The organism is Desulfobaculum sp. SPO524 (assembly GCF_044987625.1).
In the GTDB taxonomy this organism is placed as follows: domain Bacteria; phylum Desulfobacterota; class Desulfovibrionia; order Desulfovibrionales; family Desulfovibrionaceae; genus Desulfobaculum.
The window spans coordinates 852,558-909,987 of the sequence record NZ_JBJDSB010000002.1; the positions used below are offsets into that span (position 1 = coordinate 852,558).

Below are 57,430 nucleotides of genomic sequence, written 5' to 3' on the forward strand. Positions count from 1 at the left end.
GGCGCAGGCTCTGGTGGAGGATGGCCTTGCGAAAGCGCCCGGCGTCCTTGTTCATCAGGGAGAAGAAGTTGCGGCCCTTGAGCTTGCTGCGGCTGGTTCCCACCATGTGCGCCAGCCGCTCATTGCTCATGAGGACGGTACCGCGCTCATCAAGCAGGACGGCGGCGTCCGAGGTGGCGGCCAGAAGCTGCTGCACCATTTGGCAGGCTTCCTGCCGCTGCGAGCCGGGGCCAAGGCAGGGCCATTGGCCTTGTGCTGTCTTGGGCGGCGAGACCTTTGCGCACATACCGTCCTCCTCGGTGTGCTGATGGACCTTCCTTCATTGTCTGCTCCCAAAAGGCAGGTGTTGTCAAATCCGCAAAAGTCCCGGCGCGGCAGGGGCTTGCGCTGGCCGTTCAAAAGTCTTGTTGAGCAAGACGCCGTCCAGCGGCGGCCCGGCGCATGGGGCTGCGGCCCATAATGCCCTGTGAGCGCAGGTATTTTCGGCCTACGGACTCCGGCGGCCGCCGCCTGTCTTGCCGCGTGGGACATAATCTTGCGGGACAAGACATTTTCTCCCTGTTTTGGAGCCGGAAGACGCGCCTCGCGCCGGGGCCAGAGTCGGTAAGGCCTTGAAATGGCTGCCCTTCCGTAATGCGGCACGATTCGTGGTCTGGAGGTGGTAGTAAGCCACCCCTTCCCTGGGATGCGCGCAAGCGGCACAGGACAAGGAGGAACGACCATGAGCAGTCGCATAGGCGTCTATGTCTGCCATTGCGGAACCAACATCGCCGGAAAGGTAGATTCCACCGGCGTTGCGGAGTTCGCCGCCGGACTCAAGAACGTGGTGGTGGCGCGTGATTACAAGTTCATGTGCTCGGACCCCGGGCAGGACCTTATCATCAACGACATCCGTCAGATGGGCGTGAACCGCGTTGTGGTGGCCTCCTGCTCGCCCCGCCTGCATGAGAAGACCTTTCAGAATGCCCTCGCCCGCGCCGGGTTGAATCCTTACCTCTTTCAGATGACGTGCATCCGCGAGCATTGCTCGTGGGTGACGGAAGACCCGGCCGAAGCCACGGACAAGGCCAAGAAGCTGGTCGCGGCGGCGGTCAGCCGTGTGAATTGGCATGCCCAGCTCTACTCGCGGCAGGAGGCCGTGCACCCGGACGTGCTTGTTGTGGGCGGCGGGATTGCGGGCATTCAGGCCGCGCTGGACGTGGCAAAGTCCGGGCACAGGGTGCATCTGGTGGAGCGCTCGCCCTCCATTGGCGGGCATATGGCGCAGTTTGACAAAACGTTCCCCACGCTGGACTGCGCGGCGTGCATCTCCACCCCCAAGATGGTGGCCGTGGCGCAGGAGCCGAATATTACCCTTATGACCTACAGCGAAGTGGCTGAGGTCTCCGGCTTCATCGGCAATTATACCGTCACCGTGCGCCGCATGCCCCGTTACGTGAATATGGACCTGTGTACCGGCTGCGGCCTGTGCCTTGAGAAGTGCCCGCGCAAGGTTCTGAGTGAATTCGATGAAGGCATGGGCGTGCGCAAGGCCATCCACCGCAATTCGCCCCAGAGCGTGCCGAATACGCCCGTTATCGACGCGGACAACTGCATTTACTTCAAGAAGGGCAAGTGCGGCGCGTGCCAGAAGAATTGCCCCTCCGGCGCTATCGACTTCACCCAGCAGGAGACTACGGAGACCTTCCAGGTCGGCAGTATTATTCTTGCCACGGGCTTTGACGCCCTCGACCCCACCAGCCTCGAACAGTACGGCTTTGGCCGCTATGACAACGTGCTCACGGCCCTACAATTCGAGCGGCTGAATAACGCCGTCGGTCCCACCGGGGGCAAGATCCAGCTCAAGGACGGCACACCGCCGAAGAGCGTTGCCGTCATCCACTGTGTGGGCAGCCGCGACGTGAACCACCACGAGTACTGCTCCCGCGTGTGCTGCATGTACGCCCTCAAGTACGACCACCTCATCCGCGACAAGGTCGGGCATGATGTGGACATCTTCAATTTTTACATCGACATGCGCTGTTTCGGAAAGGGCTACGAGGAGTTTTACCGCCGCGTGCAGGAGGAAGGCGTCACCTTCCTGCGTGGACGCCCGGCAGAGGTGACCCGCCACGCCCTGACGCCCGAGGAAGAGGGCAAGCTCATCGTGGTGAGCGAGGATACGCTCCTTGGCCGCGTGATGCGGGTGCCGGTGGATATGGTCATCCTGTGTACGGCCATGGAGGCCAGAAAGGACGCCCCGGACGTGGCGCGCATATTTGGCATCCCGCAAGGGCAGGACGGATTTTTCCTTGAGGAGCACCCCAAGCTGGGGCCGGTGTCCACAGCGACGGATGGCGTGTTTATCGGCGGCACCTGTCAGGGACCTAAGGATATCCCGGATGCGGTGTCCCACGCCTCTGGCGCGGCGGCGCAGGCGCTGTCTCTGGCGGCCAAGGGCGAGGTGTCCATTTCGCCCACCACATCGCACATCAATCCCGATGTGTGCATTGGCTGCAAGACCTGCATCGGCCTGTGCGCGTACTCCGCCATCGAGTTTGACGAGCGGCGCGCAGTGAGCGTGGTGAACGAAGCCATGTGCAAGGGCTGCGGCAGTTGCGCCGCCCACTGCCCAAGCGGCGCGGCGCAGATCAAGCACTTTACGGAGCGGCAGATATTCGCGGAACTGGAAGGCCTGCTTGCGCGGCGCCCTGCACCGGCGGGGACTGAGACCCAGACGGAACAAGGCGCCGAAGACGCGGCGCAGGCCAAGGCGTAAGTGGCGCGCCGGTGTCCGGGCTGGTCCCGGCGCCGGCACATTGGGGACGAAACGCCGGACGCCTCCGGCAGCAGAGAATCCGGGAGGAAAGGCATGAGCGACTTTGAACCCACCATCGTGGCATTCGTCTGCAACTGGTGCACCTATACCGCCGCAGACCTGGCCGGGACGTCGCGGATGGTTCAGTCCCCCAACGTACGCCTTGTGCGCATGATGTGCACAGGCATGGTGGACCCCAAGTATATCCTCAAGGCGCTTCTTGGCGGGGCGGACGCGGTGCTGGTTTCCGGCTGCCACCCCGGAGACTGCCACTACATTAACGGCAACTACAAGGCCCGCCGCCGTGTGAAGCTGATTCAGGAGCTGCTGGCGCAGTACGGCATAGACGAGCGCCGCGTGAAGCTCACATGGGTGGGGGCGAGCGAAGGCAACGAATTCGCCGAAACGGTCAACAATCTGGTGGCCGAAATTCGGGAACTGGGCCCAAGCGAGGTCCGGGACATTCAGGCCATCTAGGAGACCCGTCATGGCAACCACGGCACAACTCACAGTGAAGGACAGGGACCCCCTCGGGACCGTTCAGGACTTTTTGTCCATGCTCCTTGCGCAGGGCGAGGTGGCGGCGGTGTTTGTGCCCCGGCATATGCCCGGCGGCGGCCCGGTGATGCCCTCCCTTGTGACGGATACGGCGGAGCTGGCTACGGCAGACCCCTTTGCCCCGTCGTTCCCGCTCAATGCCGCGCGCCTTGTGGCGCGCCTGAGCCGGGGCGAAACCGATGGCACGGTGGCTGCGGTCCTGCGCCCGTGCGAGATACGCGCCTTTGTGGAGCTGGTGAAGCTGAACCAAGGCAGTATCGAGAATCTGTTGATTATCGGTGCGGACTGTGCGGGGGCCTTTGCCAATGCCGAGTACGCGCGCTTTGTGGGCGACAGGGACCCCGTAGCCGCCAGCCGCGAGTTTGCGGCCACGGCGCTGAAGACGCCGTGGGAGGGCGAGCCAAAGCTCGCCAAGGCCTGCATGGCCTGTGAGCACCCTTCGCCCGAGGGCGCGGACATCATCATTGGCGGCTTTGGCGTGGACCGCGAAGGCTGGCTGCCCCTTCTGGCCAAGACTCCTCGTGGCGAAGGCTTGCTCAGCCGTCTGGAGGTGCCGGACAGCGAAGCCGCCTCTGGGCGTGAGGACGCGCTGCGGGCCGTTGTGGACCGGGCGGTGGCCTTCCGCGACGCCATGTTTGAGGAAACACGCGGGCAGGTGGGCAGCATCGCCGGGTTGGCGCAGTATTTGTCCGGCTGTGTGGGGTGCTACAACTGCCGCGTGGCCTGCCCGGTGTGCTACTGCCGCGAGTGCGTCTTTGTCACCGACGTGTTTGACCATGACCCGTGGCAGTACATGGACTGGGCCCGGCAGAAGGGCGCCCTCAAGATGCCGACGGATACGGTGTTCTTCCACCTGACGCGGCTGGCGCACATGAGCACCGCCTGTGTGGGCTGTGGTCAGTGCTCCAATGCCTGCCCCAACGACATTCCGGTTATGGAGCTGTTCCGCTCCGCCGCGCAGAAGACGCAGGCCGCCTTTGACTACGAGGCAGGGCGCGATCCTAACGAGCCGCCACCGCTGGCCGTCTTTCAGGAGAAGGAATTCTCCGCCATGACGGGCGGGACGGATTAGGCCCATCACGGACGCACAGCAAGCGAGGACGCCATGAAAAAGAGATACGGAGCGGTTGTCATCGGTGCCGGTATCGGCGGGATACGCGCCGCGCTGGACCTTGCCGAGACAGGCCAAAAGGTGGCGCTGGTGGACCGGCGTCCCACCATTGGCGGCCTGCTGATGCAGCTTGATTATCAGTTTCCCAGCGACCACTGCGGCATGTGCAAGATGCTTCCCCTGACCGAGAGGGATTCGTCCAGCCAGTTTTGCCTGCGCAAGGGACTGTTTCATAAGAATATCGACATCCACCTGTCCACGGACCTTGTGGCGGTGGAGGGCGACCCGGGCACGTTTCAGGTGACGCTGTCCAAGCGTTCCGGCTTTGTGGACCCGTCGCGGTGCATTGGCTGTGGTGAATGCTCCGCCGTGTGCCCCGTTACCGTGAGTGATGACTTTAATGCCGGGCTGAGCGAGCGGTCGGCTGTGTATCTGCCCATGCCCCTTGCCATCCCGAACCATTATACCGTGGACCTCGACCATTGCCGCAGGTGCTGGCAGTGCTTCGAGACCTGTCCCACAGGCGCCATCGACTTCAAGTTCAAGGAGCGCGAGAGCTTTGGCGTGCTCATTGCCGAGGCGGACGACGCGGTCTACGCCGAGCTTGAGGAATGGTTGAAGAGCCTGAACTTCCCTGTGGAGCGCGCCCGCACCGGTGAAGAGGTGCTGGCCCGCGTGAGCGAGCAGGCCGCGCCGCGGATGGTGCTCTACGGGATGACCCTGCCGGGCGAGAGCGTGGAGCGCGTGGTGTCGCGCGGTATTGAACTGCACCCGGAGATGCTCTTTCTGCTCATGGGCGGCGAGGAGGAGCGCGAACGCGCCGAGGCCCTTGTGCAGGACGGCGCCAGGGCCTTTGTGCAGACGCCGCTGGAAAAGGCCGACTTTGTTCCGTGGCTGGATAAGCTCTATATGCGGCATGTCACGGACCAGCCCTTCTCGGTAGAGGCGGCGGCTGTGGTGCTGGCCGCGGGCTTTGACTGCTACGACCCGGCAACGGACCCCTTTGGCGGGGCGGATGTGCTGGGCTACGGCAGTGTGCCCGGCGTTATGACGTCCTTGGAGTTTGAGCGCCTTGCCAGCTCCACCGGCCCTACGGGCGGACGCCTGCTTGTGCCGGGGACGCAGCGGCCCGCCCGGCGCATAGCGTGGCTGCAATGCGCTGGCTCGCGCGATGTGCAAAAGCGCGCGTCCTACTGCTCCAGCATCTGCTGCATGATTTCCATCAAGGAAGCCCTGCTGGCGCGCAGGCGCCTTGGGCCGGAGACGGAAACCGCCATCTTTTACATGGACATGCGCACCTTTGGAAAGGATTACGAGATGTACCGCCACAGCGCCGAGCACGACGCCGGGGTGCGGTTCATCCCTGCGCGTATCCATTCCGTGACGCCCGTGAACCTGCACGACCCCGCCGAAGGGTTGGTGGTGGAGTACCTTGGTGCGGACGGCACGCTGGTGCGCGAGGTGTTCGACATGCTGGTGCTGGCCGTAGGCGCACGCGCCCCCAAGGGCACGCGAGAGCTTGCGGACGCCGCCGGTGTGGACCTGAACGACCACGGCTGGTGCCAGACCCAGTATTTTGATCCGTCCCGCACCAGCAGGCTTGGCGTGTACGCGGCTGGCTCCTTCGGCGCGCCGCGCGACATTGCGGAGACCATCGTCACCGCCGGCGCGGCGGCGGCCGAGGCTTCGCGCCTTATCAACATCTACGCCCCCCTCAAGGAGCAGCAGCCCGACCCCGAACCGGAATACCGCGATGTCTCGCGCGAGACGCCGCGAACGCTGCTCGCCCTCTGTTCCGCTTGCCCCATTCTTGAACAGCGCGTGGATATGGATGACCTGACGCGCCGCCTGTCCGCCATGCCCAATGTGGTGCGGGTGGAGCATGTGGAGCGCGCCTGTACCGGCGAGGGCTGGGAGCGCATTGTGGCGCTGACCAACGAGGTAAAGCCCAACCGCCTGCTCATTGGCGCGTGTATGCCCTACGCCTATGTGCCGCGCCTGCGCGAGCTTGGGGCGTCCATAGGCCTCAAGCCCGCGCTCATGGACGTGGCGGACATCTATACGCCGCTCTTAGCCCACGACGCAGAGGTCAACGGCACCACCACACAGGAGAAGGTCTTTGCCGCCCTGAATATGGCCGCAGTGCGTTTGCAGGACGCGGACCCCTCGCCTTTGCCGCCGCCGCAGACCGTGGCGCGTGAGGCTTTGGTCCTTGGTGGCGGTTTGGCGGGTATGACGGCGGCCATGAGTGTTGCTGACCACGGCTACAACGTCTGCCTGGTGGAGGAGGGCGAAGAGCTTGGCGGGCTGGCCCGTCACCTGCGCACCACCCTGCAGGGAGAGGACCCGCAGAAGTACCTGACGGAGCTTGTGGAACAGGTGGAGAAGCACCCCAACATCACCGTACGGACCGAGTCGCGGGCCGTGCTGTCCATGGGCCGGGCCGGACGCTTTATGAGCGTAATATCCACCCCGGACGGCGCGCTGCCCCTTGAGCACGGCGTGTCCATCATCGCCACCGGCGGGCGCGAAGGCCGCATATGGGACTACAGCTACCGCGTGGACAAGCGCATTCTGAGTCAGCTTGAGCTGGAGGACGCGCTGGCATCGGGCACGCTGGATACCGGCGGCCTGCGCAGCGTGGTGATGGTGCAGTGCTGGCGCTCGCGCGATGGGCACCGCAACTACTGCAGCCGGGTGTGCTGCCAAAGCGCGCTCAAGAACCTTTTGCATATCAAGCGTAAGAACCCGGACGTACAGGTCTACGTCTTCTACCGCGACATCATGACCTATGGCTTTGCCGAGGACTTCTACACCGAGGCCCGCAGACAGGGGGCCATCTTCATCCGCTACGACGTGGACAGCCCCCCGCAGGTGAAGGCCGAAGGCGACGACGTGGTGGTACGCGGCTACGACCCCGTCCTGCGGCGCGACATTGAAATACGCCCGGACCTTGTGGCGCTGGCCACAGGCATAGAGCCGGGAGAGAACGCGGACATCGCCGAGGTGTTTGGCGTGCAGACCGACGAGAACGGCTTCTTCCGCGAGGCGGAGTCCAAGTGGCGGCCCGTGGACTTTCTGAAGCAGGGCGTCTTTGTCTGCGGGCTGGCGCGGGGACCGGGGTCCATGGCCGAAACGGTGGCTTCCGCCAAGGCCGCGGCCCAGCGCGCGGTACGCATCCTGAGCGTGAAGCGCCTCACCTGCGGCAATGTGGTGGCCGAGGTGCGCGACAGTCTTTGCTCCCGCTGTGGTCTGTGCATCGACTTCTGCCCCTACGGCGCGCGGCGTCTTGACCTGACGGAAAACCGCATCAAGGTGGACGAGCTTTTGTGTCAGGGGTGCGGGTCGTGCACGGCGGTGTGCCCCAATAGTGCCAGCGTCATGCGCGGGTTCAGGGACGCCCAGATGATGAAGGTCATCGACGCGGCGCTGACGCGGCCCCTGGTGGCCGAAACAAAGGACGGTGGATGATGCGAGCCGAAACAGCCCAGAACGCGGCACGGGCCGAAAGCCTGCTCAAGGACATCCGCGAGGAGTTGCGGGCCTGTATGCAGTGCGGAACCTGTAGCGCCAGCTGTCCGAACAGCCACGCCATGGACCTGACCCCGCGGCGCATGTGGCGGATGATCCTGTGCGGGCTGGAGGACGAGGTGCTGGCGAGCAATACCTTCTACCTGTGTTCGTCCTGCTACAGTTGTACGCTGCGCTGTCCGCGCGGCCTGCCGCTGACCAGCGCCATGGCCGCGCTCAAGCGCCTTGCCCAGCTTCGCAGTGCGCCGGGGGCGGCGGCGCATACCGCGTTTTACCGCGCGTTTGTGGACAATATCCGCCGGCATGGCCGCGTGCGCGAGGCAGACCTTATGGCGCGGTATCTGCTGGCGGCAAAGAATCCCGGCCTTGCCATGCGCTTTGCCCCCCTTGGTCTGCGGATGCTCGGCAAGGGCAAGGTTCACCCGCTGGGTGGACAGCATGTGGACTGTGACCTGAGCGCGCTGTTTGACGCGGCGCGGGAAAGGGAAGGACTGCCATGACCACATACGCCTATTATCCCGGATGCTCCCTGACCGAGAGCGCCAAGGAGTTTGATGTCTCCACCCGTTTGGTGATGGAGCGCCTTGGGGCCGATGTCAGGGAAATAGACGGCTGGACCTGCTGCGGCGCAAGCGCGGTGGAGTCCGTCAGCAGTACGCTGACGCACGCCCTCCCGGCGCGCAATATCGCCCTTGCCCAGCGGCAGATGCCGGAGGCCGACATCCTTGTGCCGTGCAGCGCCTGCTACCTGAACCACCTGCGGGTGGAAAAGGACGTGATGCCCGATAGGGCGACCCTCTCCGGCGTGAATGACCTGCTGGGGGCCGAGGGTCTCAGCCTTGCGGCAACGGGCGGGCGCGTGCGGCACATTCTGGACGTGCTGGTGAACGACATCGGCGTGCAGCGGCTGCGCGAGAGCATCACAAAGCCCCTTGGCGGGGTGGTGGTTGCTCCCTACTACGGATGCCAAATTGTGCGGCCGCATGCGGACTTTGACAACCCGGAACGGCCCCGGAGCATGGAGCCTCTCCTTGCGGCGCTGGGGGCCGAGGTTTTGCAGTGGGACATGGGAGCGCGGTGCTGCGGCGCGTCGCTTATGGCGACGCGGCAGGATGCGGCGTTGGTTTCCGTGGGGCGCATTCTGGACGCCGCGCACGGAGCGGACGTTATCGTGACCGTATGCCCCATGTGTCAAATGAATCTGGAGGCCTACCAAGCACAGGCCATACGCGGCGGCCACGCCCGGCAGGGACGCCCCGTGGTGTACCTGACCCAGCTTTTGGGGCTTGGCATGGGCTTTTCGGAGGAGGAGATGCTTCTCGGCAGAAACATGGCACCCAAAGGCTCCTACGCGGAGCGCGCGCAGACGCCTGCGGCAGGGGCCGAGGACGCCGTGGAGCCGGGAAACACCTAAACAGAAGGAGGAGGTCATGTTCAAGGACATCATTTTGGCGGTAACGCCTTCGGAGATTTGCGAGTGCGCCGCCGATGCAGCTATCGGCTTTGCCCAGCGCTTCGACGCGAAGCTCTACATGCTGCACGTCTGCGGCATGGCCCAGGGCTGGGGATCGGTGGAGCATCTGGTGCCGTCCGGCGAGGCAGACCGCATCAAGGGCAGCATTGAAGAGTACTACGCGGAAAAGCTGAAGAGTGTGCCCGAATGTCAGGTTCTGGTGACTCCGGGAATGCCGCATGCGGAGATTCTGCGCTCCGCGCGCAAGTATAACGCCGATCTCATCGTCATGGGTCCGCATACCAAGGACTACGCGGAAACGCGCTCCAAGATGTGGGGCATGGCGGGCAGCACTTTGGAAAAGGTCAGCCAGAAGGCCCGGTGCCCGGTGATGATCGTCACGCGCAGCACCCCCTATGGCGAGAACTCCTTCGGCAACATCGTGGTCGCCACGGACTTTTCCGAGCAGGCCGAATGCGCTGTGCACTACGGCGCCCAGCTGGCGCGCAACTACAAGGCCAGCCTCACTATTCTGCACGTTCTGGACGTGGACACCGCAACGGACGCGCACATGCCCGCACAGACTGTCATTGAGCGCAAGACCGCCGAGGCGCTGGAACGCATGGACAGGGAATTCACGGAGCGCCTCGCAGGTGTGCAGCACTTTGAATACCAGTGCTGGGAAGGCAAGCCCGCCATGGAGATTCTGAAGCTGGCGCGTCTGAAGAAGGCGGACCTTATCCTCATGGCGCACCACTCCAAGGAGCAGGACCCTGAGAAGGCCTTCCTTGGGTCCACGGTGGCTCAGGTGGCGCTTAACGCCTCCTGCCCGACCATGAGCATCAACCGCCACTTCGACCTGCGCTGTGGCATGATGTACGACCAGTCCGGACAGGTGGTGGACAGCAAGACTGAAAGCGAAAGCGTGGGCGAAGGCTTGTGACTGCACGGACCGGCGCTGCGGCCCATGCTCCGGCGCCGGTCCCAATACGGGAGGCCATTATGGCAGAGACCGTCATCCTTTCTCCCGAACGGACCGGGACCTTCAAGGACAAGGTCAAGGCCATGCTGCCGGACGGCGGCAACCTTGATTTGTGTCTGACGTGCGGGCTGTGTTCCGCCGGGTGTCCCGCCACGGGGCTGGAGGATATGGACCCCCGCAAGTTCCTGCGCATGTGCGCCTACGGCATGGATGAGGAAGTGACCACCACGCCGTGGGTATGGATGTGCACCATGTGCCAGCGGTGCGTCTATGCCTGCCCCATGAAAATCGACATCCCGCGCCTGGTGTACGAGGCGCGGGCAAGCTGGCCGCGTGAGGAGCGCCCCAAGGGCATACGCGGCTCGTGCGATGTGGCGCAGGGCACCGCCACCAACAGCGCCATGGGCGCATCCTCGGAGGACTTCCGCTTCGTCATTGAAGACGTGGCCGAAGAGGTGCGCGAAATGCAGGAGGCCTGCAAGGACATCATCGTTCCCATGAACAAAAAGGGCGCGAAGTACTTCATGAATCAAAACTCGCGTGAGCCTATGACTGAGCCGGACGAGATGGTGCCCCTGTGGAAGATTCTGAACATCGTAGGGGCGGACTGGACCTACGGCGACGTGGGCTGGGCCGCGGAGAATTATTGCATGTTCCTCGCCGATGACGCGGCGTGGGAAGCTGTCGTGCGCAACAAAGTCAAAGCAGTGGAGGAGCTTGGATGCCAGTATTGGCTCAACACCGAGTGAGGCCACGAAATGTACGCGGTCCGGGCCGGACTGCAAAAATTCGGCATTACGCCAAAGTTTGAGATCGAAAGCATCATCCGGTGCTACGCGCGCTGGATACGCGAAGGACGGCTGCCCGTGAGCTCTGCTTGGAACGATGACCTCGGCATCACCTTCACACTGCAGGACCCCTGTCAGCTTATCCGCAAGTCCTTCGGCGACCCCGTCGCAGAGGACCTGCGCTTTGTGGTGAAAAGCGTGGTTGGTGAGAAAAACTTCATCGACATGGTCCCGAACAGAACCAACAACTACTGCTGCGGCGGAGGCGGCGGCTTCCTCCAGTCGGGCTTTACCGAGGCGCGGCGCGCCTACGGCAAGCGCAAGTTCGACCAGATAACCGCCACCGGGGCGAAGTATTGCATTGCCCCGTGCCACAACTGCCATTCGCAGATTCACGACCTGTCCGAGTTCTACGAAGGGCACTTCCCGGTGGTGCACCTGTGGACGCTCATCTGCCTGTCCATGGGCGTGCTGGGCGAGAACGAACGCTCCTACCTCGGGGAGGATTTAGCCGAAGTCGGGCTGTAGCCGGTGCGGAAGGTGTATGGACGATGGGCCGAAGCGTGGGGGCGCTTCGGCCCTTTTCTTGTGTGTGCTGTGCGGCGGGCTGGCCGCTGCGGCGATATGTGGCACTGTGGAAGCTTGGAAAGGCCCCTTTATCTGGCCGTGTGGCGCGGTGGTCCTGCGTGGGCGGTGAATGGCATCCGCGTGCATCTATTTGACTTTGCTTGGCGAAAAAGGGAAAAGAAGTGCACAATGCGGTAAAGCTCTTTGGCGGCGGCTTGGCTCTTATCCGACACACGGCACACCTGCGGAGGCACTATGTATTTCCACGACGACGATGCGGAGCACAGCGCTTCGGAATCGGCCATGATTCACCGCCTGTGGACAGTTATCCGCGGCTGCGTCAAGGCGCTGGCCGTGCTTATGACGGCGGTTATCTTTTGGGGGATGCTGGACGTCATCTGGGTGCTGTATGAGCGCATGACCACCCCGCCCATGCTCCTACTCAACATCAACGACATCCTCGCCACGTTTGGCGCGTTTATGGCTGTGCTCATCGCCATTGAAATCTTCGCCAACATCATCGTGTATCTGGAATCGGAAATGATTCACCTGAAGCTGGTGCTGTCCACGGCGCTTATGGCTGCGGCCCGAAAGGTTATTGTGCTGGACTTTTCCGTGAACACGTTTCTTGAGGTGTTTTCCCTTGCCGGGGTTATACTGGCCCTGAGTGTTGGCTATTGGCTCATTTGCCACCGCAGCAAGTGCCTGCTGATGTCGTCCATGTCCAACACGGAGGAGAGCGCGGCTGTGTGCCCGCTTTTCCCGCGCAATGGCGAGAACGGCGGCGGGAAGGGTGACGCGGAGAAGGCCAAAGAGCACGCCAGCGCGCCCACGCCGCAGGAGAAGGGCGAAGCGTAGGCGATGCGTACTCGGCGAAGCGCGTCTTTGCGGCGCGTGGAGCCAAAGGGGGATGGAGCAATGGACAGAGGTGAACGGGTGGTGCTTGGCGCGGTGATGGTGTGGGGGCTGGTTGCGCTCCTGTGCTGGAGCGCGCCCCGCGTGCACGCCGAGGACGCGACGTGTGAGGACGTCTACGCCATCTACAAGACCTGCTATGACGGCGGGCGACAGATGGACCAGAGCGGGTGCGATTATCTGGTGCAGGCCCTTGGACCGCGTCTAATGGGCGAGGACGGTCTTTCCGGCTTTTCAGCGGCGCTGTCCGTCGCCATGTGCAAGCGCGGGTGCGAGGACGGAGCAAGCGGCAAAAAGGCCATGAGCATGCGGGAATTTCGCCGCGAGTTTTGTGGCGGCAAGTTGAAGTAAACGCTGCAGCCCGGCACAGCGGCGGAGAGCGGGGCGCTTCGGCATATGGTCCGAAGCGCCCCGTTTTGCGCGCGAAAAAGCCCGCGGGGCGGATGCGCCGCGTGGCTGTTGGCGTTGACTGCGCCGGGGTGAGGGGTGGGCGCTAGGAGTCGGCTGGCTTTTTGCGGCGGGCGCGGAAGAAGTCGCGCAGGGTCTGGCCGCATTCATCGGCAAGGATGCCGTCCAGCACCGGGAAGTGGTGGTTGACGAAATCGAGGTTCGCGCCGTCCATGCGGGAGGTGACCGCGCCGGTTTTGGGGTCGTGCGCGCCAAAAACCAGCCCGGCGATGCGGGCGTGGATGAACGCGCCGAGGCACATCAGGCACGGCTCCAGCGTAACGACAACGATGCAGTCGTTGAGGCGGTAGTTGTCCAGCTTGTCCGCGGCAAGGCGCATGGCGCGCATCTCGGCGTGGGCACTGGGGTCGTTTTGGCTGATGGGGGCGTTGGCGGCTTCGGCAAGGATGGAGCCGTCCGGACCAAGGACGACGGCGCCGACGGGGACCTCGCCACGCTCTGCGGCGCGGCGGGCCTGCTCAAGGGCACGGCGCATGACCTGCTCCCAGCTTTCCCACTGGCCGGGAAGCGCCGGGAACTCCATTGGCGTATTCATGTTATCTGGCCTTGTTTGTTGTGTGAGAATTCACGCGAAAAGGTTTCCGGACGGACGCCACACACTCGCCCACAGGACGATTTTCGTGCAGTGCCTGTGGCGTCCGCCTCGGAAATGGTACGGTCTTTTTCGGGGAAGTTAAAGGCTCTTGATGTATTTGACGGCGTTCTCCATGAGCACGGTGCCCAGCGTGGGGCGTGCTCCACGGGTCCACGCTGGGTGGTTCGTGGGGTGGTTAAACGCTTCGGGGTGCGGCATCAGGCCAAGGATGCGGCCGGTGGGGTCCGTCAGTCCGGCAATGCCGCCTGGTGAGCCGTTGGGGTTGAAGGGATATTCCTGCGTAGGCTCGCCCGTTTCGGGGTGAGCGTAGCGCAGGGCCACAAGGTTTTCGCGCTCCAGCGCGTCCAGCACGGTGTCGTCTTTGGCAATGAGCTTGCCTTCGCCGTGGCGGATGGGCATTTCGAGCAGGTCGAGGTCCTTGGTAAACACGCAGGGGCTTTTTTTGTTCACCTTCAGGTGCACCCAGCGGTCCTCGAACTTTGCGGAATCATTGTGCGAGAGGGAAACCTGACGGTCGAAGTAGTTGCCGTCAACGGCAGGCAGAAGACCCAGCTTCACCAGTAGCTGAAAGCCGTTGCAGATGCCGAGGATAAGACCACCGGCAGTGAAGAACGCCTTGAGCTGGTTAACGAGGGGATCGCCGTTTTCAGTGGTGGCATACTGCCAGCGCAGCGCGCCGGCCTGTGCGGCGCCAAGGTCGTCGCCATCCAGAAAGCCGCCGGGAAAGATCAGGAAGTTGTAGTCCTCAACCCGGCAGCGCCCGGCAATGAGGTCGGAGAAGTACACGGTTGAGACGCTGTCCGCGCCCGCCAACTCGGCCGCATGGGCCGATTCCTTATGACAGTTCGTACCGTTGCCGGTAATGACGAGGCTTCTGACCTCCGCCATAAATTCCTCCCGTTGTCTTGACACCGCCAAGGGCGTCGACTAGCGTATCCAAGGTCTGTGGGACCATAATGACACGTAAAGGTGTCGTCAACAGCGTAAAAAGACTGATTATGGACTCCCAATTATCGGGCACATATGTAGAGCTAGAGATTTTACGGCAGTAGTGCCTCGTATCGACCCGCCGGGATCAGAAATTGTTCCGGCGGGTTGATATTTGATGTATGTTCGCGGGGTACGGAGCACGTGTGCAAACGTTTCGTGCGTCACTGCCGGAAGTATTTTTGATAACTCCCTTAAGTTCAAGACAAAAAAGAGGACAGGTCCGGCGAATGAAAACCAAGTTCATCTTTGTCACTGGTGGCGTATTGTCTTCCCTCGGCAAGGGGCTTTCCGCTGCCTCCATCGGCGCTTTGCTCAAGGCACGCGGGCTGACGTGCACCATTCAGAAGCTCGACCCTTACATCAACGTCGATCCTGGCACCATGAATCCCTTCCAGCACGGCGAGGTCTACGTCACCAATGACGGTGCTGAAACTGACCTCGATATGGGCCACTACGAGCGCTTCATCGACGTGCCCATGAGCCAGAGGAACAACTACACCTCCGGCAGCATCTACCACAAGGTCATCACCAAGGAACGCCGCGGCGACTACCTTGGCGGCACCGTGCAGGTGATCCCGCACATCACCGATGAAATCAAAAACGCCGTCCTGAGCCTGGCCAGCGACGACCTTGACGTCGCCCTCATTGAGATTGGCGGCACCGTCGGCGACATCGAGGGCCTGCCGTTCCTCGAAGCCATCCGCCAGCTGCGTATTGACCTTGGCAAGGAAAACTGCCTCTACATCCACCTGACGCTGGTTCCGTACCTTGCCGCCGCCGGTGAAGTGAAGACCAAGCCTACGCAGCACTCCGTCAAGGAACTCCGCTCCATCGGCATCCAGCCCGACATCATGATCTGCCGCAGCGAAGTGGCGCTGGACGAACACCTCAAGGGCAAAATCGCGCTGTTCTGCAACGTGGACCCCGACGCCGTGTTCTGTGCCCGCGACATCAACAACATCTACAAGCTGCCGCTGGCCTTCTACGAGGAAGGCATCGATCAGAAGATCGCCATCATGCTGCGCCTGCCCGCCAAAAATCCGGACCTCGCCCAGTGGTCCGGACTGGCCGAAAAGATCGACCACCCCAAGGGAGAGGTCACCATCGGCATCGTGGGCAAGTACGTGGACCTCAAGGAAGCCTACAAGAGCCTGCACGAGGCCCTCATCCACGGCGGTTTCGCTAACGATGTGACCGTGAACCTCACCTACATCAATTCCGAGGAAATCACGGACGAAAGCATCGCCAAAAAGAAGCTCAAGGGCCTGGACGGCATCCTCGTCCCCGGCGGCTTCGGCTCCCGCGGCGTGGAAGGCAAAATCAAGGCCATCCGCTACGCCCGTGAGAAGAAGATCCCGTTCTTCGGCATCTGTCTTGGCATGCAGTGCGCCGTTATCGAGTACGCTCGCAACGTTGCCGGCATCGACGCCGCCAACTCCGAGGAGTTCGACCAGAACACGCCGGATCCGGTCATCTATCTGATGAAGGAGTGGTACGACTTCCAGCGCGGCCGCGTGGAACGCCGCGACGAAAGCAGCAACAAGGGCGGCACCATGCGCCTTGGCGCGTACCCCTGCAAGCTCGTTCCGGGCACCTTTGCAGGCAAGGCCTACGCTGAGGAAAACATCAGCGAGCGCCACCGCCACCGCTTCGAATTCAACAACGATTATCTGGAAAAGCTCCAGAAGAGCGGCCTCGTCTTCTCCGGTACCTCTCCGGACGGCGAGCTGATGGAGATTGTGGAAGTCAAGGATCACCCGTGGTTCCTCGGCTGTCAGTTCCATCCGGAATTCCAGTCCAATCCCATGCGTCCCCATCCGCTGTTCAGGGACTTCATCAAGGCCGCCAAGGGCCAGAAAAAGGGCAAATAGCTCTTTGACCAGTCATTTGCCGGACTCGCTCCCGCACGCCTTCGCCACCTGCGCGAAGGCGTGCGGTGCGCCGGTTGTAGCGGGGCCACTGCGCAGGGTGCCCTTTGCGGCCCTCCGCCCGCCGCGCCCCGTCCTCCTTCCCCCGCAGAAAAGGGTATGCTTATGATGACTGCATCCGAACTCTACACGCATTCGTGCGCGCATCCGTTCCTCATCGCAGGGCCGTGCGCGCTGGAAGACCTCGATATCGCCCTGCAAGCGGGCAGGAAAGTGGCCGAAATCTCCAAGGACCTTGGGATTGCGGCCATTTTTAAAAGCTCTTTCGACAAAGCCAACCGAACCTCCGTCACCAGCTTCCGCGGCCCCGGCATGGAGCGCGGGCTGGAAATGCTGGCGCAGGTGAAGGCCGAGACGGGCCTGCCCGTCATCACTGACATCCACTCCCCGGAGCAGGCCGAAGCCGTGGCCGAGGTGGCGGATGTCCTTCAGATTCCCGCCTTCCTCTGCCGCCAGACCGACCTGCTGGTGGCCGCCGCCAAGACGGACAAGATCATCAACGTGAAAAAGGGCCAGTTCCTTGCCCCGTGGGACATGCGTTCCGTGGTGGAAAAGGTTCGCTCCACGGGCAATTCGAAGATTTGGCTCACCGAGCGCGGCGCCAGCTTTGGCTACAATAATCTGGTGGTGGACTTCCGTTCGCTGGCGATTATGCAGAGCCTCGGCTGCCCCGTGGTGTTCGACGCCACGCACTCTGTCCAGCTTCCGGGCGGGCAGGGCGGCTGCTCCGGTGGACAGCGCGAATACGTGCCCATGCTGGCGCGCGCCGCTGTTGCCGCCGGCGCGAACGGTGTCTTCCTTGAAACGCACCCCGACCCGGATTCCGCCCTGTGCGACGGGCCAAACTCATGGCCGCTGACAAAGCTGGACGCCCTTGTCCGCGACCTCGACAACCTCTGGAAGCTGCCCCATGAGTGCTAAGCTGACTGCCGCCGCCAAAGAGCGCGCAAAGAATGTGCGCGTGCTGGTGCTGGACGTGGACGGCGTGCTGACAGACGGCGGCCTGTACTACGACGCCTCCGGGCACGTCTCCAAGCGCTTCAACGTGCAGGACGGCCTGGGCGTAAAGCTGGCGCAGGGCGCAGGCCTTGTGGTGGCCGTCATCACGGGCCTCAAGTCCAAAGCCGTGGAAAAGCGCGTGCGCGAACTGGGCATCAAGGACTACTACGCCGGACACACGGCCAAGATTCCGCTACTCCAGAAGATTTGCGATACCCATGGCGTCACCATGGACGAGGTGGCCTACCTCGGTGACGACTGGGTGGACGCCGGCCCGCTGGCCAACGTGGGCCTGCCCATGGCCGTGGCCAACGCCCAGCCCGAAATTCACGATATGGCCGTATGGGTCAGTGAATGCCGCGGCGGCAACGGCGCAGTACGCGACGCCATCCGCTTTATCCTCGATGCGCAGGGCAAGTTGGACATCCTGTGGGCGGAGTGGAAACAGCGATGAACAGAGCGCGTATGCTCCTTGTCGCGGTGCTGGTCTTTGTGACCATGCTTGGCGCGGCCTATATCATTTGGCGTGGGAGCGGCGCATCCGTGGATGATGTGCCCATCACCGCCCCGCCTGTGGATATGGCCATGCAGGGCGTGGAGCTCACCCGCAGCGCCGGGGACGGCTCCCTGTGGACCCTCAAGGCCGAGAGCGCCGACTACGAAAAGCAGGACGGCCGCATCACGGTTGAGGCTCCCGTTATCGACTGGACCAAGGACGGCCGGGAGCCGGTGCACATCGTGGCTCCCAAGGGCCGCGTTGATCAGGCGACGGGGTCTGCGGAATTGTGGCCCGAAGTTGTCGTGACAAGTGGCGATACTACAGTGTATTCCAAGCGTCTGGACTATGACGGCGAGGCGCGGATTATCACCGTCCGCGAGGATGTCCGCATTGTGCGCGAGGGCATGACCCTCCGCGCGCCGGAAGTCGTCTATGATCTTTCCACCAATGTCATCACCGCCACCGGGGGCGTGGAGTCCGTCATGGACGGCATGGCCGCCCCGGGCAGGGAGAAGTAGCCTTGAAGACGTTTGCACGCACCGCCGCACTCGCCCTTGCGGGTGTGCTCGTAGCGGCCTCGCTGGCATTTGCCGCGGCCGCCGATACCGTACCGACCAAAATCACCTCTCAGAAAACCGTCTACGACGAAAGCGGCAAGACCGTCGTCTTTACGGGAGATGTGCTCGTCACCCGGCCGGATATGAAAATCTGGTCCGACAAGATGACAGTGCACCTCACCCCGTCCGATACGCCGGATACGCCCGGAACCATCCGCAAAATCGTTGCCACCGGCAACGTGCGGCTGAAGCGCGAGGGCAAGACCGGTACCTGCCGCAAGGCTGTGTACACCGCCGAAGATGGTCTGCTGACCCTCACCGGCAAGCCCGTGCTCAAGGATGGCGAAAACAGCATTGCCGGCAAGGTTATCCGCCTGTGGCTCAAGGACAACCGCAGCGAAGTGGAAAGTGGCGACGCACCCGTGGAAGCCATCTTCTTCACCCCGGCTGACGGGGGCGGCAAGTAGCATGAGTGTCCTTTCAGCCAATGATCTGTGCAAGATCTACGGGCAGCGCAAGGTTGTGCAGGATATCGCCGTCAACGTGGCGCAGGGCGAGGTTGTTGGTCTGCTTGGCCCCAACGGCGCGGGCAAGACCACCACGTTCTACATGCTGGCGGGCATCATCAAGCCCAACGGCGGCGCGGTGCACCTTGATGACGAGGCCATCACCATGCTGCCCCTGCACGAGCGCGCCCGCCTCGGCATGAGCTACCTGCCGCAGGAAAGCTCCATCTTCAAAAAGCTGTCCGTGCGGCAGAATCTGGAGATTATTCTGGAGCAGAGCGGACTGGACAGCGCAGAGCAGAAGCGGCGCGCGGACCAGTTGCTGGACGAGCTGGGCATTACGCGCCTTGCGGACCAGAAGGCCATGCACCTCTCTGGCGGCGAGCGCAGGCGGCTCGAGATTGCCCGCGCGCTTATCCTAAATCCGAAATTCATGCTGCTGGACGAGCCTTTTGCGGGGATTGACCCCATCGCCGTGGATGACATACAAGGAATTGTGCGCGGGCTGAAAGAGAAGGGCATTGGCGTGCTTATCTCCGACCATAACGTCCGCGAAACCCTGCGCATTTGCGACAGGGCCTACCTTGTCTACGAAGGCCGCATCATCCTGAGCGGTACTCCGGAAGAAATTTGTGCCGATCCGAAGGCTCGCCGGGTCTACCTTGGCGAGGGGTTCTGTCTGTAACCTTCCGGAAATTCTATATAAATCCCTATATTCAAGAACCTTGCCAGTCTTGGTTGCAAGCTTGTTGTGAATGTGGCATGGTGCTTGTGCGGTCGGTAACGAAGTCCGCACAAGCACCATTTTTTTTAGATGCCGTAGGCACTGTCGCACTTCCGCCCCCTTTGACGGGGCAGCCTGATACGGAATCTGCAACGCCAACATTTCGCAAGAAGACATAAGCCAACATGGCACTTGAACTACGACAACAACTCAAGCTCTCTCAGCAACTGGTCATGACACCGCAGTTGCAGCAGGCCATCAAGCTGCTGCAGCTCTCCCGCGTGGAGTTGGTGGACATGGTCCAGCAGGAACTCCTCGAGAATCCCCTTCTGGAGGAGGCCGCCGTCGAGCCGTCGCAGGAGAAGGCCGAGGCCGAGCAGGACGCCCGGTCGGCAGAAGCCGTAGACAACGGCGAAGCCATGGCCGATGGCGTTGGCGATCAGGACGCGATGCAGGGCGCGGATTGGGAAAACTACCTCGGGGAGTTCTCTTCCACGGGGCGGCAGTCCTCGGCGCGTGAAGCGGAAATCCCGGAGGAGGGCTTGTCCTTTGAGGCCCGTCTCTCGTCCAAGCCATCGCTGGAAGGGCATCTGGAATGGCAGATTCGCCTCTCGGACATGACGCCGGAGCAGGTGGACATCGCAGAGGTTATCCTCGGCAACCTTGGCTCGCAGGGGTACCTGCAAAGCACCGTTGAGGAAATCGCCGAGGAAGCCAAATGCTCCGTGGACGCCGTGGAGGAAACGCTGCACCGCGTTCAGCGCATGGACCCCGTGGGCGTTGCCGCCCGCGACCCGCGCGAGTGTCTGCTCGTACAGCTTGAGGTCAACGGATACGACGACCCCATCCTGCACTCCCTCGTCAGCGACCACCTGGAGGACCTTGAAAAGCGCCGCTACAAGCCGCTGGCGCGCAAGTTCCGCCTCACCCTCGAAGGCCTCAAGGAATACCTCGACTTTCTGCAAACCCTTGACCCCATGCCCGGTGCTGCCTTTGGCAGTGGCGAGGCGCAGTACGTCAGCCCGGATGTGCACGTCTACAAGTACGAGGACGACTTCGTCATCGTGCTCAATGACGACGGTTTGCCGCAGTTGACGGTTAATGATTTCTATCTCGATTCCGTGAAGGATGGGCGCGGCGCGCCGGAGAAGGAATACCTGAACGAGCGCCTGCGTTCCGCCCAGTGGCTGATGAAAAGCCTGTACCAGCGCCAGCGGACCCTCTATAAGGTTATGGAGAGTCTTGTGCGCTTCCAGCGCGGGTTCTTCGAGCATGGCGTGACCCGTCTGAAGCCCCTCATCCTCAAGGATGTGGCAGACGACATCGAAATGCACGAATCCACCATCAGCCGCATCACCACCAGCAAGTATGTGTCCACGCCCCATGGCGTGTTCGAGCTGAAATTTTTCTTCAACAGCGCCCTCGGTATGGACGACGGATCACAGGTCGGTTCCGAGAGCGTGAAGGCGCACATCAAGGAACTCATCGGAAAGGAAGATACCAAAAAGCCTCTTTCGGACGAGAAAATCGCCGATATCCTCAAAGGGCGGCTTCAGGTCAACATCGCACGGCGAACTGTTGCCAAATATCGCAGCTCCCTCGGCATACCGTCCTCCTCCAAACGCAAGCAGGTCTTTTAGGAGGGGCGGAGTGGCGACAACACCCTTTATTTTCAGGCTGAATGCAAGTACACTTTCCAATATGGTGAGTATTCGATCCAACCCCAGCAGTTAAGGAGGATCGTCGATGAACATCAGCTTGACCTTTAAGAATTTCGAGCCTTCGGACCATCTCAAGCAGTATGCCCGCAAGCGCTTTGAAAAGCTGATCAAGTACGCCGATACCGGCAATGCCGAATTGCAGATCAACATGAGTGTGGAGAAGTTTCGCCACATCGCGGAGGTCTCGCTTGCCGGGGACAATATGAATATGTCCGCCGTTGAGGAGTCGGAAGACATGTACTCCTCCATCGACCTTGTGCTGGACAAGATGTCCGCACAGGTCCGCAAGACGCGTGAAAAGGACAAGGACCGCCGCCGCGCGCGCGACACCGTGCGCCAGGAAGACGTCGCCGCCCTTGCCGGATTCGACGCCGAGGACATGGACGCCGCATCCGGCCCTGTCATCGTGCAGGCCGACACCTACACGCCCAAGCCCATGATGGCCGACGAGGCCGCCATGCAGCTGGACACCTTCAAGTATGATTTCCTCGTGTTCCGCAACGCTGAAACCGAACGGGTCAACGTCATCTACCGCCGCAAGACCGGCGAGTATGGCCTCATTGATCCCGGGATGTACGAATGAAGCTCGGAGATTTTGTCGATAGCGATTTGATATTCCCTGAACTTTCGGCCAGAACCAAGTCTTCGGTTCTGGCCGAACTTGTGGCCGGGGCTGCGCAGCATGTGCAGGGCATTGACCCTGAACATGCCAAGGAAGTCCTGCTGGAGCGGGAATCCCTGGGTACCACAGGAATCGGCGACGGCATCGCCATCCCCCACGGCAAGCTGGAAGGGCTGGACGACATCGTCGTTGTTGCCGCCAGAAGCCGCGAGGGCGTTGACTTTGATGCGCTGGACTTTAAGCCCTGTCATATCTTCTTTCTTGTGCTTGCGCCGGAAAAGGTGGCCGGGATGCATCTGCGCATCCTTGCCCACATTTCGCGCACTCTCAAGGATGAGAAGTTCCGCACGGCCTTCTTGGAGGCTGGCGATAAGGACGAACTGGTCCGCCTTATCAAGGGAGCCTAAGCATGGAATCTGTTGTGCCGGGAGCGGCCGCCGAGCCGGATTTTCCCGTCATTATCCTCTCCGGACTCTCCGGAGCGGGCAAATCCACTGCCCTGAAGGTTTTTGAAGACCTTGGCTTCGTCTCCGTGGACGGGCTGCCCCCGGATGTTATCCCCGAATTCGTGGACCTGTTTCGCCGTCAGAAAGAGGTGTACCATCGAGGGTTGACCCTTGGGCTGGACGTCCGCCATTCTGACTTTACCGCCAAATGGGAACAGACACGGGGCATCCTTGCCGAAAGCGGCGTGGAGCCGCGCGTGGTGTTTATTGAAGCCGGAGAAAATGTGCTGCGCCGCAGGTATGCGGCCACCCGCCGTCCGCATCCGCTGGAGCAGGGCGTCGGGCTGGACCGCGCCCTTGTGGAGGAGCGCCGCCTGCTCGCCCCGGTGCGTGACTTGGCCGAGCTTGTCATCGACACCTCGGACTATTCCATCCACGACCTGCGCCGCACGTTGCAGGAAAAGTGGAATTTCCTGCAGGACAAATGCTATGGCCTGCACGTGTACTTGGTGACCTTTGGCTTTAAGCACGGGGTGCCAACGGACGCGGACCTTGTCTTTGACCTGCGCTTTTTGCCGAATCCGTACTTTGAGAAGTCTCTGCGGAGCCTGACGGGACGTGACAAGGCGGTTTCCGATTTTGTCCTGCGCTCGCCAGAGGGCGGGGAATACCTTGAGAAACAGCTTGATTTCCTGCACTATGTCCTGCCGTGCTACGCGCGGGAAGGGCGGTACAGGCTGACGGTTGCCATTGGGTGCACCGGCGGCAGGCATAGGTCCGTCGCCGTGGCCGAAGCCGTCTTTGACTCTCTGCGTCAGGCAGAGTATTCCGTATTTCTTGAGCACAGGCATCTCGACCTCGAATGAGGCGGGTGAAGGACGAAATTCCATTCGCGCCGAAAGTGGCGCGCTAGCGGGTATCATGAGCGAAAAGACAACCAAGACAGTCGGTGTGGTCATCGTCACCCACGCGGAGTACGGCGAGCATTTGCTGAATGCCGCCGAGGTCATCCTTGGCGAGCAGGAATACTGCGAAGCCATCGGTGTGGGCGTGGATCAGGAGATGGACGAAATTCTCCAGAACCTGCGCGAAGCCGTGGAACGCGTCGATGCAGGCGCCGGCGTGCTGATGCTGACCGACATGTTTGGTGGCACCCCCACCAATCTCAGCCTGTCCCTTATGGGCTCCGGGCCGCTGGAGGTCATCACCGGCGTGAACCTGCCCATGCTGCTCAAGGTGCTTGGTACCCGATCCATGAAACTGAAAAACCTTGCCAGCGAAGCCGCAAGCGCCGGCTGTCAGGGTATTGTCGTCGCAGGCGAAATTCTGCGGCGCAAAGTCGCGGAAGGCTAAAATGTATTGGGTGCGCGTGGACAACAGACTGATCCATGGTCAGATTATCGAAACGTGGCTCCCCTTCACCAAGTCGCGCTGGATTGTCGTTGCGAATGACGACGTGGCCCACGATCCATTGCGGCAGGAAATTATGGGGCTTGCCATCCCGCACGGGGTGGAGAAGTGTTTTGTGGACGTGGCGGGGCTTGCCGCGTTTATGCATGCCAAGTTCGGGCCGGACCCGGACCCCGATGTGCTGGTCCTCTTCGCCTCGTGCGAGGACGCCCGCCGTGCCCATGAAGATGGCCTCGGCTTTGGTGTGCTCAACCTAGGCAACCTGCACTACGGACCAGGCAAACAGCAGCTGTGCGCCCACGTATCCCTCTCCGAGGAAGATAACGACTGTCTTGGCTATTTCTCGTCCACCGGCGTGGAACTCGACTTCCGCTGCGTGCCGACGGAACCCGTGCATGTGAGACGAACATGGTAGGAACTCCGCTTGCGAGCATTGCCACGGTTGTGGCGGTCGGTTTTTTTTTGCCCTGAGCTCTCTCGGGCGTTTTGCCGTCACTGTCGGCATTCTTGAGCGCCCCATGGTGCAGGGCCTCATTTGGGGGATTGTCACTGGCGACATGACCCTCGCCCTCAGTGTTTCCGCATTTTTTGAGCTGTTCTGGCTCGACCTCATCCCCGCTGGGACGTTTATCCCCCCCAATGCCGCGGCAGCGAACCTTGCCGCGCTCACTTTGGTGCACTTTTTTGGCTTCAGCACGCCCGCCGAGGTGGTGTTCCCATTGCTCTTTAGCTTGCCCCTTGGGTGGATAGCGGCGCGGGTGGAGTACCTGCACAGGAACTTCCAGAACGCCTCCTACAATAGTCTGCAGGCGCAGGTCGGCCTCAGCGCCAGCCCCGGCGACTACGCGCCGGGCCGCCTTGTGCGGCGCTCCATCATGCAGATGGGCGTCTTGTCGTTTGCGTTTTTTGAGGCCAGCGTTTTGGTACTTATCGTCATCGTGAATTTCTTCCTGATGCGCGGCTTCCTGCATTTGCCCGCGGACGCTGTCACGTGGGGGCATTTGTGGATAGCCGCCTCCATTGGCCCTTTGCTGTCCCTGCGCTCCGCCAAGGCTTATGCCCTTATCTTTGTCCTTGCAGGCGGCATTGCCGCGCTTGCGGCGCTGGGGACGTTTTAGCCCCCAGACCCTTTGCGGCAGAATTTCTGCGACCAACGGCCCGTATGAGCATGCTCATAGGGGCCGTTTTTGCGTCTGGCAGGGGAGAGCGGATGGACTGGGGACTCGGGAAAACTCTGTTATGTCAATGGGTTGATTTTTGATTGTGGCCCCGATATCTGTCGGTTTATCGATATTTTTAAGTGGCGTGCTTTTCTTGTTCCTTTTTGCGCAAAGTTTTTGTAGGCTCAGAGCCGCCGGTTGGCGGGAAATGGTCCAAAAGGCCCGTGATTCCCATACATTTTTTTTGAGTGTGTAGGCTCTTGGCAGGAACAGACCTTTGTGCTATTTGGCACAAACTTACAGCGTCAACTTGCCTAAGCTTTCGCGCTAAATCCATTGTTAGGAGGATTTGTCAATGTTAGTTCTCGGTCACATGAATCCTGATACTGACTCCATCGTCGCCGCCATTGCCCTTGCCGATCTGCTCAGCAAGCGTGGCATGGAAGCCAAGCCCGTCGCTCAGGGCGAGGTTACCCCCGAGTCCGCTTTCGTTCTGGAAAAGTTCGGTCTGACCGCTCCTGAGGTTGTGACCTCCGTGGCCGGCCAGAAGGTCGCCATCGTCGACACCACCGAGCTGACGCAGCTGCCCGCCGACATCGCCGAAGCCGAAGTCGTCGCCGTGGCCGACCACCACAAGCTGGGCGACCTGGCTACCCCGAATCCGCTGGAAATGTGGGTGTGGCCCGTTGGCTGTACCTGCACCGCACTTAAGGGCATGTACGACTACTATGGCATCGAGATCCCCAAGAGCATCGCCGGCGCCATGGTTTGCGCCATCCTGTCCGACACCGTCATGTTTAAGTCCGTCACCTGCACGGACGCCGACAAGAAGGCCGTTGAAGAAATGGCTCAGGCCGCCGGTATCTCCGACGTGACCGAACTCGGCATGGAAATGTTCAAGGTGAAGAGCGCCGTCGACGGTGCCCCCATGCGCGACCTCGTGTTCCGCGACTACAAGGACTTCGACATGGCCGGAAACGGCGTTGGCATCGGCCAGCTGGAAGTTGTGGACCTCGACATCCTCAAGCCCTACGTGGACGGCCTGTACGAAGAGATTCAGAAGGTCAAGGACGAGAAGGGCCATCACACCGTGATGCTCATGCTCACCGACATCATGAAGGAAGGCACCGAGATGCTCTTCGTGTCCGACGACAAGGAAGTCTTCAAGAAGGCTTTCGGCGTGGACGCAGGCGATCGTTCCTTCTGGCTGCAGGGCTGCATGTCCCGCAAGAAGCAGGTTGTTCCGGACTTCCAGGGCAAGGCTTTCGCCTAACCAAGTCCTTTCAGCCTGACTGAATAGAGCACGCATCAGACCCGGCAGGAATTTCCTGCCGGGTCTTTTGTTATGCCGTTATGTGGCCGATATGGGGAAGGTGTCAGGGTGTCGACACTTCTCGCTTGCAGTCTCTTCTGCGCGGGGCTGAATGTTGCGCCCGCGGCTGAAGCCACGGCCTGTCTGCCAGCCGTGTCTCTCCCTACGTCGCGGCGAGCCTCGTGAAGGTCTGCTGTCTGCGGGAATTCACTGGCGATCGTTGCGGGCTGGTATGGATAGTGCATTTATGAGTGGCAGAGCAAAAGAAATGTCAAAATTTTCTGGGATGATGCTGAAGAAACCGCGTTCACTTTGGCGATATATGCTTTTCTGTAAAACGCCGCATAACAGAATGCGACTCTTTTTCTAACTGATACGCGTCATACAGCACAGCGCAGTGTGCAGACCGAAAACGCACTGCACACTTGAAACGCGTAGCGACATCAGACCTTATTCTCTGCACAACTGCGAGCACACTATTGGCACCACACTATTGGCACCGCGACACGAACGAAGACGAACCGGGACGCACTCATGACTGCACACTATGATGTATCCATCGTGATACCAGTTTTCAATAAATGGAATCTGACGAAAGACTGCCTTGAGAGTATCGCCGCCGCGAACGAAGCCGTCCGCTACGAGGTCATTGTTGTTGATAATGGCTCGTCTGATGAAACCGTCAGTGCATGCGAGGTCTTGGGACGCCAGCTTTTTGGCGGAGCTTTTCGCTACGAGCGTAGCGAGTGCAACCTCAATTTTGCCGCAGGCTGCAACCGTGGCGCATCGGTGGCAACTGGCCAGTATGTCCTTTTCCTGAACAACGACACCATCGTCACCCCCAACTGGCTTGGCCCGTTGGTCGCGCGAATGCAAAGCGACAGACGCCTCGGCGCTATCGGCCCCCTCCTTATGCACCCGGACCGGGGCGGACTGGGCGACCGCGTCCAACATATCGGGGTCAGCGTTTCGCGCCGTAAGCGCCTCTTCCATATTTTCGAGCACTGGCCCGTGTCCCATCCCGTTGTCTCCATGCACCGGGAACTCCAGGCCATCACCGCCGCCGCCATGATGCTCCCCCGCCGTCTGTTCGAGCACGTGGGCGGCTTCCACGAGGCCTACCGTAACGGTTTCGAAGATGTGGACCTGTGCGTCCAGCTCGCCCGGACCGGCAGCACAATGTGCTGCGAGCCGAAAAGCCGCGTCTATCACCTCGAAGGCCAAACTCCCGGCCGCCATGATAACGAAGAGCACAACAGCGCCATCATCATGCAACGCGCAATGCCTTTCATGCGCCCCGACGCCGTGCAACTGGCAGAGGCGTCTGGCTTTGCGTGGGGGCTTGGGGGTTGTGGCGAGACAGTAGTTCTGACAACGCCAGAGCAACGTCGCGAGATTCAGACCCGTCTAGCCAGCGCCGAGTCCGCCCGGACAATCTACGACCTGCTTCAGGAGTATCCGTGCTGGTATGAGGGATATTCGGCATTTGCCAGCTGTCTTGTGGATGCAGGGCGCGAGCATGAGGCGCTTGAGTGGTTGCTTTTGCGACTCAGATTGAATGCATCACAGAATGTGCTTATCCAACTGGCAAAAATTTATAGACGACTTGGTCGCCATGATGCAGCAACGCACACATTACAATGTGCTACCAAAATCGAAAAGAATGGGAGCGATGCGCATGTTTAATGAAATGATGCAGAGTTTCAATAGTGGTCCAATTATACTTCCTGAGCAGGTGAAAGTCTGCATCAAGATAAATGTTTACAACAAATGGCATCCTAATGAGATGGAGCGGGAAGTAGTAAAAAAAGCGTATGCGCTATGCTACCAACTGTGGAGGAGAGGTCTCGATTGTGTCGTTCACTATCGTAATGAATGGGGGGCAATTGATTTAGACACTGATGTAGTAATAGCTCTTGGTCCTTGTGATGATTATGTGTGTAAGCCATATAATTATAATATAGAGTGGCTCATTGGATGCAATGAAATTCCAACGCGCTCATTTGATTGCTCTGTGATTCAGGAAGAGTGTGGTTTTTATATTGTAGAGAGTTGTGAAGAAAATAGTGATCAAATAAAAATTTGTGATGTCCAATCAACAATTGATGATGTCGTTGATGGAGTGGTCAATTATGTAGCAGAAGAGCGGCAAGGTGCTTTGATTGAGCGAAGAAAAAGACGGAAGCAATATTATTCTTTCAAAGAATGTCAGCCGCTCGTCTCTGTTGTGATCAGTACCTATAATCGTAAAGAGTCGCTTAAGCGCGCTGTGCAGTCGGTTCTAGCTCAATCGTATTCAAATATTGAAGTTGTTATCGTTCGAGATGGTGGAGAACCTGTCAAAGACGTTGTTGCATCGTATAACGACTCTCGGATTATTCTAATTGATAATGAGGACAATAGGGGCAAGGGATATGCCGTAAATTGTGCCCTTCAAGAATGCAATGGGGAGTATGTTTGCTATTTGGATGATGACGACGTTTATTATCCTTGGCACATAGAGACTCTTGTCGGGGTGTTGGAGAATATTCCTGGTATTGAATTTGTCTATTCAAATACGATTAAGAGTGAGTATGCACAGCGTGGTGATGCCAAGAAATCTTTTTGTAAAAAAGAATTAGTTTATCGGCAGCAAACATCACCAAGACGCATGTTGCAGTCTAATGAAATTACATGGCTTTCTGTTATGCACAGTAGGAAAGTCCTCGATTATGTTGAAGGCTTGGATGCTAACTTAGCTGCGCTTATTGATTATGATTTTTGGAGGAGAATATCCTCATATTTTTACTTGTACCATGTAGATGCAGTCACGGCTGAGTACTACTTGAGAAATTCTAAGGGAGACTCTGGCGAAGGTCAGATTACAAATCTTTTTACGAATGATCCAGTCAAGTACCACTGGTGCGACAAGGTTATAAAAGAGAAGCCCCTTTATCCAACAAGCTCCGCGTTATACAAAGATGAGCAAAGAGAAAAACAAAAGGCGCAAGCACAATACTATGTAGTCAAAGGGGATTCTTATAGGGCCACAGGAGAGTATGAAGCCGCCCACGCGTGCTATATAAAAGCCCAATCTGTGCTCGCAGAATCCCATGAGATCCTCTTTCGCTTGGGGAGCAACATGATGAGCATGGAGCAATACGGAAAGGCTTTGGAATACTTTAAGCGACTTGTGGAAATAGAGGGCAATATTGATGTCGATTTAGCCCTCGTCATCGCGCAGTGCGCTGTGCTGGCTGCGGAGATGGCTTTTTCTCAAAGTATCATCCGCAAAATAGATCCAGCACAACTCGACGAGTCTCAAAGAAAAGTGTTCCTCCAGTTGCATAAAGTTGCTTTGACCCAGCAACAGGCAGTTGCTTCAGAAGCATGCCCGATTTAGTGAACTGCGACCTTGTTGTTTTGAACTGAGGAGAAAAATATGAGTTGCACGACGTTACAAGAGCAAATAGATGACAAAGCCCTTACTTTGGCACAGGGGAAGTTGTTGAAATCCAGATTAGCTTACAGAAGTCGTTGTATGTCACTGCCGTCTGTTTTAAAACTTCGAAGGGAAGTTGAAGAGCTTGTGCCAAATGTGACTGACCCTATGTATTGGCTTTATCCAGATCAGTATGGTTCATCACAACATTTAAAGAACTCACTGCTGAAAGAAGCCTTGCAAGACGTAGAGCTTGGTGGATGGGCTCTTTCTGCTGATTCAATAAATTACTTGGCCGATTTTATACGCAAAGACCGTCCTTGTAATATTATTGAATTTGGAAGCGGTGCGAGCACTCTTGTCCTTCTGTTATTGAGCGCAGGGTGTTCTGTGCGGATTGTCAGTGTTGAACAGGATGCCAAGTTTGCTAAAAAGACTTTTGATTTGTTGAAAAAATTTAATCTTGATTCTTACGCCGAGATTATTGTTTCTCCATTGAGGGAACAGATGAGGCATGGAAAGCAAATTCTACAGCATGATTTTGATGATATAGCTCCCCAGCTAGTCGATTTCAAAGCGGATTTGGTTTTGATTGATGGCCCGTGTGCCCCTCCAGGAAGCCGTGTGCATGTGATGGAAGAGCTTTTGGAAAGAAATCTGGTTGCGGATAAGGCCCGCTTTCTTATGGATGACGCCTTGCGAGACGGAGAGCTTTGGGCTGCCTGTTGTTGGCATTCGTTGCCTGAAGTGGCAGTTAATGGCATTCGATGGGTTGGCAAAGGGTTTCTTGATGGCACTGTGGCACTTCCTGCGTCGTAACGGTCTGTGAGATGAGAAATAAAATCCCCCGGAAGCCGTGCTTCCGGGGGATTTTTTGTGAGTTTGTTTGCGCGTTCAGGCGGTGGCTGTGTGCAGGCTTTGGCCTGCGCGCGGGCCGCTTGAGGCGCGCTCTCGCTACGCCGTCGGTGCGGCGACGCCTTCGGATTCGTCTTCCTCGTCCACGATGGCGGCGCCCAGGAGGCCGGTCTCCGTCATGGTTTGTTGGAGGGCGGCGTGGGTGTCGGGTTGCATGGAGACGAGGGGGAGGCGGAATTCTTCCGTCATCAGGCCCATGAGGGAGGCGGCGGTCTTGACCGGGATGGGATTTGTCTCGGAGAAGAGGGCGCGGCACATGGGCATCATGTGGTAGTGCAGCTTCTGCGCGGTGGCGATGTCGCCTTCGGCAAAGGCTTTACACATGCCAGCCATGGCGGCGGGCATGATGTTGGACACCACGGAGATGACGCCGCATCCGCCAACGGACAACAGCGGCAGGACCGTGAAGTCGTCGCCGGACAGCACACAGAAGTCGTCGCCACACAGTTCCACAACCTCGGAAACCTGACGCAGGTCGCCCGTGGCTTCCTTCACGCCAATGACTTCCGGAACGGCGTCCTTAATGGCCGTCAGTGTTTCGGGCTTCACGTTCAGAGCCGTACGGCCCGGGACGTTGTACACGATGAAGGGCATGGACACCTCTGCGGCAATGGCCTTGTAGTGCGCTACAAGCCCCGCAGGGGTCGGTTTATTATAGTAGGGCGTGATGAGCAGCGCGCCGTCAGCGCCGGCGTCTTTGGCGTATTTGGTGAGTTCGACGGCCTCGCGGGTGTTATTGGACCCCGCGCCGGCCAGAACCGGGACGCGGCCTTTGACCTGATCCACACAAATCTGGATGGCCCGGCCATGCTCGGCGTGCGTCAAGGTGGCGGATTCACCGGTGGTGCCACAGGGGACGAGTCCGTCAATGCCCTGCTCAATCTGCCACTCGATGAATTCGCGGAACGTTTCCTCATCGATCTCGCCGTTTCGAAACGGCGTCACAAGGGCGCTAAGCGCTCCCTGGAACTGCATACTGCTCCTCCTCGGGTCAACAGTCCGGCGCGGAGGCGCCGGTTCTATTCCACAGGCGTCAGGCCCATGGATTCAGGATACATTTCGCCCTGATACGTCATAACGGCCTTTCCCTGCAAAAAGACCGTACCGTTTTCTATAGAGATTTGCAAAACCTCGCCGCCGGACGTGGTGAGTTCCACCTCCGTGCCGACAAGGCCAAGCTGATGCGCAACGTACGCAGATGCTGCCGCACCTGTGCCGCAGGCGAAGGTTTCGGCCTCCACACCGCGCTCGTAGGTGCGCAGGTACAGGCGGGCCTTATCGCGCACCTGAATGAAGTTGACGTTCGCGCCAGCCGGGGCAAAGTGCTCGTGCTCGCGCAGGGCGCGGCCAAGCTGCATCACGTCTACGGCGGCAACGTCGTCACACACGGTGACGGCGTGCGGGACGCCCGTGTTCACAAAGTGGACATCAAGGCTCTGGCCGTTCACGTCCAGCCTTGCGCCAAGGGCAAGGTCCAGCGGCGGCGTCAGCTCCACTTTGACGCGTTCTTCGGCTTCATTGACTTCCGCATGGATGGGGCCGGCGTCCGTTCCAAAGACGTGGCTACTGCCGGCCAGCCCAAGGCGGGCCGCAAGGCGGGCGGCGCAACGCGAACCGTTGCCGCACATCTCTGCGCGGGAGCCGTCGCCGTTGTAGAAATGCCACACGTAGTCGACATCCTGCCGCTCGGGCGCATCCTGCAGGAAGATAAGCCCGTCCGCGCCAATACCAAAGCCGCGCGGGCACACGCGGGCGGCCCATTCGCTCATGGCCGCCTGCGGCAGGCGCAGCGTGCGGTTGTCTATCAGTACAAAATCGTTGCCACTGCCGTGCATCTTAAAGAAGGGCACGCCAGTTCCAGAATGTTTGCTCATGGCACTCATCCGAAAAATGGGTTGGGAGTTTGCGACAAGGGTGCAGTGTGGCGCGTTTTGTCAGGAAGCGCAACCCCTAGCGGGCATTGGGGAAAAGTTTCCTCAGCGTGCGGGCCATTTCGCTGTCGGGGAGGGTGTTGTCGCGAAGGGGGCGGAAATCAAGGACGATGTCCTTCTTTGGGGTCCACTTCCAGTCCGCATCGTCGTGGCGCGGCCACGTATTGAGGCGCAGAACGTGCACGGCGCGGCCCTTGCTGTAGGATCGCACCCAGAACGTTTTGCCGCCGGCTTCCAAGCGTCCGGCAAGGCCCGGACCGGGGCCGGCGCCAAACAGAATGTCGAAGACCGGACCGGCGGCGTCCAGATAGTGCTTCTCCGTCATGAAGCCCCACGGGCTGATGCCAATGACGAGCTTGGTACGGCTGCGCAGGCTTTGGGCCTTGGCGGCGATGCTTTTCATGAGGAAGCGTGGGACAGAGGTCTGCCCGGCGGGAAGCATGGGAAGGTAGATGATACCGATGGAGGTATTGTTGACGTCCACGGTAGAGAATTGCACATGGACCGAGGCGGTGCGCCAGCCCTCTGGGCGCGAAAGGCCTGCTGCGCTGAGCCAGTCGGCTTCCCTTGGGGAAAGGTAGCCGATGTCGTAGGCCAGCAGGTCGTAGGCGTGCTTGAGGGACGGGGCAAGAGATGCGGGACCGTCCGGTTCTTCCCCGCAGGGAGTGAATTCGAACGGTCCCGCCAAAAAGAGCGAGCGGGCACCCTGCTGGTCATTGTCTCTCACGGAGGCGAAAAGGGTGGCGCGTCTGTCCAGACCGCCGAGCGTCTTGCCGCCTCAGGTGGGGCAGGGTGCGTAATGCCCGTAGGTATTCGATGTATAAACTAGCTGAAGTCGAGTCTCGTCGTGGGGAGCGGCGAAAGCAGTGCTGAATGTGAGCGCAGCCAGTAGGAGTATGAGTGTGAGAATCCGGGGCATTGCTTCCTAGCTGTTGACGAATTCCTTCAGCTCTTTACCGGGCCTGAAGAAGGGGAGCTTCTTCGGGCGAACCTTGACGATTTCGCCGGTTTTCGGATTGCGGCCGATGTACCCGCCGTAGTCCTTGATTTTGAAGCTGCCAAAGCCTCGAATCTCCACCCGCTCCTCGTGAATGAGGGAGCTTTTGATGGAGTCGAAGAATGTGTTGACGACGACAGCTGCTTCGTCAACATGCAGATTCTTCTTTTCTGCCAGGGTCTTGATGAGTTCACTTTTGTTCATAGTCTCCTCCCGGTTGCGAAAATACGTGTTCCCCAGACACGTGGTGCCAAAAAAAAGGCGCTTTCTTGCTTATGCAAATATGCCGAATTTCGAGGAATTCCGTCAAGCCTATTCCGCGTCATTTGAGGAAAAATTTTGCAATACCCCCTGATTGCCGACATGGGGCAGCAGATTATCCCTCATGCGGCGCAGCTTGATGGCCAAAGAGAGGATATCGCGCCCTGCGTCGGAGGAGGGGGCGTACTTTAAGAGCGGCACCTGCCGGACAACGGCGGCGGCCACGGCCGGGTCGCTGCGTACGGTGCCTGCGTAGTTCAGCGTGATGCCAAGAAAACGCTCGCACGCGGCGTTGAGCCGCTGGAAGCCCTTGCGGCCCTCGGATTGCGAGGCGGCCTGGTTGACCACCACGTTGAAGGTGTCCACACCGTATTCGGAGTGCAGGACTTTAATAAGGGCGTAGCCATCGGTGAGCGAGGTAGGCTCGGGCGTGATGACCACCACGCGCTCCTGCGACATGGCGGCAAAGCGCAGCACGGTTTTGCTGATGCCAGCGCCAATATCCATCAGCAGAAAGTCATATCCGCCGATGATGCTGTTGAGCTTATCAAAAATGAGACCCTGCAGGTCTTCGTCGAGGTCGATCAGTTCGGGCACACCCGAAGCCGAGGGGAGGAAGTCGAAGTTGGATTCCTCGATGGGAACGACGATATCCTTGGCCTTGGCGTCATCGGTCAGCAGGTCCTGAAGGCTTTTGTCCGGCGTCAGGCCGAGCAGAACGTCCAGATTGGCCAGCCCGAGGTCGCAGTCCATCAGCATAACCGGGTGCCCGGCTTTGTGCAGGGCGTACCCGAGGTTCAGGGCGAGGTTGGTTTTGCCGACACCGCCCTTGCCGCTGACGATGGAGAAGCTGATCGCGTTATTTCTTTTGTCAGTCATGTCCATGTCCTTGGATCAGTTTCCCGTGAACAGGAATTTCTTTTCATTGGTTTCCACAAGCGTCGCTTTGGACGGTGCGGCCACATCCTGCAACGGGGCGGTGACGACCGTGTCCTTTCCGGCAGCCTTGGCGGAGTAGAGCGCCTTGTCCGCGAGAGCGATAAGGTCTGGCGGCGTGCCTTCGGCCATGCTTTTATATGTGACAAGCCCTGCCGAACAGGTCACGGAGATGGTGGAATCCACTCCGGGGCAGGGGATCTGCGTTTCGCGCATGCGCGCCAGCAGGCGTTCCACCATGGCGCGCGCTTTGATGAGGCCGGTTCCGGGCAGCAGGAGCGCAAACTCCTCGCCGCCAAGGCGCGCGGCAACGTCGTAGCGCCGGGTTTGGGTCAGCATCAGCCGCCCAAGGGTCACCAGCACTTCGTCGCCGCAGGGGTGGCCGTAGGTGTCGTTGACGGTTTTGAAGTCATCAAGGTCCAACATGACGACGGAGAGTGACGACCCGGCGCGCTGGGCGCGTTCCAGCTCCTGCTCCAGACTGCGCTCAAAGGCGCGGCGGTTGAACAGGCTGGTGAGCGGATCGTGCTCCGTCTGGTAGGCCAGCTCTTCCAGCGTCTGCTGGAGATGCTCCAGAAAAGGATAGTCCCCCTCGCCAAAGGGCAGGGCAAGCCATTCGCGTAGGCCATATTCTTCCGCCAGCGTGGGCCATTGGTCCAACGACAGTCCCGGACACAGGCGCAGTATGCCAAGCACACCGTCCTTTGCGTCACAGGCGGAGAAGTCCTCGTGGGTGCTGTGCACCAGCCTGCGCAGGGATTCCAGCTCCCGCACAAGGGGGTCGTAGTCGACGTCGATGGTCGCGGCGGTCTTATTTTTGGGCATGAATACTCAGCAGGTAGTTTCTGATGAGGGTGTCCAGATCACCGTCCAGCACCGCGTCAACATTGGATATTTCCGTGTTGGAGCGGTGGTCCTTGACCAGCCGGTAGGGCTGCAGGACGTAGGAGCGGATTTGGCTTCCCCATGCGATGGCCTCTTTGTCGGCATATTCGGCCTGCCGCTGTTCGGCGCGCTTGCGCATTTCCCGCTCGTAGAGGCGGGCGCGCAGGACTTTGAACGCGGAGTCCTTGTTGCGGTGCTGGGACTTGTCGTTCTGGCAGGAGACGACGATGCCCGTCGGGATATGGGTCAGCCGCACTGCGGAGCTGGTTTTGTTGACGTGCTGGCCGCCCGCGCCGCTGGCGCGGAAGACGTCTACCCGCACGTCCTCGTCCCGGACTTCAATTTCCACATCCTGCGTGGCGTCGGGGTAGACGTCAACAGAGGCGAAGGACGTATGCCTTCGGCCCGTGGAATCAAAGGGCGAAATACGGACAAGACGGTGAATGCCCTTTTCGGCCTTGAGCAGGCCGTAGGCGTTGGTGCCTTCAATGAGCAGCGTGACGGACTTGATGCCCGCCTCGTCGCCGGGAAGCTGGTCCAGCGTCTTGATTTTAAAACTTTTTGCCTCGGCCCAGCGCACGTACATGCGCAGTAGCATTTCGGCCCAGTCCTGCGCCTCGGTCCCGCCCGCACCGGGGTGGATTTCAAGGATGGCGGGGGCGGCGTCGGCGGGTTCGGCCAGCAGGGTGCGCAGTTCGGCTTCCTGCAGACGCTCGGCCAGCAGGTTCACCTGCTCCTGCAGGGCTTCCAGAACATCCTGGCTCTGGTCCTCGTTTGCCATCAGGAGCCATTCGTCAAGGTCTTCCTTGGCGGCCAGCAGGGCGTCCCACTGTTCCATCAGGCTGGAGAGGTGGCTTTTTTCCTGAAGCATAGGCGTCAGCGCTTCGGGGTTATCCCACGCGCCGGGACGCGACAGCTCCATCTCTATGTCTGCAAGCCGGTCTCTGCTCTGGTTCCGGTCAAAGACGCCCCCAGAGGCTTTCAAAGTCTTTGAGCAGGGAGCCGCCTTGAGCCTTGAGATCGTGATACTGCAACATGGTCGGGAATATATCCTTTGGATTGAATGTCTTGGAAGAACCCAAGAGTATAGGTGATTCGCGGCCGTCAATCAAGCACGCGCACCTGCTCCCGCGCGGGGCGCAGGCAGGCGACACCGCCAAGGATGAGCGCAAGGGCGAAGCTGGCCGTCAGAATGGCTGTGCGGTGGCGGTGGAACGGCGTCATAACGGAAAGAAGGCCCACACCGGAAGCCACAACGCTTTCCGCGCGGAAGAGCGAACTGTGGGCGTGGATGCGTCCGTAGGGATCAATGATGGCTGAGATTCCGGTATTGGTACCGCGCACCAGCCAGCGTCCCTGTTCAACGGCGCGCAGTGCGGACATTTGCAGGTGCTGGAAGGGCGCGGACGAGTGCCCGAACCATGCATCGTTGGAGATGTTTACCAGCAGATTAGCCCCGGCCGCCACGCGGGCCTGCGCCAGTTCCGGGAAAATTGTTTCGTAGCAGATGAGGACGCCAAGATCCATCTGCCCGGCGGGCAGGGGCGTGCTCTTGATGCCGGGCACAAAGTCCCCGCCGCCCTGCACCAGCTTGTTCAAAAAGGGCAGATACTCGCCAAAGGGCACGTATTCGCCAAAGGGGACAAGGTGTTCCTTGTCGTAGAATCCTGCGTTGGAGCCGTCCGGGCCGATGAGGAAGGCGCGGTTGTGCATGCGGTAGCCGCCGCCGTCCGGGATTGGCGTGTACGCGGGGGCGCCGGTGAGCAGATGGGTGTGCCCCTCCCGCGCCAGCTTGCGCACGCGGGCGCTCATGAGGCTGGTTTCCTGAAAATAGAACGGCAGCGCCGTCTCGGGCCAGACGATGAGGTCCGGGGTATTGCCGTCGCGTGTCTGTGCGCCTTCGGTCAGGGTGGCGTACCGGTCCACGGTACCATTTTGGAACGTGACGTCCCACTTTTGGGCTTGGTTGATGTTGCCTTGCACCAGCGCCACGCTGATGGCCCCGTCCGAAGGCAGGGGCTGGGCGGTGCGCATCATGCCGTAGCCGCTGATGGTTGCCAGCACGCCAACGCTTACAGCCACGGCGGCGGCTTTGCCGCGCGCGGCCACGGGCATGGCAATGCTTCCGGCAATGAGGCCGGCAAGGGCGTTGGCGCCGATGAGCGACGCCGCCTGCAACAGCCACGGTACGGGAACAAGCGCGCTGGAGAGCGGCAGCCACGCAAAGCCTGTGAACAGCCAGCCGCGCAAGGCCTCAAGGGCGGTCCAGAGCGCAGCGGCGAAAAGGCCTGTCGCCAGCCAATGGAGCCTCTCCTGCACCAGCCGGAGCCCTGCGGCGAAGATGCCCGTGTACAGCCCGCAGTAGACCCCAAGCAGCATGGGGCAGGGCGCGGCCAGTATCCACGGCAGGTTGCCGTAGTCGTGCACGGGCAGCGCCACCCAGTACATGCAGCCGCCGTAAGCCAGTGCGCCCGCAATGAGCGCGCTGCGGAAGGCCTTGGCCGGGGTGTCGGCAAACAGGCCGCACAGCGCGATGCCAAGCGGGAACAGGAGAATGAGGAAAGGGACCTGAATGAACGGATTGGCAAATCCTATCCAGGCCCCGATGCAGGCAATGAGCGTGGCGATGATGTGGCGCAATTGCTATTCCGAGTCTGTAGGAGCCTCTGAGCGGGGCTTGATGAGTATCCAATGGATTTGCTTGGCGTCGGCGTCCTTAATCTCAAAGACTTCGCCGTTGACGGCAAAGCTTTCGCCATTGGTGGGGACGCGGCCTGCCAGTTCGCAGATGAAGCCACTGAGGGTTTCCACCTGTTCGGACTCCAGCTTCAGCCCCAGCCGCTCCTCAATTTCCTCAAGGGGGGCGCGTCCGCTGACCATGAAGGTATTTTCCTCAACGGTCTGGATGTCTTCCGGGCGGGGCTGGTCGTATTCGTCTTCAATCTCGCCGACGATTTCCTCCATGATGTCCTCAAAGGTCACAAGGCCGGAGGTGCCGCCGTATTCATCAAGAGCGATGGCGAGGTGATTTTTTGTGGAGCGGAAAAGCTGCAACATATCCGTCACGGCCTTGGTCTCGGGGATGAGCAGCGGCTGGCGCATAATGTCGCGGCATGTGGCGGTGCTGTCCTCATGCTTATGGCTGACCCGCAAGAGGTCCTTGGCGTGGACGATGCCTACGATGTTATCTCGGTTTTCCTTGTAGATGGGGATGCGGGAGTGCCCGCACTCCATAATGAGGGCGGCAATGTCTTCCAGCGGGTCCTCAATCTCCGCACACTGGATGTCCGTGCGGGGAATCATGATATCGCAGACCTGTTTGCGTCCAAGTCGAAGGACGTTTGACATCATGGAGACTTCCGTCGCCGTGAGTTCTCCGTCCTGTCTGGCCTCAAGAAGGGCGTCTTCGATCTGGCTGCCCTTGTGGCCGAAAAGTCTACTGAAAAGAGAGGTGAACAATCCTTCCGAATCGTCTTCCAACGTGGTTCCTCCTGTGGTGTGTTGGCGCGTAATACTTCTTCGAAAATGTAAGAGGTTGCAAGCCTACGTCAAGCCTTTTTCCCGGTAGAGTTGCAGATGACGTCGTGCAACCCAGTTGCCGACGGCGGGAATACCGTTTTCATCCACCGTCCGCCAGACAATTTCGCCTCCGCCTTCCTTGAGCAGGCGTCCGCGCTCCACAAACTGTACTCCAGCCTCCAGGCGCTTGGTGTCGAACTCCTCGTACCTGTTTTGCACGCGCACCATGGACCACAGGGTGACCTTTTTGGACGCCTCCGGGTCAAAGAGCTGCGCCATGACGACGTAGCGCTCGCCAATTTCAAAGTTCAGGCCGGACTGTTTTACGGTCTCGTGCGGCAGCTCAAGGCGCATGCCGCCGGAGGAGATATTCATGATGCGGACGGGCCTGTCGGTCATATCGCGCGAGGCAAGAAGCGGCGGACGGCCCCAGTCCTTGATGTGGGTGAGGCGTTTGCCGTCTCTGGACAGCGGGTCCGGCCACAGGGCCAGCCCCAGCGTGTATTGCAGAGGTGGCTCAATACGCAGGGACAAGCGCTTTTGGCTGAGTTCCACATGGTCGGGAACGGGCAGGCTCAGCAGGGTGACGTCTTTGGAAACCTTGCGGATGCCCTTGATGCGCGTTGAAAAGGTGTAGAAGTCGGAATGTCCGGGGCGGGCGGGGTTTGTGATGCGGAAGAAGCACTCCACAGGGCGCTCCAGCCAGCCTTGATGCGCTTTGACAAAGCCGGAGATTTCAAGCTCCAGCAGGCCGTTTCGGACGTCTTCCAGTGAGCAGGCGGTGGAGGTTCGGTTGCCGGCGTTGCTTTCGCCGCCAAAGCGCAGTTCGATTTTGCTGCGCTGAACCATGACGGAGTCAAAAAGGTTGGCGATGTCGCCGGGGTCCACAATCCATGACGGGGGCGTGGTTTTTTTGCGCGAGCGCATGTAGTGGTTCACCAAAATGCCGCACCCGCCCACGATGAAGACCACGCTCAGCGTGGCGAGAATCGTGATGAAGGTGTCGCCGGACAATCCCCAGGAGCCGAAGGTGTTCTGGACGTTGTTCAGGAAGGACTTGTCGATAGTCCCGCGCTGGGCCGTGATGAGCGGCAGGGCGCTGTCTGTGAGAATGTCGGGGGAAAACTGCATGGACTCTCTGGCTCCTCCTCGGAGCATAGTGTGTTTGCTGTGCGCCGCCGTGGTGGCGGGGGTGGCAGCATGGCGCGGTAACGTTGTAGCGCGACGGGTTTTTGACGCGGCAATTGGCCGCTGTGCGTATTTGCCCGTCCTGCAAGGAAAAGCGTTGGCTGCTGCCATGTATTTATGCAAAAAGAAGTCCAGAGTACAAGTCTTTTGATGCATGAAAAATGGCTGAAATGGCGGGATATTGCGACGAGGGGATGACGCGGCCACGAAATGGAAGGGGTGTGCGGGCCAAGCAGAGGCGAAACGCAACCGCCGACGGGGCGCGACGTGTGCCGAGAGTATACGCCCGGTGAGGGCTGGTGTGAACGATTTTCGTCACAAAATCGTCACAAAATCGTCACGGGGGGCGGCGCTGTTGGTGGCGGCTAAGGGCGGTGCCGGCAGCTCTTGTGTGGAGCGTATTGAGAGGTGGCCCGTGGGAGGAGAAGTGATGAGAGGTGATTGCGGAATAACGCGCGGGCTGGGGTGCAGATGGGGCGACTGGCAAGCGCTCGCCGCCAAAGGGAGGCGCACGGGAAATCGTGCCGCGTTTTGAGGCGCCGGCCCTGCATTATGCCTTGATGCACGTCGCTGGGAGTGCGGGGCCTAGCGCGTTGCCGCGTCCCGGTGCCCTGTGGACCGGGACGCAGGGCAAGGGCGGCAGTTACAAGGCCCAGCGCAGACCGGGAGCGCCGGGAATCAGGCCGAGCCTGCGGCAGTAGTCCGCAAACAGGGTCAGGGAGGCTTGCTCCTTGGGGCCAAGCTCGTAGTCCAGCGTGGACAGGTAGTCCTCAATGCCGTCGCGTGAAATCCATGTACAGATGTCATCCATCTCGGCAATTTCGCCGATGGCTTCGTGGCAGGAGAGCTTGCATTTGACAAGGGCGGTGTGCACGTCCGCCAGCAGGTCTAGCTGTTCCTCGCTCAGGCCGTTTCGGACCATCCAGACCGCAAAGACAAAGGGCAGACCTGTGAACTCCCGCCACTCGTTGGCAAGGTCGATGATGTGCCAGCCTTCGGGCGGGCGCAGCCAATGCCGCAGGGCGTAGTTGCCAATCTCAAGGAACGGGCGGTCCATGGTGTGGCCGGTTCCGGCGTCGATGGCCGTCCAGTCCGCCTGCGGGAATTGCCAGTGGAAGTGCCACAGCGTCTTGAGCAGGGCCACGGAACTGGCCGAAGCCTTGGTCACGTGGATTTGGGGACCGTTGTCGGCCATCCACTGCGGGATGTCCTCCAGCGCCACGGGGCTGACGAGCAGGACGCTCTTGACCGGGCCGGCGGGCGCGGTGATGGACAGGCCGGGAAGCAGGCGGTAGCGCTCCGCGTGGGCGAGGTATTCAAAGGCGGAGCCGGGCGACAGGTCGATGCTGCCATCCAGCAGGCCGGCGTTCATCTCCGCGGGATGCCCCTGAATGTAGCGGATGTCGTCAGATGGCGGAAAGTGGTGCTTGAGGGTCTGAAAGAGGGGCAGCACGTTCAGATAGCTGATTTGCCCGATATTGAGGCGAGGTGATGTCATATTGGGATGTCCTTTGTTGCGCGTAACGGCTGGGGGCGGTGGGCGCGTGGCCCCGCCACCGCAATGAAAAAGGCCACCGAAGCTATAGCTCCGGTGGCCGTATAACGCAACAGACTGATGCGGGCTGTGGCTAGTCCAGCTGGGAGATCAGGTACTGCTTGATCTCGTCGATGGAGCCTTCGCCGTTCAGCTCAATGTACTTGAAGCCAGCGGAGTCGGCCTTGTTCTTGTAGTAGTAGGCCGCAGCGAGGGTGCCAGTCTCGGTGTCGTAGTAGATGTTGTGGCGCTTGTCGATGGCGTCCTCGTCCTGGTCGTCGGCGCGGGCGGTCAGCTCGCCACCACAGACGCGGCACTTGTCGCCATCGGGAGCGATGACCGGGATGCCCACGTTGTTGGGGTGGTTCGGGTCGTTGGCGCAGAGGCGACGGCCCATGATGCGGGCTTTGGCAACTTCGCGGGGGAGCAGGATTTCAATGACGTAGTCCAGCTTGACGCCGTCCTTTTCCAGAGCTTCCCACAGCTTCTCGGCCTGAGCGATGGAGCGGGGGAAGCCGTCCAGCAGCCAGCCGTTGGCGGAGGACTGATTCAGCACGTCCAGAACCATGGGGATGGTGATGTCATCGGGAACCAGCTCGCCCTTGTCGATGTATTCCTTGGCCTTTTTGCCAAGTTCGGTGCCGCCGCCGATGTGCTTGCGGAAGATAGCGCCGGACTCAATGTGGTCGAGATTGTATTTCTGCTTAGCCAGGGAGCCTTGCGTACCTTTACCGCTGCCATTGGGACCGAAAATAAGAATATTCACTGGTTCCTCCTTCACAAGTTGAAAATTTCACAAAGCTCTATCCTTCTCGCCAGCCGCTGTCAATGCCAAGACCCGGCAAGAAGGCAAAAAGTGCTGGGAGCTTAGCCGCAGCGGGGTTTCAGGAGGACGCCGGCGGCAGAGCACGTGGCGGTTTTGCCTCCCGGAAACTGGACGGTCTTGCCGCCCTCGCGGCTGAGAAAGAGCGCATCCAAACGGTGGAGTGCGTCGGCCCGGCACTGGCCGGGACCAAGGCGTTCCAGCGCGGCTTTGAAAATCCGCAGCCGCAAGGCCTTGTGTGTATCTTCAATGATTTCACGGCGCAAGAAGATTGTGCCGTCGCCTTGAACCGCTCCGGACAGGGCGGCGCTGGCCTGCGCGGCAAAGAAATCCGCATCAAGGCGGGCAAGACGCCACTGTTCAGCGATGCAGCCCAGAAAGTTCGGGTTTTCACGAGTAAGACGGGGCAGGATGTCGTGGCGGAAGCGGTTTCGGGTGTAGGTGGTATCCGCATTGGTGGCATCTTCCACCCACGGCAGGGCAAGGCCTGTGGCAAAGCCCTCAATCTGCGCGCGCGTGGTGAGCAGCAGGGGCCGGATGACGTGCCGTTCCGGCACGACGGCGCGCATGCCGCCTAGCTGGGGCCAGCCTGCGCCGCGCGTCTGGCGCATCAGCACGTCTTCGCCAAGGTCGTCAAGGGTGTGCCCAAGGGCGATGAAGTCCGCGCCCTCGTCCGCGCGAACCTCCTCAAGGAAGGCGTAGCGCGCCGAGCGCGCGGCGTTTTCCACGCCGGATGCCCCGCCTGCCATGGCGCGGACGTCAACGCGCCGGTGCGTGAAGGGGTTGCCCCACGCCTTGCAGGTGCGGCGTGCGTGGGCGGCGTCTTCTGCGGATTCTGCGCGCAGACCGTGGTCCAGATGCGCGGCGGTGACGGTGCACTCCAGCCGCCGCGACAGCAGCGACAGCGTGGCCAACAGGACCGTGGAGTCCACGCCACCGGAAAAGCCCACGACAATGCGCGCGCCGCGCAGGTCGAGGCTGAGTTCCTCGGTCATGAAGCGCTGGACGCGCAGGCAGAACCGGGCGTGTTCCGGGGCAAGGTCTTGGATGCGGTGGGGGAGTGCCATGGTCAGCCTCCTCGCGTTTGCGGGGGCATGTGGTGTGTGTTGGCTGCTTGTGGTGCTGAAAGGCGGGCAGAGCGCGCGGCCCTGCCCGCCATGATAGTGCAGGATAAAATCGGCGCGTTAGGCCGGGATGTCCTGTTCCTTGAGCAAGCTGTCCAGCCAGTTGATGGCGTAGTTGCGCTGGTCCGGGGTGGCGTAGGTGACACAGCCGCAGCGGATGATGTTTCTGGCGCGGGCCAGCAGTTCCATGCGCAGGCCGTCTTCCAGCACTTCGATACCGAAGCTGTAGGGGCCGCAGGAGTCCGCGTGTTCGGTCTGCAACTCGGAGTAGAGTTCCTGAGGCAGGTCCAGCCAGTAGAAGCCGTTCATGGAGCCGCTCATGTCTTTGGCGTCGAGGGCTTTTTGCAGTCGCTCAATGTCGTCAGTCGTCAGTTCGTCGATGTGGTAGTTGCGCATGGTCCTCTCGCTGGAAGTGTCGGTGTCTGTCCGTGGCCGGTGGCGTTGGACTATTCGGATTTCTTACAGCCGCAGGCCGCGCGGAGCTGCACCACATTGCGTTTGCGGTCCGCGTGGGCGTTCTCCGGGATGGATTCGCCATCGAGGTTGAACATCCTGCGTGTGGTGTCGATAAAGCGCTGCGCCGCGCCTTCTTCCTGCGTACGGCGTTTCAGGAAGGTGATAGGCTCGTGGTAGAGCTTATGCGCCAGAGATTTGACAAGGGTCTCAAGTGCTTCGCGCTCTTCATCGGAAACATCGCCAAGGCGCTTCATGGTCTTGGATAGCTCGCGCATGGCAATGGTTTCGCCCTTGTCCAGCAGGTCGCAGATGGTGGGGTTCAGCTCCAGGGACTCCAGCCACGTATCAAACTGCCGGGTTTCGGAGTCGATAATGGCTTCGGCCTTGGTGGCTTCTTCCCGCCGCTGGGCAAGGTTTTCCTCCACCACTTCCTTCAGGTCGTCGATGTCGTAGAGGTAGACGTTGTCCAGCCCGTTGACGTCGGGGTCGATGTCGCGCGGGACGGCGATGTCGATGAAGAACATGGGGCGGTTGCGGCGTTTTTTGAGCACGGGCTTCAAGTCCTTGGCGCGGATGATGGCTTCCGTTGCGCCGGTAGAGCTGATGACGATGTCCACGTCCGCGAGCTTGCGGTGCATCTCCTCAAACATGATGGGCGTACCATTCATGCGGCGGGCAAGCTCCTCACCACGGTGGTAGGTGCGGTTGGCGACCATGATTTCCTGCACGCCACCGTTGATAAGGTGGGTGGCGGCAAGCTCGGCCATTTCGCCTGCGCCGACCAGCATGGCGCGGTGGTCGCTCATATCGCCGAAGATTTTCTTGGCCAGTTCCACAGCGGCGTAGCTGATGGAAACGGCGGAGCTGGCGATGGACGTTTCGGTGCGCACCCGCTTTGCCACGGAGAACGCCTTGTGCAGGGCGCGGTTCACAATAACCTTGGCCGAGCCGTATTCCACGGACTTGCGGTAGGCATCCTTGAGCTGGCCCAGAATCTGCGGTTCGCCAACGACCATGGAATCAAGGCTGGCCGCCACGGTGAACAGGTGCTTGATGGCGTCCAGCCCCTCGTGGATATACACGTGGGGTTTCAGCTGCGGCACGCTGCCGCCACAGTTCGAGGCCCAAAAGTGCAGAATGTCGTCCGCCGTCATGCTCTCGTCGGTGACGACCAGCATTTCGACGCGGTTGCAGGTGGAAAGGGTGAGAGCCTCGCTCACGCGACCGTCCGGGGTCACGAAGCCGAGTTCCACGGTGTTACAGTCCTTGAGGGCATATGCCTCGCGGATTTCCACACCAGCCGTCCGGTGGTTGAGTCCTATGAGAAAAATCTTCTGTTTCATGAGATCTGCATGAAGTTGTGGTGCGAGGGCATCATGAAGTTCACGACGACCAGTGAAAGGACACTGAACAGGAACACGGCAATGGCGAGCAGTGCCGCCTTGCGCCCACGCCAACCGACGGCGAGGCGCTGGTGGAACAGGTAGGCATACACCAACCAGATGAGAATGGAGACCACTTCCTTGGGGTCGCCCGTGACGATGCGTCCCCACGCAAAGCGGCCCCAAATGAAGCCAGACAGCAGGCCCACGGTGTACAGCGGAAAGCCGAACACCACGGCGTGGTAGTTGGCGCGGTCAAAGGTATTCAGCGAGGGCAGGTCCTTGCGGAAGCCCGTCAGCTTTTCCTTGGTCTTAATCTTGCGCTCCAGATGGATGAACAGCACGCCTGCGGCAAAGGCCATGGCCAAAAAGGCCAAGCTGAAGAACAGCGAGCCGATGTGCAGCATAAAGAACGACCCCGCCAGAGCCTTGGGCATAAGCACCTTGGAGCCGGGCAGGGTGACGGACGAAAGGTAGAGCAGCAGCGCCAGCGGAGAGGCCGCCAGTGCCAGAAAGTCGAGCTTTAAGCGCCACCACAGGGTAAAAAAGATAGCCAGCAGCACCCAGCCCAGCAGGCTCAGGTGAAAGCCGCCTTCCAGAAAACCGGAGTAGCCCATCTGGTTAAAGAACAGGGCGAGGGAGATGGTGTGCAGGCCAAAACCCGCACCGGACGCGACCCCAGCGGCCTTTTTCAGGCCGGGACGCACGCCGAGCATGCCGCCGATGAACAGGGCGGCGCCCAGCGAGTACAGCAGCGTGATGCCAATTGGCAGAGCGTTAAACAATTCCATCGATGAGTTCTCCGATGTGGGGATGCAGCGCCTTGGGCAGCGTGTCCTGCAGGATGGCCTGTATGCGCTGGCTGTCCCCGTCGCCCACGGCGTCAAGAAGCGGACCGTAGGCGAGTTGTCTGAAAAGTGATGTGTTGTCGCATGTCGGCATACCCTGCTCCAGAACCAGCGGCCGGATGCGCCCCATCAACGTGATGAAGCCGCCATAGCGCGGACCGAGCGTGTCTTCAAGCTCCTTTCGTATGCGGCGGCACACGGCGGGGCTGGCTCCGCCCGTGGAAAACGCCACCACAAGGCTGTCGCGGCAGAAGGTGGCCGGAACGATGAAGCCGCTTTCGGCCGGGGCGTCGGCAATATTGCACAGGGTGCCCGCGGCATTGCACAGCCGGGCCACGCGCGCGTTCAGTTCGGCATTGCTCGTGCATGCAAAAACGAGGGTGCACCCCGTGATGTCATCATCGCTGAACGGGCGCTGGTTATAGACCACGGCGGGGTCGTCCAGCAAGGGGATCATGGCCTCGGATGGCGGCGCGGTATCTATGACGGTGATTGCGGCAGGATGGCACGAGGCAAGCGTCTTGACCTTGCGCAGGCCAACTTCACCAGCACCCACCACCAGACACCGTCGTCCGTGCAGGTTCAAAAATGCGGGATAATGTCGCATGGCCGCGTCATACCAGAAGTGCACCCCGCCTGCAAAAGGTTATCCGGCCGGATTGTCTGTGGATTGTTGCCCGCAACGCCAAACTGCGGTACCTTCGCCGCTGGAAAAACTGCGCGAAAACACGCATTTCACGGAGATAGAGCCTACAATGCCAACGTCCCGCCCAGCCTCCGCTGGCCATTACCTTATCATACAACTTGCCCGCTTCGGTGACCTGTTGCAGACCAAGCGGCTTATCGCCACGCTGCTTGCGCGCCCGCAGAGCACCCTCCATCTGGTGGTGGACCGCTCGTTGGTCGACATCGCCCAGCTCGTGTACCCGCAGTGCGTGGTGCACGGCGTTATGGCCCACCGTTCCGGCGCTCCCGCGCCTGCCGAAGTGCTGGCCGCCAACCTTGGCGTGTTCTCCTCGCTGCGGGAGATTCCCTTTGCCGAGGTGTACAACCTGAATCTTTCTGGCATGAATTTCGCTCTCTCTGCGTTGTTCGCCCCGGAGCGTGTTCGTGGGCATAAATTGCAGGGTGGGCAGGAGATTTCGGACCTGTGGCCGCGCATGGCCATGCGCTGGACGCGTGTTCGCCGCGCCGCCGGGCTGAACCTTGTGGACTTTTGGGCCGAGCTTGCAGACGACCCCATCGCCCCCGGCGAGGTGAATCCCATCGCCCGGCGCGGCGGCAAGGGCGTTGGCGTGGTGCTGGCCGGGCGCGAATCGCGCCGCAGTGTGCCGCCCGCCATGCTCACCACCATTGCCGGCGCGGTGGCGCAGGGCACGCGCAGTGAGCGCATTGTGCTCATGGGCAGCCGCGGCGAGCGCTCCCTTGCCAAGGAGTTTATGGGCGCGGCATCGTCCCGTCTTGCCGCCATGACCGAGAACACCGTAGGCCAGACCGACTGGGCGGGCCTTATCGATACGCTCACCGGTCTGGACGCCGTTATCACGCCGGATACCGGGACCATGCATCTTGCCGCGCATCTTGGGGTGCCTGTGCATGCGCTCTTTCTTTCCTCGGCGTGGTGTTTCGAGACCGGTCCATACGGCATCGGCCACCGGGTATGGCAGACGAACGAGTCCTGCGCGCCCTGCCTGGAGTCCGACCCGTGCCCCTATGACGTGGCCTGTCTGTCCGCCTTTGCCGACCGCGAACTGTTGCGCCATCTTGCCGGGAATCCGGCGTTTGAGATTCCGCAGGGGCTGGTGGGGTATGTCAGCGCCGTGGACCCCCTTGGCGTGACGTATCGTCCCGTTCTTGGCGAGGACCCAGCCGCCGAGAAGCGGCAGGCCTTCCGCGCGCTGGTGGGCCAGCATCTTGGGCGCAATATTCTCGGCCCCGCGCCGGACCAAAGCCTTGTGCACCGGATTTTTCACGAGGCCGACTGGATGCTGGAGCAGGGCGCGTCGCGCTACGAGCCTTTGGAGAGCACTCCCGCGCCCGGCGCAGGCTCCTGCGCAGCCGGGGCCTAGGCAGGCGCGGAGTCATCGCACCCCGGACCGAGTACACGCAGCCCACGCCCGCGCGGCGTTCTGCGCAGTTATCATACGATTCACAACAGGTAGAGTAAGGTTTTATGGATACACCCATTCGCGTTCTGGTCGTCCTGCCTCTGTATGGCGGTTCCCTGCCCGTCGGGCGGTACTGCGTTCGCGCTCTCAAGCGCCTTGGTCACACCGTAGAGGTGTTTGAAGCGCCGGATTTTCATTCCGCGTTTATTTCCCTCAAGGATTTGCACGTCTCGCGCGAGCGGCTCAGCTCCCTTGAAAATGGCTTTCTGAACGTGGTGTCCCAAGCCATTTACGCCAAGGTGGAGACCTTTCAGCCCGACCTCGTGTTGACCATGGCGCAGGCCCCCCTCAGCATGCAGATTCTCAAGCGTCTGCGGCGCGACGGCGTGGCCACCGCCATGTGGTTTGTTGAGGATTACCGACTCTTTACCTACTGGAAGGCCTTTGCTCCGCAGTACGACTATTTCGGCATCATTCAGGAAGATCCGTTCTTTGATGAACTGGAGGCCGTGGGGCAGGAGAACGCCATTTATCTGCCCCTTGCCGCCGACCCGGAATTTCACGCTCCCATGGAAATCAGTTCCGTGGACCGCCGCGTGTGGGGCGCAGATGTCGCCTTTATGGGCGCAGGCTACCCCAACCGCCGGGCGGCCTTCCGCCAGCTTGTGGGCTACAATTTCAAGATTTGGGGCACCGAGTGGGACGGCGACATCGCGCTGGAGCCGCTCGTTCAGATGCAAGGGCGTAGACTCTCGCCAGAAGAATGCGTGAAAATCTTTAACGCCACGACAATTAACCTGAATTTGCACTCCAGCGTCAGCGCGCGGCATCTCATTTCCGGCGGCGATTTCGTCAACCCCCGTACCTTCGAGCTTGCCGCCTGCGGCGCTTTTCAGCTTGTGGACGAGCGCTCCCTCATGCCCGACCTCTTCTGGTCCGACGAGCTGGCGACCTTTACCTCCATCTCCGAGATGCAGGACGCCATCGATCACTATCTCACCAACCCCGAAGAGCGTGCCGCCTACATCGAGCGCGGCCGCAAGCGCGTTCTGGCAGACCATACCTACGATATTCGCATGCAGAGCCTGTTGGACTTTATCGCCGCCCGCCGTGACGGCTGGCCGTCTCAGGATCGCGGTGAAGTAGACTTCTTTCAGGACTACCCCGAAGAGCTTCGTAGTAAAGTTCTCGGGCTGCTCGGCACCCTCGGGTTGCCGCAGGATACGTCCTTCGAAGACCTCGTCTGGAATCTGCGTCAGCAGCAAGGCGAACTCTCCGACATCGAGACCGCCATTCTCTTCCTCGACGAATGGAAGAAGCAATACGGCTCAAAATAGTCTCAACTTTTTCTCACAGTCTTCTCATTTCCACGCCCTCCGGGCCGTCTTGCGGTTTGGAGGGTGTGGTGCGTTTGGGGGGAGGTTGGGCCTTAGGCGGTTAAGGCATGCCTCCGGCGGGTTAAGGACTACCGTCCTTAACAATCCTGCGTGCGCACAGGCCGATTGCCTTTTTATGGCGCAGTCGTGACCCCTGATGTGCTCTCGGCCGGGTGGATGGGGAGAGTTTTTTGGGGGGGCGCTGGTGGTTTGGGCGGGGCGGTGAGGATTCCTGTTGGGCGGGAGGGAAGCGTGAGAGGGCCGGGCTTGGACGCGATGGCATAGAGAAGAGGTCTGACTGATCCCTCAAGGCCGTACACCCCAACCCCAAGATTTTCGGGGCGGCTTCCGCCCCAAAAATCCTAAGGATTATTAAGAAAATGAATTCCTTAACCAGCTCTGCTCTCTTTATCTCTTCCGCATACGGTTCTTCCACAGGGCGGCGAGTTTCGGTTCTTCGCCTTGGTCTTTATCCTTATAGAAGCGTCGTCCGACGAGTTGGTCGGGCAGGTAGTCCTGTTGTACCCATGCGCCGGGGAAGCTGTGGGGGTACTTGTATTCTTTTTTGTAGCCCCATTCTTCCATGAGCTTGGTAGGCGCATTGCGCAGATGCAGGGGCACGGGCTTGGGGCCGTTTTTGCGGATTTCTGCGGCGGCGCGGTGATAGGCCTCGTAGGTGGAGTTGCTCTTCTTCGTGAGAGCCAGATACACGGCGCACTCGCTCATGGGGATGAAGCCTTCGGGCATGCCGACGAACTCCACGGCCTGCTGGCAGGCCACGGCCATCTGCATGGCATATGGGTCGGCGAGGCCGATGTCTTCGCCAGCGGAGATGATAAGGCGGCGGCAGACAAAGCGCGGGTCTTCGCCGCTTTCGAGCAGGCAGGCCAGATAGTAGACCGCGGCGTCCGGGTCGCTGCCGCGGATGGACTTGATGAGCGCGCTGGCAAGCTCGTAGTGCGAGTCTCCGGCCTTGTCGTGGCGCAGAACGAGGTCCGGCAACACGGTCTTGAGGTGGTCCGGTTCGCGGTGTTCTTCGGGCAGGTCGGCGACGTACTCGACGAGGTTGAGCAGTGAGCGCGCGTCTCCCTGGGCGATGCCTGCGAGAACGCGCAAGGTCTCCTCGGGAATGGTGACGCCGAGCTTTTCGGTGCCGCGCTTGGCCACCTGCATCAGGTCGCGGCGGGAGTGCTCGTGCAGGCGCAAAACGTGCAGCCGCGAGAGGAGCTGCCGCGTGACGGAGAAAGATGGATTCTCCGTGGTGGTGGCAATAAGCGTGATTTCGCCGGACTCCAAAATGGGGAGGAAGAAATCCTGTTGCGCCTTGGAGAACCGGTGAAGCTCGTCGAGGACGAGAAGTTTGACGTCGTCCTGAATGCGTTTGCGCAGGGCGCTGAGTCCGGCTTCCGGTGCGCTGACACGCAGATACGGCAGTCCACTGCGCTTGGCGAGGAGCAGGGCAAGGGTGGACTTGCCGCAGCCGGGCGGGCCGAAAAGCAGAAGACTGGGCACACGCTCGGAGGCCAGCAGGGCGTCGAGCTTTTCGCGCAGATGCGACTGACCGACAAACTCCTCGAACTCGTGAGGGCGGATGCGGTCGGCAAGGGGGCGCGTTTTGGCCGTGGTGCGGCTGGAGCCGCCGCCCATGCCAGCGGGAGCGTGGCCTTTAGGATTCGTCAACATGATGCCTCCCCCACCAGAACAGGCTGAGACAGACAAGGGCCGCCGTTTCCCAGCGCAGAATGGACCCGCCAAGGCTGACGGGCGTGAATCCGGCGTCAACGAGGGCTTCGGCCTCACCGGGGGCGAAGCCGCCTTCCGGGCCAAGAACGCAAAGCACGCTCCCCGGCGTGCTGACGGCAGGATAGTCGAGCACGGCAGGGCGCGACAGGTCTTCCCACAAGAGGAAGCGGTGGTCGTAGTCCTTGCCGAGGGCGATGAGGTCCTGCACGCCGCCGGGGCAGGTGTGAATCTCGGGCAGGAAGGGGTTGCCGCACTGCTTGGCGCCGGCGATGAGCTTGGTGTCCCAGCTTTCCTTACCGCCTGCGGGCACGCGGCCCTGACTGCGTCCTGCTTGCCAAAAGACAAGGCCGCCGGCTTGCAGTTCCACGGCTTTTTCAAGAAGCCAACCGCGCCGGATGCCCTTGGCCCAGCCGAGGGCGAGGGTCACGGGATTGGCGGGCGGGTCGATGTGCTCGATGTGCTTTGGCAAAAGCTCCGCGCGGGATTTGCTGACGGAGACGATTTCAAACGTGCCGGTTGCGCCGCAGCCGTCAAAGAGGCGCACCTCCTCGCCGGGTTTCAGGCGAAGAACGCGGGAAAGGTGGTGCGCTTCCGGGCCGGTAAGGACGTATGGCTCGCGCCAGTCGTCCGGATGCATGTAGAAGGTTTTCACCGTAATGTGTCCTTGTTGTTCAAAAAAGCAAAGCCCCAAGCGCCGCCTGTGTGGCCCTGCATGGAGCAGGGACAGGCCGGGGCTTGGGGCAGTGAAGACGGGAGGCCTACAGCTTAAGGCGTGCTGTCCCCTCCTTGTAGAAGGGCAGGGCCGAGCGTTTGGCGGAAATTTTCTTCTTGCCTTTGCCCGCGAGGAATTCCTCGTTTTCGGCGGCGTCCTTTTGGACGTAGGCCAGTGCCACGGCGTGGCCGAGGCTGGGGGCGTAACAGCCACTGGTGACGCGGCCGACTTCCTCGCCACTGGGCAGGAAGACAGGGTCGTCGTGGCGGGCGGCCTTGCGGCCTTCCATTTCAAGAGGGATGAGCTGTTCGCGTACATCAAAGGCGTGGGCCTTGCCGATGTAGTCCGCCTCGGACTTGAGGAAGAACGCGCCGCCAGCTTCTGCCGGAGTGTGCTTGTCGTCAAGGTCCTGTCCGTAGAGGGAAAGGCCGACTTCAAGGCGCAGGGTATCGCGCGCGCCAAGTCCGGCGGGCTCCACGTCCGGGTGGGCGAGCAGGGCTTCCCAGAGGCGCAGGGCGGCTTCCTCGCGGATGTAAAGCTCGTAGCCAAGTTCGCCGGTGTAGCCGGTGCGGCTGATGATGCACGGGTCGTTCATGAACTCGGCCTTCTTGAAGGAGAAGTAGCTGAGGAAGCTCCAGTCCTCACCGGTGACGGCATTGAGCACGGTACAGGCGGCGGGGCCTTGGAGATCAATCTTCGCCGTGAGCTCGGAGATATCCTCAAAGAACATGTCCGCGGGCAGATGGGACTTAATCCACGCGTAGTCCGTCATGGTGCGCGCGCCGTTGACCACCAGCAGGTACTCGTCGTCGCTCATACAGTAGACGATGAGGTCGTCAATGATGCCGCCGTCCTCGTTGAGCATATAGCCGTAGCGGCAGCGTCCGGGGCCGAGGGTGGCAAGGTTGTGCGTGACAAGGCGGGAGAGGTGCTCCTTGGCCTTGGCGCCCTTGAGCTTAAATTCGCCCATGTGACAGATGTCGAAGACGGATGCCCTCGTCCGGGTGTGCGTATGCTCGCTGATGATGCCAGCGTATTGGACGGGCATATCCCAACCGGCGAAGGGTACCATCTTGGCACCATTGGCTACGTGCCACTCATGAAGTGGCGTGGTCAAAAGCTTGGACAATGAATCTTCCTCCGAAGCTGGGGGCGAATGGAAGCGGCCACGGGGCGTTGTTATACCGCAGTGCCCGGGCCTTTGTCATCCGAGTCTGTGCGGGACTTTCGGATGGACTTGAATTCATCAATGAGCGACACAAGACGCCTATAGCGCTTTTTGATTTCCTGCCCGTAGGGCGTGAGGTCTTCGTCCTTTGGGCGGACGTAGGTGCGCACGAGGTAGGAGTCCCGCAGGATGTTCTTTGCAATGCCTAGTACATTCTGCACCAGTTGGTCAAAGTAGTTGACGATTTCAAACTTGAGCTCATGCAGGACGGCGTTGGTCTGTTCCAGCATTTCCAGATAGTTGATGCGCTTTCCCTTGAATGTGCGGTGCTGCAGGTTTTCAAGCAACTGCACTTTACGGGCCTGCTGGATGTAGCTGTATTTGGTCCAAACCTCTTGATACAGCTCGTTCATGGTGTTGAACGTTTCGTAGTTGTCCGGGTCAAGGAGGTAGGTGTCCAGCACCTTGACCATGGACGAATAGAACTCGTCGGAATAGGCGATGATGCGCCGCTGATGCTTGGACAGCCACGCGTACAGGAATTTCAGACGCTTTTCGTGGGTGTCCGTATTTTCCACTACTTCGTTCCGCTTATAGACAATGCGCCCGATGTACTCACCCTTGGCGATGTCGTTCATGCGCACGACCATGTTGGTGGCGTCCTTGATGAGGTTCACCTTGTCGTTCACACGGCCGGACCAGGGGTGGATGATTTCCTGCTTCAGCACGGACAGCGCGCGGTCCTGCCGGACGTTGTCCTTGGAGTAGACGTGCTGGCGGTACACCACGCGCATGATGACCACGCGCTTTTCCTTGTCGACGAAATAGCGGCCCCGGCCAAGGCTGGCGAGGGCTTCGCGCTGGTTGTCGTCCACCTGCACAAGGGCAATCTTCTCCACACGCGGGTACCGCTTTTGGGAGGGATGCGTGTAGATGGTGGTGAGTGTGCGGTCGGACTGGCCAAGCACGCGGATGAGGAACTTTTCGCCCATGGCGTGCAGCCGCCGGGCAAACAGCGCGCTGGAGGTGCGGCGCTCGGACACAATGGGGAAGCCGTACAGCTCCATGAGGAACTGATAAACGAAATTTCTGTTGCGCTCGTATCGGGCATTGTCGCCCACGCGGAATTTGCCGATGCGCAGGCCAAAGCGCTTGATTTCCGTATCGAGGTCCGAGGGCAGCGAGGCATAGATGCCCGAGAGATGGAAGTTGCCGTCAAGATTCTGGGCCATTACGTGCGCGCGGTCCAGATTGAGCAGAAACTCCAGCATGTCCGGGTATTGCTCAATGGCGGTGAAGTCCTTGCGGCCAAAGCGGCGGCGGAAGGCTTCCTGATAGGGCTTGGGAAGGCGGTCCAGCAGAACGCGGCGGTTTTGGTCCATCACGTTCTTTTCCAGCGGACAGGCGAAGCCGTCGCCGTAGCTTGTGGCTTCCAGAAAGTCGTGGAGAATGTCGAACTGGAACGGCTCGCTGAAATAATTAAGCGGCCGCGCAAGGGCAACCATGCTGAATCCCGGCAGGTTGGCGTATTCGAAGGTGTCGGACTCGAAGGACGGCAGCAGTTCACGCCAGTCCAGAATGGGGTAGTCGTCGTTTTCGAAGTAGGGCTTCAGCAGGCAATGCTTAACGTGAACGCGGTCAAGGTAGCGCTTCAGGGTGGAGAGCGAACTGATGTTGAGGGTGAAGTCTGTGTCGTCGCCACTTGGGGCGTTGAATTCCTTGGATGTACTAAAAGCGTGTTCCCAACTGAAGCGCATGCCGTTTTCCAGAGGCCTCCGAGGCCTGTAAAAAGGTGGGCGGTAGCGTTGACTATGGCGATAGAATCACCTCCGTTCTCGGTGTGTCGTGTCGTACCGTGGCCAGAGCCCGGCGGCACATAGTCAACAGAAAAAGTCTACATCCTGTCAGAAAGAATGACAATAGTTCGTCCCGCCATGGGCGGAAATTTCTTCATTTTTTCCTCTTTTCCCGCCACAGCGGCACTGCGGGGCGACGACAGGCCCGCGAATCGGGCTTGGCGCATGGTAAAAGGGCCGCGTTTCTGCTACGTTGCGGCAATCAAGCCGGTCATGGCCGGAGGACAGTGTCAGCCGCAGGGGAGGAGACGTGGGCGAAGAGTTGGCGATGGTGACCTATACGTTCAACGACGCGCGCTTGGCGGACGGACTGCTCAGGTCCGTGCCGACGTGGAGCGTGCGCCCGCAGCGCGTGCTAGTGGTGGACGATGGTTCGGCCACCGCGTATGCCCCGCCGCAGATGCCTGAGGGCGCGCCCCCCGTCGCCATTGAGCGGCTGGATGAAAACCGCGGCCCGGCAGGGGCGAAGGCGCATGGCCTCGCCGCTGTGGCGGACAGTGATATGGTTCTGTCCGTGGATTGCGACATCCGCCCCGCGCCGTATTGGGTGGCGCACGCCAAGGAGCTTTTGGCGGAGGAGGGCGTGGGCCTTGTCGGCGGCATCATCACTTGCGATGCCGGAAGCGGCCCCACCGCGCGATATATGGCCCGGTATGACATTTTGGATTTTGACCCGCAAAAGACGGGCTTTTTGACAGGGAACATCTGGCTGATGCGCGGCGAGGTGTGGACGGCTGTGGGCGGCTTTGGCGCGCACAGCGGCCCAACGCATGAGGATTTTGCCTTTTGCCGCCGCCTTGCCGAGCAGGGATACGTGCTGCGGCGGGTGGAGGACGCCCCCGTGCGGCAGGTGCGCCGCATGAGCCGCCGTGCTTTGGCGGCCCAGCATTCGCGCTATACCGGGGCTAGCGTGCGGGCCGTGGTGGAGCGCAAAAGCCTGTGGGATGGCCTTGGGCCCATCGTGCAATTGGTGTCCATGCGCATGAGCAGCGCCGTGCAGCGGGGCGAGGACGTTTTCGTCTATCTGGAGCTGTTGCTGTTTGCGCGGCTGATGCTGGACCTGTTTGCGGCGCGCACGCGCTTTGTGCCGCAGGGACCGCTGGATGTGGCGGAGTTTCGCGCCGCGCTCATGGGGCGGCTGGAGCCGTACCCCACAGTGCGGGGGCTGTTGGAGGATGACTTGGCGGACGCTTCTCCTGCGCCGCCGGGTGGCTGCACGGGAGCGCGTGACGTGTGGGAAACGCTGCTGGACATGTTTACCCCGTTTATCCGCGCCGGAGTCTTTGACAGGCTGGAGCGCGAAGGCGTGGCCACCCTGCGCCGCGAGGACGCGGAAAACGCGTTCGACTTCCATTATCTGGCCCCAAACGCCGATGCGCCAGCCACGGATGGAGGCGTAAAATAATGCTGTTAAAATCTGGCCCGGTATCGTACACCTTAGGCCGCGCCGGTCAATCCGGGCCGAACGCTCAAACGCTTCAAGTTGGATATGGTTAACGACAGCCTTGAAAAACTTCTGGGTATCGTCTGTAGCGTATTCGACGCCTATTCCACCCTGCTTTTTTTGCCGGGGGAGGATGCAAAGGAATACCACCTGAGGGCGCAGTT

54 protein-coding genes and 1 pseudogene (2 of these 55 only partly in view) are annotated in these 57,430 nt (G+C 60.5%); 31 read left to right on the plus strand and 24 right to left on the minus strand.

Translation table 11 applies throughout. The features are described 5' to 3' along the window. Positions 1-286, minus strand: partial view of a PAS domain S-box protein gene (locus ACI3L3_RS09410; RefSeq protein ID WP_404844857.1) — the start only. 1,667 nt of this gene lie to the left of the window's left edge; 286 of the gene's 1,953 nt are visible here — the first part of the coding sequence; the start codon lies at positions 284-286; its stop codon lies beyond the left edge, outside the window. 435 nt (positions 287-721) lie between these two features. Between ACI3L3_RS09410 and ACI3L3_RS09415 the strand changes: the two genes are divergently transcribed. From ACI3L3_RS09415 to ACI3L3_RS09460, 10 genes are all read left to right on the plus strand, one after another. Beyond that, a complete protein-coding gene (locus tag ACI3L3_RS09415) occupies positions 722-2,758 on the plus strand; it encodes an FAD-dependent oxidoreductase (RefSeq protein WP_404844858.1) in 2,037 nt (678 codons plus the stop codon). Positions 2,759-2,851: 93 nt separating this feature from the next. Continuing rightward, entirely contained in the window at positions 2,852-3,274 is a 423-nt protein-coding gene (locus tag ACI3L3_RS09420; protein ID WP_404844859.1) for a hydrogenase iron-sulfur subunit, read from the plus strand. A gap of 10 nt (positions 3,275-3,284) precedes the next feature. Then, a complete protein-coding gene (locus ACI3L3_RS09425) occupies positions 3,285-4,427 on the plus strand; it encodes a Coenzyme F420 hydrogenase/dehydrogenase, beta subunit C-terminal domain (RefSeq protein ID WP_404844860.1) in 1,143 nt (380 codons plus the stop codon). Between the two features lie 33 nt (positions 4,428-4,460). Next, positions 4,461-7,937, plus strand: a complete 3,477-nt coding sequence (locus ACI3L3_RS09430; protein ID WP_404844861.1) for a 4Fe-4S binding protein — start codon at positions 4,461-4,463, stop codon at positions 7,935-7,937. Further along, complete coding sequence (locus tag ACI3L3_RS09435) at positions 7,934-8,497, plus strand: 4Fe-4S dicluster domain-containing protein (RefSeq protein ID WP_404844862.1); 564 nt, start codon at positions 7,934-7,936, stop codon at positions 8,495-8,497. The genes ACI3L3_RS09430 and ACI3L3_RS09435 overlap by 4 nt, the downstream gene beginning before the upstream one ends. Continuing rightward, on the plus strand, positions 8,494-9,411 hold the full coding sequence (locus tag ACI3L3_RS09440) for a CoB--CoM heterodisulfide reductase iron-sulfur subunit B family protein (protein WP_404844863.1): 918 nt from the start codon (positions 8,494-8,496) through the stop codon (positions 9,409-9,411). Before ACI3L3_RS09435 ends, ACI3L3_RS09440 begins: the two co-directional genes overlap by 4 nt. Before the next feature lie 16 nt (positions 9,412-9,427). Continuing rightward, entirely contained in the window at positions 9,428-10,393 is a 966-nt protein-coding gene (locus ACI3L3_RS09445; RefSeq protein WP_404844864.1) for a universal stress protein, read from the plus strand. A 59-nt stretch (positions 10,394-10,452) separates the two neighbouring features. Beyond that, positions 10,453-11,748, plus strand: coding sequence for a (Fe-S)-binding protein (locus tag ACI3L3_RS09450; RefSeq protein WP_404844865.1), 1,296 nt, complete (start codon positions 10,453-10,455; stop codon positions 11,746-11,748). 294 nt (positions 11,749-12,042) lie between these two features. Then, complete coding sequence (locus ACI3L3_RS09455) at positions 12,043-12,645, plus strand: phosphate-starvation-inducible PsiE family protein (RefSeq protein WP_404844866.1); 603 nt, start codon at positions 12,043-12,045, stop codon at positions 12,643-12,645. Between the two features lie 60 nt (positions 12,646-12,705). Beyond that, positions 12,706-13,053 (plus strand): hypothetical protein, encoded by a 348-nt coding sequence (locus ACI3L3_RS09460; RefSeq protein ID WP_404844867.1) that lies wholly within the window; start codon positions 12,706-12,708, stop codon positions 13,051-13,053. A 142-nt stretch (positions 13,054-13,195) separates the two neighbouring features. Here ACI3L3_RS09460 and tadA read toward each other — a convergent pair whose 3' ends face one another. Both tadA and ACI3L3_RS09470 read right to left on the minus strand, forming a co-directional pair. Next, a complete protein-coding gene (tadA, locus tag ACI3L3_RS09465; protein ID WP_404844868.1) occupies positions 13,196-13,705 on the minus strand; it encodes a tRNA adenosine(34) deaminase TadA in 510 nt (169 codons plus the stop codon). Positions 13,706-13,843: 138 nt separating this feature from the next. Continuing rightward, positions 13,844-14,653: a phosphoribosylformylglycinamidine synthase subunit PurQ gene (locus tag ACI3L3_RS09470; protein WP_404844869.1), complete on the minus strand. Its 810-nt coding sequence runs from the start codon at positions 14,651-14,653 to the stop codon at positions 13,844-13,846. A 329-nt stretch (positions 14,654-14,982) separates the two neighbouring features. On the opposite strand from ACI3L3_RS09470, the gene ACI3L3_RS09475 reads away from it, so the two are divergent. The 17 genes from ACI3L3_RS09475 to ACI3L3_RS09555 all read left to right on the plus strand — a co-directional run bounded on the left by ACI3L3_RS09475 (position 14,983) and on the right by ACI3L3_RS09555 (position 30,879). Beyond that, the gene (locus tag ACI3L3_RS09475; protein WP_404844870.1) at positions 14,983-16,626 is read left to right on the plus strand and encodes a CTP synthase; all 1,644 of its coding nucleotides are present in this window, start codon (positions 14,983-14,985) and stop codon (positions 16,624-16,626) included. Positions 16,627-16,791: 165 nt separating this feature from the next. After that, positions 16,792-17,604, plus strand: a complete 813-nt coding sequence (gene kdsA, locus ACI3L3_RS09480; protein ID WP_404845217.1) for a 3-deoxy-8-phosphooctulonate synthase — start codon at positions 16,792-16,794, stop codon at positions 17,602-17,604. Next, complete coding sequence (locus ACI3L3_RS09485) at positions 17,594-18,136, plus strand: KdsC family phosphatase (RefSeq protein WP_404844871.1); 543 nt, start codon at positions 17,594-17,596, stop codon at positions 18,134-18,136. The genes kdsA and ACI3L3_RS09485 overlap by 11 nt, the downstream gene beginning before the upstream one ends. Then, a complete protein-coding gene (gene lptC, locus ACI3L3_RS09490) occupies positions 18,133-18,699 on the plus strand; it encodes an LPS export ABC transporter periplasmic protein LptC (RefSeq protein ID WP_404844872.1) in 567 nt (188 codons plus the stop codon). The genes ACI3L3_RS09485 and lptC overlap by 4 nt, the downstream gene beginning before the upstream one ends. A 2-nt stretch (positions 18,700-18,701) precedes the next feature. Then, the gene (locus ACI3L3_RS09495; protein ID WP_404844873.1) at positions 18,702-19,205 is read left to right on the plus strand and encodes an LptA/OstA family protein; all 504 of its coding nucleotides are present in this window, start codon (positions 18,702-18,704) and stop codon (positions 19,203-19,205) included. Between the two features lies 1 nt (position 19,206). After that, positions 19,207-19,929 (plus strand): LPS export ABC transporter ATP-binding protein, encoded by a 723-nt coding sequence (gene lptB, locus ACI3L3_RS09500; protein WP_404844874.1) that lies wholly within the window; start codon positions 19,207-19,209, stop codon positions 19,927-19,929. Positions 19,930-20,153: 224 nt separating this feature from the next. Beyond that, complete coding sequence (gene rpoN / locus ACI3L3_RS09505) at positions 20,154-21,608, plus strand: RNA polymerase factor sigma-54 (RefSeq protein ID WP_404844875.1); 1,455 nt, start codon at positions 20,154-20,156, stop codon at positions 21,606-21,608. 106 nt (positions 21,609-21,714) lie between these two features. Then, positions 21,715-22,272 carry a ribosome hibernation-promoting factor, HPF/YfiA family gene (gene hpf / locus ACI3L3_RS09510; protein WP_404844876.1) on the plus strand — a complete coding sequence of 186 codons (558 nt, stop codon included), beginning with the start codon at positions 21,715-21,717 and terminating at the stop codon, positions 22,270-22,272. Beyond that, positions 22,269-22,718, plus strand: coding sequence for a PTS sugar transporter subunit IIA (locus ACI3L3_RS09515; protein ID WP_404844877.1), 450 nt, complete (start codon positions 22,269-22,271; stop codon positions 22,716-22,718). Before hpf ends, ACI3L3_RS09515 begins: the two co-directional genes overlap by 4 nt. 2 nt (positions 22,719-22,720) lie before the next feature. After that, a complete protein-coding gene (gene rapZ, locus ACI3L3_RS09520) occupies positions 22,721-23,623 on the plus strand; it encodes an RNase adapter RapZ (RefSeq protein ID WP_404844878.1) in 903 nt (300 codons plus the stop codon). Positions 23,624-23,678: 55 nt separating this feature from the next. Continuing rightward, positions 23,679-24,110 carry a PTS sugar transporter subunit IIA gene (locus ACI3L3_RS09525; protein ID WP_404844879.1) on the plus strand — a complete coding sequence of 144 codons (432 nt, stop codon included), beginning with the start codon at positions 23,679-23,681 and terminating at the stop codon, positions 24,108-24,110. A gap of 1 nt (position 24,111) precedes the next feature. Beyond that, on the plus strand, positions 24,112-24,582 hold the full coding sequence (locus ACI3L3_RS09530) for a PTS sugar transporter subunit IIB (RefSeq protein WP_404844880.1): 471 nt from the start codon (positions 24,112-24,114) through the stop codon (positions 24,580-24,582). A 52-nt stretch (positions 24,583-24,634) separates the two neighbouring features. Then, on the plus strand, positions 24,635-25,285 hold the full coding sequence (locus tag ACI3L3_RS09535) for a PTS sugar transporter subunit IIC (RefSeq protein WP_404845218.1): 651 nt from the start codon (positions 24,635-24,637) through the stop codon (positions 25,283-25,285). 391 nt (positions 25,286-25,676) lie between these two features. Beyond that, on the plus strand, positions 25,677-26,600 hold the full coding sequence (locus ACI3L3_RS09540) for a manganese-dependent inorganic pyrophosphatase (protein ID WP_404844881.1): 924 nt from the start codon (positions 25,677-25,679) through the stop codon (positions 26,598-26,600). A 573-nt stretch (positions 26,601-27,173) separates the two neighbouring features. Next, positions 27,174-28,325, plus strand: coding sequence for a glycosyltransferase (locus ACI3L3_RS09545; protein ID WP_404844882.1), 1,152 nt, complete (start codon positions 27,174-27,176; stop codon positions 28,323-28,325). After that, positions 28,318-30,021, plus strand: a complete 1,704-nt coding sequence (locus ACI3L3_RS09550; protein ID WP_404844883.1) for a glycosyltransferase — start codon at positions 28,318-28,320, stop codon at positions 30,019-30,021. Before ACI3L3_RS09545 ends, ACI3L3_RS09550 begins: the two co-directional genes overlap by 8 nt. Positions 30,022-30,060: 39 nt before the next feature. After that, a complete protein-coding gene (locus ACI3L3_RS09555) occupies positions 30,061-30,879 on the plus strand; it encodes a hypothetical protein (protein WP_404844884.1) in 819 nt (272 codons plus the stop codon). Positions 30,880-31,074: 195 nt separating this feature from the next. Here ACI3L3_RS09555 and dapA read toward each other — a convergent pair. From dapA to ACI3L3_RS09640, 17 genes and pseudogenes are all read right to left on the minus strand, one after another. Next, positions 31,075-31,950 (minus strand): annotated as a pseudogene (gene dapA, locus ACI3L3_RS09560) (4-hydroxy-tetrahydrodipicolinate synthase); the annotation flags it as partial. A gap of 44 nt (positions 31,951-31,994) precedes the next feature. Continuing rightward, complete coding sequence (dapF, locus tag ACI3L3_RS09565; RefSeq protein WP_404844885.1) at positions 31,995-32,849, minus strand: diaminopimelate epimerase; 855 nt, start codon at positions 32,847-32,849, stop codon at positions 31,995-31,997. Between the two features lie 76 nt (positions 32,850-32,925). Then, positions 32,926-33,594: a hypothetical protein gene (locus tag ACI3L3_RS09570; RefSeq protein WP_404844886.1), complete on the minus strand. Its 669-nt coding sequence runs from the start codon at positions 33,592-33,594 to the stop codon at positions 32,926-32,928. A 237-nt stretch (positions 33,595-33,831) separates the two neighbouring features. Beyond that, on the minus strand, positions 33,832-34,107 hold the full coding sequence (locus ACI3L3_RS09575; RefSeq protein WP_404844887.1) for an HU family DNA-binding protein: 276 nt from the start codon (positions 34,105-34,107) through the stop codon (positions 33,832-33,834). A 108-nt stretch (positions 34,108-34,215) separates the two neighbouring features. Next, positions 34,216-35,043, minus strand: coding sequence for a MinD/ParA family protein (locus ACI3L3_RS09580; RefSeq protein WP_404844888.1), 828 nt, complete (start codon positions 35,041-35,043; stop codon positions 34,216-34,218). 15 nt (positions 35,044-35,058) lie between these two features. Further along, on the minus strand, positions 35,059-35,925 hold the full coding sequence (locus tag ACI3L3_RS09585; protein ID WP_404844889.1) for a GGDEF domain-containing protein: 867 nt from the start codon (positions 35,923-35,925) through the stop codon (positions 35,059-35,061). Then, a protein-coding gene (gene prfB / locus ACI3L3_RS09590) for a peptide chain release factor 2 (RefSeq protein ID WP_404844890.1) occupies positions 35,912-37,022 on the minus strand; the annotation gives its coding sequence in 2 pieces (ribosomal slippage) (positions 35,912-36,946 and positions 36,948-37,022; 1,110 coding nt in all). Before prfB ends, ACI3L3_RS09585 begins: the two co-directional genes overlap by 14 nt. A gap of 67 nt (positions 37,023-37,089) precedes the next feature. After that, positions 37,090-38,625 carry an apolipoprotein N-acyltransferase gene (gene lnt / locus ACI3L3_RS09595; protein ID WP_404844891.1) on the minus strand — a complete coding sequence of 512 codons (1,536 nt, stop codon included), beginning with the start codon at positions 38,623-38,625 and terminating at the stop codon, positions 37,090-37,092. Positions 38,626-38,628: 3 nt separating this feature from the next. Continuing rightward, positions 38,629-39,465, minus strand: a complete 837-nt coding sequence (locus ACI3L3_RS09600; RefSeq protein ID WP_404844892.1) for a hemolysin family protein — start codon at positions 39,463-39,465, stop codon at positions 38,629-38,631. 63 nt (positions 39,466-39,528) lie between these two features. Next, entirely contained in the window at positions 39,529-40,635 is a 1,107-nt protein-coding gene (locus tag ACI3L3_RS09605) for a hypothetical protein (protein WP_404844893.1), read from the minus strand. Positions 40,636-41,335: 700 nt separating this feature from the next. Then, on the minus strand, positions 41,336-42,190 hold the full coding sequence (locus tag ACI3L3_RS09610; protein ID WP_404844894.1) for a menaquinone biosynthetic enzyme MqnA/MqnD family protein: 855 nt from the start codon (positions 42,188-42,190) through the stop codon (positions 41,336-41,338). Positions 42,191-42,320: 130 nt separating this feature from the next. Next, positions 42,321-42,992: an adenylate kinase gene (locus ACI3L3_RS09615; RefSeq protein WP_404844895.1), complete on the minus strand. Its 672-nt coding sequence runs from the start codon at positions 42,990-42,992 to the stop codon at positions 42,321-42,323. A gap of 101 nt (positions 42,993-43,093) precedes the next feature. Further along, positions 43,094-44,116 carry a tRNA lysidine(34) synthetase TilS gene (tilS, locus tag ACI3L3_RS09620; RefSeq protein ID WP_404844896.1) on the minus strand — a complete coding sequence of 341 codons (1,023 nt, stop codon included), beginning with the start codon at positions 44,114-44,116 and terminating at the stop codon, positions 43,094-43,096. A gap of 117 nt (positions 44,117-44,233) precedes the next feature. Next, the gene (locus tag ACI3L3_RS09625; protein WP_404844897.1) at positions 44,234-44,569 is read right to left on the minus strand and encodes a hypothetical protein; all 336 of its coding nucleotides are present in this window, start codon (positions 44,567-44,569) and stop codon (positions 44,234-44,236) included. Positions 44,570-44,619: 50 nt separating this feature from the next. After that, on the minus strand, positions 44,620-45,972 hold the full coding sequence (hemA, locus tag ACI3L3_RS09630; protein WP_404844898.1) for a glutamyl-tRNA reductase: 1,353 nt from the start codon (positions 45,970-45,972) through the stop codon (positions 44,620-44,622). Next, a complete protein-coding gene (locus tag ACI3L3_RS09635) occupies positions 45,969-46,802 on the minus strand; it encodes an inner membrane protein YpjD (protein WP_404844899.1) in 834 nt (277 codons plus the stop codon). The genes hemA and ACI3L3_RS09635 overlap by 4 nt, the downstream gene beginning before the upstream one ends. After that, positions 46,789-47,466, minus strand: coding sequence for a bifunctional precorrin-2 dehydrogenase/sirohydrochlorin ferrochelatase (locus ACI3L3_RS09640; RefSeq protein ID WP_404844900.1), 678 nt, complete (start codon positions 47,464-47,466; stop codon positions 46,789-46,791). The genes ACI3L3_RS09635 and ACI3L3_RS09640 overlap by 14 nt, the downstream gene beginning before the upstream one ends. 148 nt (positions 47,467-47,614) lie before the next feature. Here ACI3L3_RS09640 and ACI3L3_RS09645 point away from each other — a divergent pair, with 148 nt between their 5' ends. After that, positions 47,615-48,928, plus strand: a complete 1,314-nt coding sequence (locus ACI3L3_RS09645; protein ID WP_404844901.1) for a glycosyltransferase family 9 protein — start codon at positions 47,615-47,617, stop codon at positions 48,926-48,928. Positions 48,929-49,032: 104 nt separating this feature from the next. After that, a complete protein-coding gene (locus ACI3L3_RS09650) occupies positions 49,033-50,304 on the plus strand; it encodes a glycosyltransferase (RefSeq protein ID WP_404844902.1) in 1,272 nt (423 codons plus the stop codon). Between the two features lie 447 nt (positions 50,305-50,751). On the opposite strand, the gene ACI3L3_RS09655 is transcribed toward ACI3L3_RS09650, so the two are convergent. The 4 genes from ACI3L3_RS09655 to ACI3L3_RS09670 form a co-directional block, all read right to left on the minus strand. After that, positions 50,752-51,990 (minus strand): replication-associated recombination protein A, encoded by a 1,239-nt coding sequence (locus tag ACI3L3_RS09655; protein ID WP_404845219.1) that lies wholly within the window; start codon positions 51,988-51,990, stop codon positions 50,752-50,754. A gap of 19 nt (positions 51,991-52,009) precedes the next feature. After that, a complete protein-coding gene (locus ACI3L3_RS09660) occupies positions 52,010-52,738 on the minus strand; it encodes a 16S rRNA (uracil(1498)-N(3))-methyltransferase (protein ID WP_404844903.1) in 729 nt (242 codons plus the stop codon). Positions 52,739-52,844: 106 nt separating this feature from the next. After that, the gene (gcvT, locus tag ACI3L3_RS09665) at positions 52,845-53,927 is read right to left on the minus strand and encodes a glycine cleavage system aminomethyltransferase GcvT (RefSeq protein ID WP_404844904.1); all 1,083 of its coding nucleotides are present in this window, start codon (positions 53,925-53,927) and stop codon (positions 52,845-52,847) included. Between the two features lie 50 nt (positions 53,928-53,977). Beyond that, positions 53,978-55,723: a hypothetical protein gene (locus ACI3L3_RS09670; RefSeq protein WP_404844905.1), complete on the minus strand. Its 1,746-nt coding sequence runs from the start codon at positions 55,721-55,723 to the stop codon at positions 53,978-53,980. A 349-nt stretch (positions 55,724-56,072) separates the two neighbouring features. Here ACI3L3_RS09670 and ACI3L3_RS09675 point away from each other — a divergent pair, with 349 nt between their 5' ends. Together ACI3L3_RS09675 and ACI3L3_RS09680 are read left to right on the plus strand one after the other, a co-directional pair. Beyond that, positions 56,073-57,227 (plus strand): glycosyltransferase, encoded by a 1,155-nt coding sequence (locus ACI3L3_RS09675; protein ID WP_404844906.1) that lies wholly within the window; start codon positions 56,073-56,075, stop codon positions 57,225-57,227. An 84-nt stretch (positions 57,228-57,311) separates the two neighbouring features. Further along, positions 57,312-57,430, plus strand: the 5' portion of a protein-coding gene (locus ACI3L3_RS09680) for a GAF domain-containing protein (protein WP_404844907.1). Its footprint extends 844 nt past the window's final position; only the first 119 of its 963 coding nucleotides appear in the window; its start codon is at positions 57,312-57,314; the stop codon falls past the right edge of the window.

Bases quoted from the DNA above. Each gene is read 5' to 3' on its own strand.
- lptC (WP_404844872.1), top strand. From the start codon at position 18,133: ATGAACAGAGCGCGTATGCTCCTTGTCGCGGTGCTGGTCTTTGTGACC.
- ACI3L3_RS09525 (WP_404844879.1), top strand. From the start codon at position 23,679: ATGAGCGAAAAGACAACCAAGACAGTCGGTGTGGTCATCGTCACCCAC.
- ACI3L3_RS09625 (WP_404844897.1), bottom strand. From the start codon at position 44,569: ATGCGCAACTACCACATCGACGAACTGACGACTGACGACATTGAGCGA.
- ACI3L3_RS09420 (WP_404844859.1), top strand. From the start codon at position 2,852: ATGAGCGACTTTGAACCCACCATCGTGGCATTCGTCTGCAACTGGTGC.
- ACI3L3_RS09555 (WP_404844884.1), top strand. From the start codon at position 30,061: ATGAGTTGCACGACGTTACAAGAGCAAATAGATGACAAAGCCCTTACT.
- ACI3L3_RS09580 (WP_404844888.1), bottom strand. From the start codon at position 35,043: ATGACTGACAAAAGAAATAACGCGATCAGCTTCTCCATCGTCAGCGGC.
- ACI3L3_RS09415 (WP_404844858.1), top strand. From the start codon at position 722: ATGAGCAGTCGCATAGGCGTCTATGTCTGCCATTGCGGAACCAACATC.
- dapF (WP_404844885.1), bottom strand. From the start codon at position 32,849: ATGAGCAAACATTCTGGAACTGGCGTGCCCTTCTTTAAGATGCACGGC.
- ACI3L3_RS09485 (WP_404844871.1), top strand. From the start codon at position 17,594: ATGAGTGCTAAGCTGACTGCCGCCGCCAAAGAGCGCGCAAAGAATGTG.
- hpf (WP_404844876.1), top strand. From the start codon at position 21,715: ATGAACATCAGCTTGACCTTTAAGAATTTCGAGCCTTCGGACCATCTC.
- ACI3L3_RS09530 (WP_404844880.1), top strand. From the start codon at position 24,112: ATGTATTGGGTGCGCGTGGACAACAGACTGATCCATGGTCAGATTATC.
- ACI3L3_RS09445 (WP_404844864.1), top strand. From the start codon at position 9,428: ATGTTCAAGGACATCATTTTGGCGGTAACGCCTTCGGAGATTTGCGAG.
- ACI3L3_RS09515 (WP_404844877.1), top strand. From the start codon at position 22,269: ATGAAGCTCGGAGATTTTGTCGATAGCGATTTGATATTCCCTGAACTT.
- ACI3L3_RS09670 (WP_404844905.1), bottom strand. From the start codon at position 55,723: ATGCGCTTCAGTTGGGAACACGCTTTTAGTACATCCAAGGAATTCAAC.
- kdsA (WP_404845217.1), top strand. From the start codon at position 16,792: ATGACTGCATCCGAACTCTACACGCATTCGTGCGCGCATCCGTTCCTC.
- ACI3L3_RS09605 (WP_404844893.1), bottom strand. From the start codon at position 40,635: ATGCAGTTTTCCCCCGACATTCTCACAGACAGCGCCCTGCCGCTCATC.
- ACI3L3_RS09585 (WP_404844889.1), bottom strand. From the start codon at position 35,925: ATGCCCAAAAATAAGACCGCCGCGACCATCGACGTCGACTACGACCCC.
- ACI3L3_RS09550 (WP_404844883.1), top strand. From the start codon at position 28,318: ATGTTTAATGAAATGATGCAGAGTTTCAATAGTGGTCCAATTATACTT.
- ACI3L3_RS09645 (WP_404844901.1), top strand. From the start codon at position 47,615: ATGCCAACGTCCCGCCCAGCCTCCGCTGGCCATTACCTTATCATACAA.
- ACI3L3_RS09425 (WP_404844860.1), top strand. From the start codon at position 3,285: ATGGCAACCACGGCACAACTCACAGTGAAGGACAGGGACCCCCTCGGG.
- ACI3L3_RS09440 (WP_404844863.1), top strand. From the start codon at position 8,494: ATGACCACATACGCCTATTATCCCGGATGCTCCCTGACCGAGAGCGCC.
- ACI3L3_RS09575 (WP_404844887.1), bottom strand. From the start codon at position 34,107: ATGAACAAAAGTGAACTCATCAAGACCCTGGCAGAAAAGAAGAATCTG.
- tadA (WP_404844868.1), bottom strand. From the start codon at position 13,705: ATGAATACGCCAATGGAGTTCCCGGCGCTTCCCGGCCAGTGGGAAAGC.
- hemA (WP_404844898.1), bottom strand. From the start codon at position 45,972: ATGAAACAGAAGATTTTTCTCATAGGACTCAACCACCGGACGGCTGGT.
- ACI3L3_RS09455 (WP_404844866.1), top strand. From the start codon at position 12,043: ATGTATTTCCACGACGACGATGCGGAGCACAGCGCTTCGGAATCGGCC.
- ACI3L3_RS09435 (WP_404844862.1), top strand. From the start codon at position 7,934: ATGATGCGAGCCGAAACAGCCCAGAACGCGGCACGGGCCGAAAGCCTG.
- ACI3L3_RS09610 (WP_404844894.1), bottom strand. From the start codon at position 42,190: ATGACATCACCTCGCCTCAATATCGGGCAAATCAGCTATCTGAACGTG.
- ACI3L3_RS09430 (WP_404844861.1), top strand. From the start codon at position 4,461: ATGAAAAAGAGATACGGAGCGGTTGTCATCGGTGCCGGTATCGGCGGG.
- ACI3L3_RS09470 (WP_404844869.1), bottom strand. From the start codon at position 14,653: ATGGCGGAGGTCAGAAGCCTCGTCATTACCGGCAACGGTACGAACTGT.
- lptB (WP_404844874.1), top strand. From the start codon at position 19,207: ATGAGTGTCCTTTCAGCCAATGATCTGTGCAAGATCTACGGGCAGCGC.
- rapZ (WP_404844878.1), top strand. From the start codon at position 22,721: ATGGAATCTGTTGTGCCGGGAGCGGCCGCCGAGCCGGATTTTCCCGTC.
- ACI3L3_RS09655 (WP_404845219.1), bottom strand. From the start codon at position 51,990: ATGGGCGGCGGCTCCAGCCGCACCACGGCCAAAACGCGCCCCCTTGCC.
- ACI3L3_RS09475 (WP_404844870.1), top strand. From the start codon at position 14,983: ATGAAAACCAAGTTCATCTTTGTCACTGGTGGCGTATTGTCTTCCCTC.
- ACI3L3_RS09460 (WP_404844867.1), top strand. From the start codon at position 12,706: ATGGACAGAGGTGAACGGGTGGTGCTTGGCGCGGTGATGGTGTGGGGG.
- ACI3L3_RS09640 (WP_404844900.1), bottom strand. From the start codon at position 47,466: ATGCGACATTATCCCGCATTTTTGAACCTGCACGGACGACGGTGTCTG.
- ACI3L3_RS09650 (WP_404844902.1), top strand. From the start codon at position 49,033: ATGGATACACCCATTCGCGTTCTGGTCGTCCTGCCTCTGTATGGCGGT.
- rpoN (WP_404844875.1), top strand. From the start codon at position 20,154: ATGGCACTTGAACTACGACAACAACTCAAGCTCTCTCAGCAACTGGTC.
- ACI3L3_RS09545 (WP_404844882.1), top strand. From the start codon at position 27,174: ATGACTGCACACTATGATGTATCCATCGTGATACCAGTTTTCAATAAA.
- ACI3L3_RS09635 (WP_404844899.1), bottom strand. From the start codon at position 46,802: ATGGAATTGTTTAACGCTCTGCCAATTGGCATCACGCTGCTGTACTCG.
- tilS (WP_404844896.1), bottom strand. From the start codon at position 44,116: ATGGCACTCCCCCACCGCATCCAAGACCTTGCCCCGGAACACGCCCGG.